Origin of the sequence: Cellulomonas uda (assembly GCF_006538705.1) — a bacterium.
Lineage (GTDB): Bacteria > Actinomycetota > Actinomycetes > Actinomycetales > Cellulomonadaceae > Cellulomonas > Cellulomonas uda.
Genome location: NZ_BJLP01000017.1, coordinates 1 through 55,787, shown reverse-complemented (window position 1 = coordinate 55,787; position 55,787 = coordinate 1). Strand labels below are relative to the sequence as shown.

The window sequence follows — 55,787 nt, the reverse complement described above, 5'->3', positions numbered from 1 at the left end:
GTCGCGCTCGCACGGCCCGGCTACCCCGCGTACACCAACATCCTCGCGGCGCTCGGGTGCGAGGTCGTCGAGCTCGCCGCCGGCCCGGCCACCCGGTTCCAGCCGACGGTCGCGATGCTCGAGGAGGCGCACGCGCAGCGTCCGCTCGACGGGCTCGTCGTCGCGTCACCCGCCAACCCGACGGGGACGATGATCGACGCCGCCGAGCTCGAGGCCCTGGCCGGATGGTGCGGCGCGCACGGCGTGCGGCTCGTGAGCGACGAGATCTACCACGGCATCACGTACACCGACGCGGAGGTCGCGACCGCCGCGCGCTACCTGGACGCGGGCGCGGTCGTCGTCAACTCGTTCTCCAAGTACTGGGCGATGACGGGCTGGCGGCTCGGCTGGCTCGTCCTGCCCGACGACCTGGTCTCGCCCGTGGACGCGCTCGCCGGGAACGTCGCGCTGTGCCCGCCCGCGCTCGCGCAGCACGCGGGCGTCGCCGCGTTCTCGCCCGAGGGCATGGCCGCCGCACGCGAGAACGTCGAGCGGTACGCGGGCTCGCGCGCGCTCCTGCTCGAGCGGCTGCCCGAGGTCGGCTGGACGCACGTGGCGCCCGCGGACGGCGCGTTCTATCTGTACGGCGACGTGTCCGCCGCGGGCCTCGACTCCGTGACGTGGTGCGCGCGGCTGCTCGACGAGGCCGGCGTCGCGCTCACGCCCGGCACGGACTTCGACCCCGTCGACGGGTCGCGGTACGTGCGGCTGTCGTTCGCGTCGTCGCCCGACGTGGTGCGCGAGGCGGTCGACCGCATCGTGGCCTGGCAGCGCACGCTCTGAGCCCGGCCGACGACGGGTCCGGACGATCCGGGCACCAGCGCGGCCGTCCGCTCGTTGGGGTGAGGTCAGGCCCCCGAACCCTCAGGAGCGCGCCATGAAGTGCCCCGTCGACCAAGCCGAGCTCGTGATGTCCGAGCGGCAGGGCGTCGAGATCGACTACTGCCCGACGTGCCGCGGGATCTGGCTGGACCGCGGTGAGCTCGACAAGATCCTCGACCGCGCCGCGGCGCTCCCCGCGCCGGGTGCGGCGGCACCGGCCACCCCGCCCGGCGCACCGGTGTACGGCACGCCGCCGCAGGACGCCCGCGCGCCCAGGTACGACCAGCCCAGGTACGACCAGCCCAGGTACGACGAGCCCAGGTACGACGAGTCCCGCGACGACCGGTCCCGCTACGGCTCGTCGTACGACCCGCGCTACGGCGACCCCCGCTACCGGCGCAAGAAGAAGCGCGACTCCTGGCTGGGTGACCTGCTCGACTTCGACTGACCGGGCCCGTCGGGTGCGGGACGTCGCGCCGCGCGCGATTTTCCCCACCCGATCGGCTGGGCGTCGGGCGGGTGCCGCGACGTAGGTTGGGCGCGTGCGCATTCCCGCGGTCGTGGAGCCTGTCGTCGAGCTCGACGACGAGCAGCGGGTGCGCAGCGCCCGGCACCTGCTGCTGCCGGGCATCGGCCTGACCGGCCAGCGCCGGCTGCGGTCCGCGCGCGTGTGCGTGCTGGGCGCGGGCGGGCTGGGCGCCCCCGTGCTGCAGTACCTCGCGGCCGCGGGCGTGGGCACGATCGGCGTCGTCGACGACGACGAGGTCGACCTCAGCAACCTGCAGCGGCAGGTGGTCCACGGCTCGTCGGACGTCGGGCGGCGCAAGGTCGACTCGGCGGCCGACGCGGTCGCGGCGATCGACCCGGGCGTCGTCGTCGTCCGGCACGACGTGCGGCTCACCCGCGAGAACGCCGCCGACGTGCTCGCGGGCTACGACGTGCTGGTCGACGGGACCGACAACTTCCCGACCCGCTACCTGGTGTCCGACACCGCCGCGGCCCTCGGCGTGCCCGTGGTGTGGGGCTCGGTGCTGCGGTTCGACGCCCAGGTGAGCGTGTTCTGGTCCGCGCCGCCGAGCGGTGCGGGCGTCACGCTGCGTGACCTGTTCCCGCGCGAGCCGCGGCCCGACGAGGTGCCCTCGTGCGCCGAGGCGGGCGTGCTCGGTGCGCTGTGCGGGCAGGTGGGGTCGCTCATGGCGACCGAGGTCGTCAAGCTCGTGTGCGGCGTGGGGGAGCCGCTGCTGGGGCGCGTGCTCGTGGTGGACGCGCTGCGCGCGCGGTGGTCGCAGGTCCCGGTGGTCCCGCGTGCCGACGTGCCGGCCGACGACGTGCCGGCCGACGACGTGCCGGCCGACGACGTGCCGCCCGACGACGTGCCGGCCGTCAGCGTCGACGCCCTGGCGGAGCGGCTCGACGACCCGGCCGACCCGGTCGTCGTCGTCGACGTGCGCGAGGCGTACGAGGTCGAGGCCACGCCGTTCCCGGGGGCGGTGCACGTGCCGCTCGCACGCGTGCTCGACGGGTCCGCGCTGCGCGCGTGGGAGCACGGCCGCGACGTGGTCGTCGTGTGCCACGCCGGCGCGCGCTCGCACGCCGCGGCGCAGGTGCTGCGCGCGGCGGGCGTGCAGGCCGCGAACCTCACCGGTGGCGTCGTCGCCTGGCGGGCACGCACACCGTCCTGACCTGCGCGGTGGCAGGATCGGGCGACGACGAGGGGAGGGGCAGCGTGCGAGGTCTCGACGAGCACCGGGCGGCCGCGCTCGCGCTCGCGGCACCGCTGCCGCCCGTGCTGGTCCCGCTGCTGGAGGCCGTGGGGCAGGTGCTCGCGCAGGACGTGACCACCGACGGCCCCCTGCCGCGCTGGGACAACTCCGCGATGGACGGGTACGCGGTGCGCGCGGCGGACGTCGCGGCGGCCACCCCCGACGGCCCGGTGGTGCTGCGGGTGGTGGGTGACGTCGCGGCCGGGTCCGACGACGCGCCCGTGGTCGCCCCGGGCACCGCGGTGCGGATCATGACGGGCGCTCCGGTCCCGCCGGGTGCGGACGCCGTCGTGCCCGTCGAGCTCACCTCTCCCCGCACCGGTGGCCAGGACGCCGGAGACCACGCGTGGGCGACGAGCGGCGCCGACGTCGAGGTGCGCGCGGCCGTGACCGCGGGGCAGCACGTGCGCGGCACCGGCGAGGACGCCGCCGCGGGAGAGGTCGTGCTGCGGGCGGGCGACCTCGTCGGCCCGGCGCACGTCGCGGCCGCGGCGTCGGTCGGCCGCGCGACCCTCGTCGTGCACCGCCGCCCCCGGATCGCGGTGGTGTCCACCGGCGACGAGCTCGTCGCGCCCGGGACGGCGCTGCGGCGCGGGCAGATCCCGGACTCGAACTCGTGGCTGCTCGCCGCCGCGGTGCAGGCCGCGGGCGCCGACGCGCTGCGCCTCGGCCCGGTGGGGGACGACCCGGCCGCGCTGCGCCGCCTGCTGCACGAGCTCGACGGGGGCGACCACGGCACGGTCGACGGCATCGTGACCTCGGGCGGGGTCAGCGCGGGCGCGTTCGACGTGGTCAAGGCCGCGCTGGCCGACGAGCCCGGGGTCGAGCTCGTGCCCGTGGCCGTGCAGCCGGGCAAGCCGCAGGGGCTCGGCCGGCTGCCGTCCGGGACGCCCGTGTGGACGTTGCCGGGCAACCCGGTGAGCGCGTTCGCGTCGTTCGAGATGTTCGTGCGGCCCGCGGTGCGCCGGATGCTCGGCGCGGACCCCGAGCGGCCGCGCGTCGCCGCCGTGGCCGACGAGGGCTGGCGCACCCCGCCGGGCCGCGCGCAGCTCATGCCCGTGCGCCGCGTGCCCGCTGCCGGTTCCGGCTCCGGCTCCGAGCCCGGCCCTGCTGTCCGCGTGCGGCGCGCCACCGCGCGCGGGTCCGGATCGCACCTCGTCGCGCGGCTCGCCGTCGCCGAGGGGCTCGCCGTCATCCCCGCCGACGTGGACGAGGTCCGCGCCGGCGACACCCTGGAGGTCTTCTGGACATGACCGGTCCCAGCCAGCATCCGGCCCAGCATCCCGGCCAGCCGCTCACGCACCTCGACGCGCGCGGGCAGGCCCGCATGGTCGACGTGACCGCGAAGCAGCCCACGGTCCGCTCCGCCACCGCGACGGGCCTGGTCGCGTGCCCGCCGGCCGTCGTCGCGGCGCTGCGGGACGACTCGGTGCCCAAGGGGGACGTGCTCGCGGTCGCGCGGATCGCCGGCATCGCCGCGGCCAAGCGCACACCCGAGCTGCTGCCGCTCGCGCACGTCATCGGGGTGCACGGGGCCGTGGTGGACCTCGTGGTCGACGACGACGGCGTGCGGATCACGGCGAGCGTGCGCACCGCGGACCGCACGGGTGTCGAGATGGAGGCGCTCACCGCCGTGTCCGTGGCGGCGCTCGCGGTGGTCGACATGGTCAAGGGGCTCGACAAGTCCGTGCACATCGAGCACGTGCGGCTCGAGGCGAAGACGGGCGGCAAGTCGGGCGACTGGCACCGCACGTGACCGACCCGCACGTGACCGACCCGCACGTGACCGACCCGCACGTGACCGACCCGCACGTGTCTGACGCCGCGGTCCCCGGCGCGCCCGAGGAGCGCGGGCTGCCGTTCGACGCCCTCGTGCTCGCGGGCGGTGCCGCGCGGCGGTTGGGCGGCCAGCAGCCCGGGGACGTGAAGCCGGGGCTCGTCGTCGGGGGGCTGGCCCTGGTGGACCACGCGCTCGCGGCGGTCGCGGACGCGCGGCGGCGGGTGCTCGTCGCGCCCGCGCAGCTCGCGCGCCCGGGTGTCCCGACGACCCTCGAGGACCCGCCGCTGGGTGGTCCCGTCGCGGGTCTGGCCGCGGGGCTGACGCTGCTCGCGACGCTGGGCGGGGAGCCGGCCGAGGTCGTCGTCGTGCTCGCGTGCGACGTCCCGCGCGCCGGCGAGGTGGTGGCCGCGCTCGTCGCGGCCGCCGCACGGGCCGGTGTCGACGGGGCCCGGCTGGTGGACGACGAGGGCGCCGCCCAGCACCTCGTGGCGGCGTACCGGCGGGCGGCGCTCGACGCAGCGGTCGGCGCGCTCGGGGCGGGGGCGCGCGGGGCGTCCGTGCGGCGGCTCGTCGGCGGTCTCACGCTCGTCGACGTGCCGGACCCCGGCGGTGTCGGGGCGGACGCGGACACGTGGCCGTCCGTCCGCGCCCTGTCCGCCGCGCTCACGCAGGCCCCGCGCACGCGAGCCCCGCGCACGCAGGCCCCGCGCACCGGGGACGCCCCCGCACGTCCCGGGGATGGGACGATCGGGGCGGAGCGCGTCGCCGACCACCCGGCCGACGACCCCAGCGACCATCCAGCCGACCAGGGACGGAGTCCGTCATGACCGATCCTCGCCGCGCCCCCGGTGCCGACCTGCCGCAGTGGGTCGAGCACCTCACGACCCGCCTGGGGGTGGATCCCGCGCTCGTCGACGTGGACCGTCTGCTCGAGCTGTCGAGCGGGGTCGCGCACTCGGTGGCGCGTCCGGCCGTCCCGGTGTCGATGTTCGTCGCGGGGCTCGCCGCCGCGGGCCGTTCGCCCGACGAGATCGCGGCCCTGCTCGCCGACGTCGACTCGGCCGCCGCGGCGTGGGGTGCGCCGTGATCACGGTCCGCTACTTCGCGGCCGCCGCCGAGGCCGCGGGTGTCGACTCGGAGCAGGTCCCGGCCGGCTCGGGCGCGGCGGTGCGCGCGGACCTGCTGACCCGCCACCCGGCGCTCGCGCCGGTCCTCGACCGGTGCGCGCTGCTCGCCGACGGTCGCCGCCTGGAGGCGTCCGACGAGGTGGCCGGGGGAGCCACGCTCGACGTCCTGCCCCCGTTCGCGGGCGGCTGACCCGCCGGCGCCGCGGCGCCCGGGGCGGTCAGCCGCCGATCGCGCTCATGGGCCGGCGCGGCTGCAGGAACGTCGGGTCGTCGATGTCGTGACCGGCCTTCTTGCCGGCCAGGCACGCGTGGAACGCGGCGGCGAGGCCCTCGTCGACCGCCTCCGCGGGCTCGTCGGACCGCAGGACCTCGCGCGTGTCGACCTCGGCCTGCGAGAACAGGCACGCGCGCAGCTGGCCGTCCGCGGTGAGACGCAGCCGGTCGCACGCGCCGCAGAACGGCGCGGTGACGGACGCGATGACGCCGACCGTGGCCGGCCCGCCGTCGACGGTCCACAGCTCGGCGGGTGCGGCCCCGCGGCCGGGCACCTCGTCGAGCCGGAACGCGCCGCGCAGCCGCTCGAGGATCTCGGCCTGCGTGACCATGACGTGCCGGTCCCACGTGTGCCCGCCGTCGAGCGGCATCTGCTCGATGAACCGCATCTGGTAGCCGCGCTCCACGGCGAACCGGGTGAGCGCGACCACCTCGTCGTCGTTGACGCCGCGCATCGCGACCGCGTTGATCTTGACGGGGTGCAGCCCGGCGGCGTCGGCCGCCGCGATGCCCGCGAGCGTCTCGACGAGCTTGTCGCGGCGGGTGAGCTCGAGGAACCGCGCGCGGTCGAGCGTGTCGAGGCTGACGTTGACGCGGCGCAGGCCCGCGTCGCGCAGGGGAGCGGCCAGCGCGGGCAGGCGCAGCGCGTTGGTGGTGAGCGAGACCTCGACGGGCGCGCCGTCGGGCGTGGTCATCGCGGCGAGCCGGCGCACGACGTCGACCACGTCGACCCGCAGCAGCGGCTCTCCGCCGGTCAGCCGGATCTCGCGGATCCCGAGCGCCACGCCCACGCGCGCGACGCGCACGATCTCGTCGGTCGACAGCATGGTCGAGCGCGCGAGCCACGGGACGCCCTCGGCGGGCATGCAGTACGTGCAGCGCAGCGAGCAGCGGTCGGTCAGCGAGATGCGCAGGTCGTGGTGCGCGCGGCCGAACCGGTCGACGAGCTGCCCGCGCGTCGTCGTCGCGCCGCTCTGGCCGGACCCGCCGGTCACAGCCCGACCCAGTGGTGCGTGCCGTTCGCGAGCAGCTCGCGCTTCCACACCGGCAGCTCGGCCTTGACGGTCTCGACGAGCCGGCGGCACGCGTCGAACGCCTCGGCCCGGTGCGCCGCGGCGACGGCGACGACGATCGCCGCCTCGCCCACGCGCAGGTGCCCGACCCGGTGGCTGACCGCGACGCCGAGCACGTCGTCGTCCGCCGCGACGTCGTCGGCGATCCGGCGCAGCACGGCCTCGGCGTCCGGGTGCGCGCTGTACTCGAGCCCGACGACGTCGCCGGTCACCGACGGGTCGTGGTCGCGGACCAGCCCGACGAACGTCGCGACCGCTCCCACGCGCGGGGTCTGCACATGTTCCACGTGAAACAGCAGGTCAAGAGGCTCGTCGCAGATCCGCGTGATCATGCGTGATCACCTCCGCCCACCTGGCTCAGCAGGTGCGGCAGGAGCGGTGCGAGCACCGCGAGCCCCTCGCGCACGCCACCCGGGGAGCCGGGCAGGTTGACCACGACGACGCCCGCGTCCGTCACGCCCGCGAGCCCCCGGCCGAGCACCGCGGTGGGGACGTCCGACGAGCGCCGCAGCAGCTCCGGGATGCCGGGCAGCTCCTTGGCGAGGAGCGGGCGCGTGCCCTCGGGCGTCTCGTCACGCGGCCCGACGCCCGTGCCGCCCGACGTCACGACGAGGCGTGCGCCGCGCGCCATCGCGTCCTCGACCGCGCCGCGCACCGACGCCGCACCGTCCGGCACGACGACCGCGTCCGGTACCGCGAACCCCGCGTCGCGCAGCGCGGCGACGGCCGCGGGGCCCGACCGGTCCTCGCGTGCGCCCGCCGCGCTCCGGTCCGAGACCACGACCACCGCGGCCCGCACGGGAGCCGTCGCAGCGGGGGCGGACGCATCGGCGCTCGTCGTGCTCGGCCCCTGCGGGTGCTGGCTCACCGCGCCAGGCTAACCACGACTCCTCCGCAATTGCCCACCGTCTCGCCGTGGAAACCCCCGCCTGTGATCCCGGTGCTGCCGACGGTGGGGGAGACGTTGGGGGAGACGGTGGGGGAGACGGTGGGGGAGCCGGTAGCCTGGGGCGGTAGGTCAACTGAACATGCTGCTCGAACCGAGGCGGGAGAGTCCCGCGCAGCGGGCGCCGAAGGAGCAACCCTCCCCGGGAATCTCTCAGGCCCCTGTACCGCCACGGCGAGGCAACTCTGGAAAGCGGCCGTCCCACCACGGGAGGGCCCACCGACGGTGCAAGCCGGCGCGCCCCGGGCTGGGACCAGCCATGGCGGACCGGCAAAACTCTCAGGTCGTCGTACGCGGCGGATGACAGAGCGGGGAGCCCACCGCCCGTCCCGGCCGACGCCGGGCGACCCCCGGAGCAGCCCGTGTCGAAGACCACGCCCCACTCGGCCCCCACCGGCCCGGCCCCCGCCGCGCTCGACTTCTCCGACCGTCACGTCGGTCCCCGCCGCGGCGCGGAGACGGACGCGATGCTCGCGGTCGTCGGCTACCAGCGGCTCGAGGACCTGATCGACGCGGCGGTGCCCGCGTCGATCCGCACGGGTCGTCCGCTCGCGCTGCCCGAGGCGCAGGGCGAGGCGGAGGTGCAGGCGGCACTGCGCGAGATCGCGGGCAGGAACCAGGTGCTGCGCCCGATGATCGGCCAGGGCTACTACGGCACGACGACGCCGCCGGTGATCCGCCGCAACGTGCTCGAGTCGCCGGGCTGGTACACCGCGTACACGCCGTACCAGCCCGAGATCAGCCAGGGCCGCCTGGAGGCGCTGCTGAACTTCCAGACGATGGTCGAGGACCTCACCGGGCTGCCCGTGGCGAACGCCAGCCTGCTCGACGAGGCCACCGCGGTCGCGGAGGCAGTCGCGCTGATGTGGCGCGCGCAGCGCGGCAAGGCGGGCACGGTCGTGCTCGACGACCAGCTGTTCGGGCAGTCGCTCGCGGTGACGGTCGGCCGCGCGGAGGCGATCGGCCTGCCCGTGGTGGTGGCCGACCTGTCGCAGGGGCTGCCGCAGGTCGAGGGTGACCTCATCGGGCTCGTCGTGCAGCAGGTCGCGGCGTCCGGCGAGGTCCGGGACCTGCGGGACGTGATCGCGGCGACGAAGGAGCGCGGCGGCCTGGTGACGGTCGCGGCGGACCTGCTCGCGCTCACGCTGCTCACCTCGCCGGGGACGCTCGGCGCGGACGTCGCGGTCGGCTCGGCGCAGCGGTTCGGCGTCCCGCTGTTCGGCGGCGGCCCGCACGCCGCGTTCATGGCGGTGCGCTCGGGCCTCGAGCGGATGCTGCCCGGCCGGCTCGTCGGGGTGTCGGTCGACGCGGACGGCGCGCCCGCGTACCGCCTCGCGCTGCAGACGCGTGAGCAGCACATCCGCCGTGAGAAGGCGACGAGCAACATCTGCACCGCGCAGGCGCTGCTCGCGATCGTCGCGTCGATGTACGCGGTCCACCACGGCCCCGACGGCCTGCGCACCATCGCGTCCCGCGCGCACGGCCACGCGGCGACGCTCGCCGCGCGCCTGCGCGACCTGGGCGTCGAGGTCGAGCACGAGGTCGTCTTCGACACGGTGCGCACGGTCGTCCCGGGCCGTGCGGCGGACGTCGTCGCCGCCGGCGTGCGCCAGGGCGTCAACCTGTGGGCGCCGGACGCGGACCACGTGCAGGCGAGCGTCGACGAGACCACCGGCGACGACGACGTGCTGGCCGTGGTCCTGGCGTTCGTCGCGGCCGGGGTGACGGACGCGCCGTCCGGCGGTCACGACGAGCAGTGGACGTCGCCCAGCGGGTCGTTCACGGTCCGCGGCGAGGCGTTCGCGTACGGCCCGATGGCCGCCCCGACGGCCCTCCCGGACTGGGCCGTGCGCACCGACGAGTACCTCACGCACCCGGTGTTCCACCTGTACCGCTCCGAGACGGCGATGCTGCGCTACCTGCGTCGCCTCTCGGACCAGGACCTCGCGCTGGACCGCACGATGATCCCGCTGGGCTCGTGCACCATGAAGCTCAACGCGACCGCCGAGATGGAGCCCATCTCCTGGCCGCAGTTCGCGGACGTGCACCCCTACGCGCCGGCGGACCAGACGCAGGGCTACGCCGAGCTCGTCACGCAGCTGCAGGACTGGCTCGCGGAGATCACCGGGTACGCGGCGGTGTCGGTGCAGCCGAACGGCGGGTCGCAGGGCGAGTTCGCCGGGCTGCTCGCGATCAAGGCGTACCACCGTGACCGCGGTGAGGCGCAGCGCGACGTCTGCCTCATCCCGGCGTCCGCGCACGGCACGAACGCGGCGTCGGCGGCGCTCGCGGGCCTGCGCGTGGTCGTCGTCGCGACGGCCGAGGACGGCGAGATCCTGCTCGACGACCTGCGCGCGAAGCTCGAGGAGCACGGCCCGCGGGTCGCCGCGATCATGATCACGTACCCGTCCACGCACGGCGTGTACGAGGAGCACGTGCGCCAGGTGTGCGACCTCGTGCACGACGCGGGCGGCCAGGTCTACATCGACGGCGCCAACCTCAACGCGCTCGTCGGCCTGGCCCGCCCGGGCGAGATGGGTGGCGACGTGAGCCACCTCAACCTGCACAAGACGTTCTGCATCCCGCACGGCGGCGGCGGCCCGGGCGTGGGTCCCGTCGCGGTCGCGGCGCACCTCGCGCCGTACCTGCCGGGCGACCCGACGACGAGCCCGCGCACGCCCGACGCGCCGGCGCACGCGTCGCACGTGCCGGCCGTCTCCGCGGCGCCGTGGGGCTCGGCGGGCATCCTGCCCATCTCGTGGGCGTACGTCGCGCTCATGGGTCCCGACGGGCTGCGCCGCGCGACCGAGGTCGCGGTGCTCGCCGCGAACTACCTCGCGACGCGCCTGCGTGAGCACTTCCCGGTGCTCTACACGGGCCCGAACGGGCTGGTCGCGCACGAGTGCATCCTCGACCTGCGCGAGATCACCAGGCGCACGGGCGTGACCGCGGAGGACGTCGCGAAGCGGCTCATGGACTACGGGTTCCACGCGCCGACGCTCGCGTTCCCCGTGCCGGGCACGCTCATGGTCGAGCCGACCGAGAGCGAGGACCTGGCCGAGCTCGACCGGTTCGTCGACGCGATGGTCGCGATCCGCGCCGAGATCGACGAGGTCGCCGCCGGCACGTGGCCGCTCGAGGACTCGCCGCTGCGGCACGCGCCGCACACCGCGCAGTCCGTGAGCGCCGACGAGTGGACGCACGCGTACTCCCGTGAGCGCGCCGCGTTCCCGCTGGCGAGCCTGCGCCGCGGCAAGTACTGGCCGCCCGTGCGCCGCATCGACGGCGCGCGCGGGGACCGCAACCTGGTCTGCTCGTGCCCGCCCGTCGAGGCGTTCGCCGAGTGAGCCACCCGACCACCTCACCCGCACGACGAGAGGACCGAGCATGAGCGACCAGGCGCGGCCGTCCCCGCTGCACGACGAGCACGTCGCGCTGGGCGCGGCGCTCACCGACTTCGCCGGGTGGCAGATGCCGCTGCGGTACGGCTCGGACGTCGCCGAGCACACCGCGGTGCGCACCGCCGCGGGCCTGTTCGACCTGTCGCACATGGGCGAGCTGGAGGTCGAGGGTCCGGGTGCGGGCGACGCGCTCGACCGCGCGCTCGTCGGCAACCTCACGGCGCTCGAGCCGGGCCGCGCGCGCTACACGATGATCTGCCAGGCCGACGGGGGCGTCCTCGACGACCTCGTCGTGTACCGGCACCCGGACGACGAGCGTGGCCGCCGCTACCTCGTCGTCGCGAACGCGTCGAACGTGGACGTCGTGCGCGACGCGCTCGCCGAGCGGTTCGCGGGGCGCGACGACGTGACGCTCACGGACCGGTCCGAGCAGACCGCGCTCGTCGCGGTGCAGGGGCCCCGGGCGCAGGAGATCGTCGTCGGCCTCGTCGCGGACCCCGCCGAGGCGGACGCGGTGGCCGCGCTGCGGTACTACGCGTCGGTGCCCGCGCGCGTCGCGGGGCTCGACGCGCTCGTCGCACGGACCGGGTACACGGGCGAGGACGGCTTCGAGCTGTTCGTCCCCGCCGGCGACGCGCCGACGCTGTGGCGCGCGCTGCTCGACGCGGGCTCGCCGCTGGGCCTGGTGCCCGCGGGCCTGTCCGCACGCGACTCGCTGCGCCTCGAGGCGGGCATGCCCCTGTACGGCAACGAGCTCGACACCACGACCACCCCGCACGACGCGGGCCTGGGCCGCGTGGTCAAGCTCGACAAGGTCGACGCCGCGGGCGAGCCGCTGCCCTTCGTCGGGCGCGAGGCGCTCGAGTCCCGCGCGCACGCCGTCCCGGCCCGCACGCTCGTCGGGCTGCAGGGACTGTCGCGCCGCGCGGCCCGGCACGGCTACCCGGTGGTCACGGCGACCGGCGCGGTCGTCGGGACCGTGACGTCGGGCGCCCCGTCGCCCACGCTCGGCCACCCCGTCGCGATGGCGTACGTGACGCCCGAGGTGTCCGCCGAGGGCACGGAGCTCGCGGTCGACGTCCGCGGCCGGCACGAGCCGGTGCGCGTCGTGCCTCTTCCCTTCTACCGTCGTCCCCGGTAGACCTCACCTAGCGACACCAGAGCGGAGCACCCTCATGACCGACCTGCCCGGCGACCTCAAGTACACCCTCGAGCACGAGTGGCTCACCGACGGCGCACCCGCGACCGTCGGCATCACGTCCGTGGCGGCCGAGGCGCTCGGCGACATCGTCTACCTCGAGCTCCCGGCTGTCGGCGAGTCGATCGCCGCCGGCACCGTGATCGGCGAGATCGAGTCGACGAAGTCCGTGTCCGAGCTGTTCTCGCCCGTGACCGGCACGGTCGTCGAGGTGAACACCGCCGCCGTCGACGACCCGTCCGTCGTCAACTCCGACCCGTTCGGCGCGGGCTGGCTGATCAAGGTCGACGTCGCCGAGGCCGGTCCGCTGCTCACCGCGGAGGAGTACGCCGCGCACGCGGCGGGTTGATCGGGCCGCCGGTCGGGAGGACCCTCCGGCGGGTGTTCACAGGTCGTCCGGGGCGCGCAGCCGTCGAAGCGGTTGCGCCCCGGCGGCGCGAGGGCCGAACGGGTGAAAGCCGAGCGGCCCACGGGGACCGGGTGTATCAGGCCCACGGTTCCGCGTTCATTGTGGGCACAGCAGGACGACCGTGGGGTGCGGAACACGGTGAGAAGAAGTCGGGCGAAACGGCGTCATAGTCGTGCGTCTGCACGCTCTCATCCTCCGAACGCCCCGCGGCACCCGGTCCAGGACCGGGGCCGTGCACCGATCGGAGGACAGAATGAGCATGCTCGAGACCACCGCCCCCCTCACGGGTGCGGAGACTCTCACCCGGCGTGAGCGCGTCGTGCTCGCGGAGCTCGCCGAGGACGTCACCCTCGAGGAGATCGCGACCCGCCTCTTCGTCACCCGCAACACCGTCAAGTCGCAGGTCCGCAGCGTCTACCGCAAGATCGGCGTCTCGACGCGGTCCGAGGCGGTCTCGTGGGCGGTGGCGCACGGCATCCGCTGAGACCCGCACCCGTGCCGCGCCGCTCGACGACGAACGGCAGTCCCCGCCGCTGAGCGGGCACCCGACCGGCTCGCCCTGACGAGGGCGGGCCGTCGTCGTCTGCGGGACCGCCCGGGGCGCTCCTGGCAGACTCGCCGCATGGCTCCCGTGCTCGTCGTCGCCGCCGCGATCGTCGACGACCTCGACAACCCGTACGCGCTGCTCGCGGCGCGCCGCGCGACCCCCGCGAGCCTCGCCGGCCGCTGGGAGTTCCCTGGCGGCAAGGTCGACGCGGGCGAGAGCCCGGTGCAGGCGCTGCACCGTGAGCTGCGGGAGGAGCTGGGCGTGCGCGTCACGCTCGGCGACGAGGTCGTCGGCCCCGACGAGGGTGCGTGGCGGCTGTCCGAGACGTACGCGATGCGCCTGTGGTTCGCGGAGGTGAGCGCCGGGACGCCCGAGCCGCTCGTCGAGCACGACGAGCTGCGGTGGCTGCCGCGTGCGCACTGGCTCGACGTGCCGTGGCTCGACGCCGACGTGCGGATCGTCGAGCACCTCGTCGGCGCGCGTCTGCCCTGAGCGAACCTCGCTTAGCACTCGGTCGGCGAGAGTGCTAGAACAGTGTCGTAGCCCACCGGGCCGCGCGCCCGGTACGTACCCGAGGCGCCGGGTGGTCCGGCACCTCGCTGCGAAGGAGGTGAGGGTATGGCTACTCGTACCGACCCGTTCCGGGAGATGGACCGACTCCTGACGTCCGTCCTGAACGCCGACCGGACCGCCGCGCTCTCGCAGGCGATGCCCGTCGACCTGTACCGCTCGGGCGACCACTACGTCCTGCACGTCGACCTGCCGGGCGCCGACCCGGGCACCATCGACGTCAACGTCGAGGACCGCACGCTGACCATCCGCGCGCAGCGCTCGCCGCGCACCGACGAGGACGTGCAGTGGCTCGCCAAGGAGCGCCCGTCCGGCACCTACGCGCGCCAGCTGACGCTCGGCCGCGGGCTCGCGCTCGACGCGATCAGCGCGACCTACACCGACGGCGTCCTCACGCTGACCATCCCGGTCGCCCAGGAGGCCAAGCCGCGGCGCATCGAGGTGCAGCACGGCACCACCGCCCCGACGCCGGAGATCACCTCCGCGTCGGCCTGACCGGCCACCCTCCACGACCGTCCTGTGACCGGCCCGCGCACGACCGCGCGGGCCGGTCGCGCGCGTGCGACCTCAGGCCGGCAGGCTGCGCGCCACGCGCTCGACCGCCTCGGTGAGGACCGCGCGGGACGTCGCGAAGTTGAGCCGCGCGAAGCCCGCGCCCGGGCGTCCGAACGTCGGGCCCGCGTTCAGCGCGACGCGCGCCTCCGCCAGCAGGCGTGCCGCCGGGTCCTCCTCGCCCGGGAGCTGCTCGCGCAGGTCCAACCACGCGAAGTACGTCGCCGCGCCCGGGGTCCACCGCGTGCGCGGCAGCCGCGAGTCGAGCAGTGCGCCCAGGTGCGCACGCGAGTCCCGCAGCGACTCCAGGAGCGCGTCCAGCCAGCCGTCGCCGTGCGTGAGCGCCGTGGTGTGCGCCAGGACCGGCACGTGCCCGATCTCGGACGAGACCAGCTCGGGCAGGCGGGCCAGGTCCGCCACGGCGTCCGGGCCCGGCACGGCCAGCGCCGCCTTCAGGCCCGCGAGGTGGAACGCCTTGGACGCCGAGTGCACCGCGACCGCGCCGGGGATCACCGTCGTCGCCGACACGAACCGCACGTCCGCGTCGAGCACCAGCGGGGCGTGCACCTCGTCGGACACCACCCGCACGCCGTGCCGCGCCGCGAGCTCGCCGACCGCGCGCAGCTCGTCGGGGGCGTGCACCGTGCCCGTCGGGTTCTGCGGGTGGCACAGCAGGTACGCCGCCGACCGGCCGCCCGCCCGCGCCCGGCCGAACGCCTCGTCGAGCGCCGCGAGGTCGAGGCGACCGTCCGCGCCCAGGTCCGCACGCTCCACCGCGCGGCCCGTGCGCCGCACGAACGCCCGGAACGGCGGGTACACCGGCGGGTTGATGACGACCACGCCGTCGTCGTCCGTGAGCAGCCGCACCAGCTCCGAGACGCCCTGCATGACGTCCGGCACCAGGGCCGTCGTCGCCGGGTCCGGCGCCCAGCCCCAGCGGCGCTCCGCGAAGCCCGCGAAGGCCTCCTGGTACGGCCTGCCGGCCGGGTAGCCCGTGTCGCCGCGGCGCAGCGCGTGCGTGACCGCCGCCACCACCGGCTCGCACACGCGCACGTCCATCTCCGCGACGAACAGCGGCAGCACGTCGGGCGGGTAGCGGCGCCACTTCTGGCTGGTGCGGGTCCGCAGCTCCTCGAGCGACACGTCGAACAGGCTCACCCCCCGGACGTTACCCACCGTCCGACGTGGTCGCGATCGCCCTGGTCGCGGCCCGCGTCCAGCACGCGCGGGCTCGGGTCGGGACGACGAACGGGTCGGCCCGGGGCTGGGCCGACCCGTTCGCGGGGTGTCTCAGAGCGTGGCTCGGACCGCCTGGGTCGCCACGAGCATGTGCTCCAGGCTCGGCGTGGTCTCCTCGTACCGGCGCGTCTTGAGCCCGCAGTCCGGGTTGACCCACAGCTGGTCGAGCGCGATGGCCTTGACCGCACCCGTCAGCAGCTCGGTGATCTCCTCGACCGACGGCACGCGCGGCGAGTGGATGTCGTACACGCCCGGGCCCACGGCGCGCGGGTAGCCCGCCGCCGCGATGTCCTCGACGATCTCCATCTTCGAACGCGCCGCCTCGATGGACGTGACGTCCGCGTCCAGGCCGTCGATCGCACCCATGATCTGGCCGAACTCCGAGTAGCACAGGTGCGTGTGGATCTGGGTGTCCGGACGCACGCCCGACGTCGCGAGCCGGAACGAGCGCACCGACCAGTCGAGGTAGTCCGCGTGGTCCGCCGCGCGCAGCGGCAGCAGCTCGCGCAGTGCCGGCTCGTCGACCTGGATCACCGCGATGCCCGCGGCCTCGAGGTCCGTGATCTCGTCGCGCAGCGCGAGGGCCACCTGGTTCGCGGTCTCGCGCAGCGGCTGGTCGTCGCGCACGAAGCTCCACGCGAGGATCGTCACCGGGCCCGTGAGCATGCCCTTGACCGGCTTGCTCGTGAGCGACTGCGTGTACGTCGTCCAGTCGACCGTGATCGGCTTCGGCCGCGACACGTCGCCCCACAGGATCGACGGGCGCGTGCAGCGCGAGCCGTACGACTGCACCCAGCCGTTCTCCGTGACCGCGAAGCCGTCGAGGTTCTCCGCGAAGTACTGCACCATGTCGTTGCGCTCCGGCTCGCCGTGCACCAGCACGTCCAGACCGATGCGCTCCTGGAGCTCCACGACGCGGCGGATCTCCGCCTTCATCTCCTCGACGTACTGCTCGTCGGTGAGCTCACCCTTGCCGTGCGCCGCGCGGGCCTTGCGGATCTCGGGCGTCTGCGGGAACGAGCCGATGGTGGTCGTCGGCAGCGGCGGGAGGTTCAGGCGCTGCGCCTGGGCCTCCTTGCGCTCGTCGAACGAGCCGCGCGCGAACGCGTCGTCGGACAGGCCGCCCGTGCGCTCGCGCACCTCGGGACGCACCACCCCCGGCGCGCTGCGGCGCGACGCGACCGCGTCGGACGCCTCGAGCAGCTGCTCGTGGATCGCCTCGCGGCCCTCGGACAGGCCCTCCGCGAGGGTCACGACCTCCGCGACCTTCTGGTCCGCGAACGCGAGCCACGAGCGCAGCGTCGGGTCCAGGTTCGGCTCGTCCGCCGTGTCGTGCGGCACGTGGAACAGCGACGTCGACGTGCCGACCGCGACCGCGCCCGCACCGATGACCTCGAGCTGCTCGAGCACCTGGAGCTTGGCGTCCAGGTCCGCGCGCCAGATGTTGTGGCCGTCGACGACGCCCGCGACGAGCGTCTTCGACTCCAGGCCCGGGACCGCCTCGGTGGGCGCCGCGCCCGTGACCAGGTCCAGCCCGATCGCCTCGACGTCGGTGCCGGCGAGCACCGGCAGCGCGGCGCCCAGGTCCCCGTACGGGGCGGCGACGAACAGCGCGGGACGCTGCGGGCGCGCGAGCTCGGTCGCGAGCACGCGGTACGCGTCCGCGGTCGCCGCGAGCAGACGCTCGACCGGCACGTCGATGCTCTCCGAGACGAGCGCGGGCTCGTCGAGCTGCACCCACGTGGCCCCCGCCGCCGCGAGGTCGCGCAGCAGGTCCGCGTACACGGGCAGCAGGTCGTGCAGCCGGTCGATCGGCGCGAAGTCCGCGGGCGCACCCTCGGTCGCCTTCGCGAGCGCCAGGTACGTCACCGGGCCGACGATCACCGGGCGGGTCAGGACGCCGTCGGCGAGCGCCTCGACGAACTCCGCGACCGGGCGCGTTCCGACGTACGAGAACGTCGTCTCCGGGCCGATCTCCGGGACGAGGTAGTGGTAGTTGGTGTCGAACCACTTGGTCATCTCGAGCGGAAGGTCGTCGCCACGGCCGCGCGCGACCGTCGAGTACGCCGCGAGGTCGAGCGTGCCGTCCGCGCCGACGAGGTCCGCGAAGCGCGCGGGGATCGCGCCGACGACCGCGGTCGCGTCGAGCACCTGGTCGTAGAAGGAGAACGCGCTCGGGATCGCGGCCGTGTCCTTCGGCAGGCCGAGCTCGACGAGGCGCTCGCGCGTCCGGCGGCGCAGCGCCGCGGCGGTCGCCTCGACCTCGTCGGCCGTGGACCTCCCGGCCCAGAAGGCCTCCACGGCCTTCTTGAGCTCGCGGCGCGGCCCGATGCGCGGGTAGCCGAGCACGGAGCCGGTCGGGAACTGCGGGGTCTCGCTCATGGGGTCCAGCCTTCGTGTCGTGGTGGTGCGGGGTTCGGGGGACGTGGGCGCCGACCTCAGCGGGTCGAGCCGTCCAGCTGCGCGCCCTCGAGCAGGTCGAGCGCGGCCTCGTGCTTGTTGTACGTGTAGAGGTGCACGCCGGGTGCGCCGCCGTCGAGGACGCCCTTGACGAGGTCGACACCCGCGCGGGTGCCGATGCGGTGCGCCGCCGACGCGTCGTCCGCGGAGCCGAGCGCGTCGAGCAGGTCGCGCGGCACCGGGACACCCGTGAGCTCCTGCGTGCGCAGCAGCCGGGCCGGGTCGGTCAACGGGATGATCCCGGGGATGATCGGGATGACCACGCCCGCCGCGCGCGCCTCGGCCACCAGGCCCAGGTACGACTCGGCGTCGTAGAACACCTGCGTGATCGCGAAGTCCGCACCCGCCTCCTGCTTGGCGAGCAGCGACGCGACGTCCTGCGCGCGCGTGCCGCCCGTCGCCGCGTTGCCACGCGGGAACGCGGCGACGGCGACCGACAGCGGCCGCACCCGCGCACGCACGGCCTGCGCCGGGCTCGCACCGCAGCGCCGGGACTCGATGTCCCGCAGCAGGCCGACGAGCGCGCTCGCGGTCTCCAGGCCGTCCGGGTGGGCCTGCCAGTCGGCCTGGCCCGCGGGCGGGTCGCCCCGCAGTGCCAGGAACGAGCGCACGCCCTCGTCGAGGAACTCCTCGACGATCGTCGTGATCTCGTCGCGGCTCGTGCCCACGCACGTGAGGTGCGCGATCGGGGACAGCGACGTCTCGCGCAGCAGCCGCGAGACGAACGCGCGCGACGTCTCGCGCGTCTTGCCCGAGGCGCCGTACGTGACCGAGACGAAGTCCGGGTGCACGGCCTCGAGCTGGCGCACGGTCTCCCACAGGCGCGGCGCGGCCTGCGGGTTGCGCGGCGGGAAGAACTCGAACGAGAGCGTCGGGCGGTCGAGCGTGCCGAGCGGCCGCGGGTCGGCGGCCACGTGCGCGCCGGTCGGGACGCCGGGGCGCGTCGCGCTGCTCGCTCCGTCGGCGCGCGCGTCGTCGAGCCGCGGCTGCGCCGCGGGCGGGTTCACGGTCGCCGCGCTCACGCCGGCGGGCCGTTCAGACACTGGGTCTGCGACATGTCCACTCCATCGGTCCTGGCGGAAGCACCCACACCCTCGTCGCGGAGGGGGGTTGCTGCGGCGTCGACGAGCCAGGTCTCTCGGCCGCTCTGGATGGTTGGCGTGATCGTAGGCCGGGAGCCCACATGCTGACCACGACTTCTCACGTTGCGAGACGGTCGGGCCGCCCAGCGGACGCGCCGTCGGAGAGTCGCAGATCAGGCGGAGGGACCCTCCGCGGGTCAGGCCAGCGGACGCGGGCGCTGGTGCGGGATCTCGCCCCACGGCTGGGTGCCCGTCACCGTCGACAGCAGACCGGCCTCGACCGCCTGCAGGACCTGCGCGTCCGGCGGGACCGACCCGCCCAGCGCCTCCCGCGCACCGCGGACGGCGTCCAGGCCGCCGTCGTGGTCGGGCATCTCGGTCATGCGCAGGACTGTAACCGCCGCGCACGATCAGGCGAAGTCCCCACAGCCGGATCACCCGAGGGGAGCACGTCCCGGGGTCATCCGAGCGGGCGGCACCCGGACGGCCGGACGCCGCGGGCAATCGCGTGACCCGTCCCGGCCGACGTGCGCTGACCTGCGGATCTGCTCTCGCGCCGGGTCACCCGAACGCCACGACCCGCCGCATCCGCCTCCGCAGCCGCCGGGGGACTTCACCCACGCACCGACGGGCAGGTCGCCAGGTGGTCGTCGACGAGCCCGCACGCCTGCATCGCCGCGTACGCCGTCGTCGGTCCGACGAACCGGAAGCCGAGCGACTTGAGCTCGCGCGCGAGCGCGCCGGACTCGGGCGTCACCGCCGGCACGTCCGCCCACGAGGCCGGGCGCACGTGCTGCGTGCGGTCCGGCGCGAACGACCAGAACAACGCGTCGAGCGTGCGGCCGGAGGCGTGCAGCGCGAGCAGGGCGCGCGCGTTGGCGACGGTCGCCTCGATCTTCTGGCGGTTGCGCACGATCCCCGTGTCCGCGAGGAGCCGCTCGACGTCGTGCTCGTCGTACTCCGCGACCACCCGCGGGTCGAACCCCGCGAACGCCGCGCGGAACGACTCGCGCTTGCGCAGCACGGTGATCCACGAGAGCCCCGACTGGAAGCCCTCGAGCGCGATCCGCTCGAACAGCGCCTCCTCGCCGTGCACGGGCACGCCCCACTCCTCGTCGTGGTAGCGCTCGTACAGCGGGTCGCCGTCGCCGAAGCACCGCCCCGTCACGGGCGCCGGAGCGGTCACGGGCGCCGGAGCGGTCACGGCCGCCAGCGGGGTGTCGGCCGTCACGGTGTCGTCCATGCGGTTGAGTCTGCCGTCTCCCGCCCACGCCGCGGCAGACCCCGCGCGCCCCCTGTGGACGACGAGTCGTCAGCCGAACCCCCCGTTCCCGCCGTCGGCCCGGCCCCGCTCCCAGACCCCGACGTCGTGGTTGCTACGGCTCAGACGCGCCGTTCCCGGAGCATCCGCGGGGGCGGCGACCGGCCACCTCGGCCTTTCACGGTGGAGGCTGACGTCAGAGTCTCGCAGGGAAAGGTGCCTTGACCTGAACATCAGAAGTACGTTTTGCCACGGCATGCGATGGAGCTCCGCTATGGTGCGATTCGAGTGCCTCGCCGGGGCGAGGCGCATAAGCAGGGGAAAGGGCAATGCATCGACAACTAGCCGTCCTAGGAGTCTGTCTGCTCACTGTGATAGTAGGGGGCTGTTCCGGCTCGAGTTCTGACGGCGATTGCGTGGCTCCGGTGCTCGCCGTGTCGCAGAGCACGGTCTCTCCGGGCGACGAGATCACGCTGACGGGGTCGTACTTCACCGTCGGCTGCAACGACGCCGGCGAGGACGCGCCCGAGCCCAGCCCGACGACCGCACCCGTGCTGTGGGTACAGGGAGCCACCCCGGGCGCGACCGTTGCCGAAGCGTCGATCGACGAGGACGGCGAGCTCACGTCGACGATCGTGGTGCCCGCCGACGCCGCTGCAGGCGACGCCACGGTCTCCGTGTCCCTCGACGGTGCCACGACGGCGGAAGTCTCCGTGAGCGTGGCGGAGTGAGCCGGGCGAAGACGCTTGCGGCACTCGGTCTCGTCACGGTTGTCGCCGTGGGGGCAACGGGCGCGCCAGCGATGTCTGCTGATTCGTCTGCTGCCGCCCCGTGCGCGGGCTTGTCCGGCCCCCTGCTACTTGCCTCGACCCAGGAGATCGCGATTGCCGACGTCGCGCGGTGCGGTCTTGTCGGAGCCGAGGTCCGTGCCGGGCTAACCGGTGCACAGACAACCGCAACGCGCTGTTCGGCCACAAGTGGTTCAAGGACTTCAACTACTGGGTCAACGACACCGAGAACCTCCCCAGCGACATCTCCGGTGGCACGTTCACCACCGTGGTCAAGGATGCGGCCAAGATGTGGCAGAACGGAACCAACGGGTGCGGCGTCTCGGTGGACGTCGATCGAACCAACGTCTGGCAAGGGATAACCACAAGGAACAGCAATGTCAATGGACCCGAGGGCAAGTGCGCAAAGTCAGGCGATGGAAAGAACGTCGTCGACTTCGGAGTGCTCCCGTCCGGACTGAATGGCATCTCATGCACCAGAGACAGTTGGCGGGTGGGGCTCGACATCGCTCAAGAGTCGGACGTCCGGATCAACAAGCAATCAGGACGCTGGACCACGACGAGCAGCGGGTGCAAGGGCAAGATCGACCTCCGCGGTGTGGTGAACCACGAGCTGGGGCACACCATGGGGCTGGCCCATGTCGGAAACGGCGACTCCGCACTCGTCATGAGCACCAAGCGCCCGGCCTGCACGTTCGACCGTCGAACTCTCGGTAAGGGCGACGTCACCGGCCTGAAGCGCTTGTACGGCTAGGCCCTGTCTCCGTTGTTACGTCACCATGTGATGCATGCGGCCGGGACGACGGCGGTGCGGTAGGGGATCGCGGGCTTGTCGTCACGGGTGACCAGCCGGCGCTGCTGCTTGGTCCGGGGCGAAGTGGCGTTCCAGGACTTCTAGGGGACGACGACCTTGATGCCCTGCGCGTGCATCGACCGGCGGTAGGCGCCGGCCGATGCACGCCCTGTCCGCGATCACCGCGTCCAGCTCCGATCGGCAGGCTCTCGTGATCCGCTGGGGTTAGGTCAGGGTGGTGAGCTGTTTGCGGACGCGCTGGGCCGAGATCGGGGTCGGGGTGCCGAGCTGCTGCGCGAACAGGCTCACGCGCAGCTCCTCGAGCTGCCAGCGGACCATCGCGACCTGCGCGCGGTCCGCCCCGGACGCAGCCGCGAGCGCGTTCTCCAGGTCGTGCACCTGCCACGCCAGGTCGGCGTCGCGCGCGGGGTTCTCGGCGGCCTTGCCCAGCCGGTACCGCGCAGCACGCAGGTAGCGCACCAGGTGCATCAGGCGGTCCGCGCCGGTCTCGACGACGAATCCCGCGTGGACCAGTCGCGCCGACTGCTCGCGCACGTCGGACGCGGTGGCCAGCAGCGCGAGGCTCGAGGTCCCCTTGAGCTCGACCTCGAGCTCGCGCCACGCGGTGAGCACCTGGACGAGCACGCCGACGAGCGCGTGCACCCGGTCCTCGAGCCGGTCGCGCAGGAACGCGCGCAGCGCGGCGTAGTCCTCGGGCGTCCGGATGTCCGCGGGGGTGCGGCCCGCCTCGGCGGGGCGTGTGCGCAGGTGCTCGTCGACGAGCGCGTCGACCGCGGCGAGCTGCACGTCCTCGACGAGCGCCTCGCGGCTCGGGTACGGGTTGGCGGCCAGCGCGAGCGCCTGGGCACCCGTCCAGCGGGACGTCACGCGGGCCGGGGCGAGCCCGACGTCGAGCAGCAGCAGCCGGCGCAGGCCTGCGCGCGCGGCGGCGGGGCGCGCGGACGCGTCGGCGAGCGTGCGCACCGAGACGCTCGTGCGCTCGTCGACCAGGGTCGGGTAGGCGCGCACGACGGTCGCGCCCGAGCGCACCTCGACGACCTCGGGGAGCGTGAGGTCGGCGGGCCACGTCGTCAGGCCCGCGCGCGACACGGACTCGGCGACCGGCCCCGACGAGCCGTCCCTCGCGTGCCGCGACTCGGAGGCACCCGCGTCCGACGAGCGGGCATCGCCGCGGTCCGGGCGCGCGCGCGGACCAGGCCGCGCGGGCTCGTCGGCCGCGAGCCCCGCCTCCCGCATGGCCTGCCGCAGCGCGGCCTTCACGGCGTTGTCGACCGCGTCCTGCGCGCGGTCCGCGAGCCGGTGCTGCAGCGCCGCGAGGTCCTTGCCCTCGTCGACCACTCCGCCACGGTCCCCGACCACGCGGAACGTCATCCGCAGGTGCGCGGGCAGGCGGTCGTCGTCGAACGCGTCGGCGGGGACGTCCACGTCGCGCACGGCCCGGACGGCGGAGCGGAACGCGTCGTGGAACGACGGCGCGGCGTCGCCCGCGCGCACGGTGTCGGCCCAGGTCGCGGTGTTCTCGCGCAGCCAGGCGGCCACCGCGCGGCCGACGTCGGGTGCGGGGACGAGCTGCACGCGCACTGGCTTGGGCAGCGCGCGGATCGTCGCGACGACGAGCTCGTCGAGCAGCCCCGGCACCATCCAGCCGAAGCCGTCGGGCGTCAGGCGCGGCAGCTGGGGGAGCGGGATGTGCACGGTGACGCCGTCGGCCTCGGTGCCGGGCTCGAACTGGTAGGTCAGCGGGAGCGACAGGTCGCCCTGCGGCCATCGCGACGGGAACGAGGACTCGTCGATCGCGTCCGCGTCGGACGAGACGAGCAGCTCGCGCGAGTACGTCAGCAGGTCGGGGTCGCGGCGCCGCGCGGTCTTCCACCACTGGTCGAAGTGCCGGGCGGAGACGACGTCCGCGGGCACCCGCTCGTCGTAGAAGTCGAACAGGGCGTCCTCGTCGGCCAGCAGGTCCGCGCGGCGGGCGCGCGCCGCGAGCTCGGAAGCCTCCGCGAGCAGACGGCGGTTCTCGTGGAAGAACTGGTGGTGCGTGGTCCACTCACCCTGCACGAGCGCGTGCCGGACGAACAGCTCGCGCGCGGCCTCGGGGTCGACCTTCGCGTACAGCACGCGCCGCCCCGCGACGACCGGCAGCCCGTACAGCAGGACGCGTTCGGTGCACATGGCCGCACCCTGCTTGGTGGACCACGCCGGGTCGGAGTAGGTGCGCTTGACCAGGTGCGCGCCGAGCTCCTCGGCCCACGCGGGGTCGATGCGGGCCGCGTCTCGCGCCCACAGCCGGGACGTCTCGACGAGCTCGGCGGCCATGACCCACGCGGGCGGCTTCCGGGCGAGCCCCGAGCCGGGGAAGATCGCGAACCGCGCGCCGCGCGCGCCGAGGTACTCGTTGCGCCCGCGCCGGTCGGGCCGGGCCGGGCGCTTGTCACCCCGACGAGCGGGTGCGGCGACCTCGGTGGCCTCCTGCATCCCCACGTGCGACAGCAGCCCGGACAGCACGGAGCGGTGGATCGCGTCGGCGTCCCAGTCGCGGCGCAGCTCGCCGCGCCGCGGGCCGCCGGCACCCGCACCCTCGTCGGGACCGTCCGCGAGCGCGGGCCACCCGCCCTCCCCACCGCCGCCGGACGCCTCGTCGGGACCGCGACGGCGCCCCGCGGGCAGACCCTTGGCGAGGTCCCGCAGCTGGGTGACGACGTCCTGCCACTCGCGGACCCGCAGGTAGTTCAGGTGCTCGGCGCGGCACGCGCGGCGGAACGCGTTGCCGGACAGCTCGCGCCGCTGCTCGCGCAGGTAGGCCCACAGGTTCAGGTAGGACAGCAGGTCGGAGGTGGGGTCGGCGAACCGCGCGTGCAGCGCGTCGGCCTTCTCGCGCTCCTCGGCGGGACGCTCGCGCGGGTCCTGGATGGACAGCGCGGCCGCGACGACGACGACCTCGCGCAGCACCCCGTGGCGCGAGGCCTCGACCACCATGCGGGCGAGCCGCGGGTCGACCGGGAGCTGCGCGAGCGCACGCCCCGTCTCGGTGAGCCGGGTCCCGTCCGGCCCGGTCTCGATCGCGCCGAGCTCGGTGAGCAGCTGCACGCCGTCGCGCACCGCGCGCACGTCGGGCGGGTCGACGAACGGGAAGTCGACCACGTCCTGCGGCGAGGCCGCGACGCCCACGGCGATCATCTGCAGGATCACCGACGCGAGCGACGTGCGCAGGATCTCCGGCTCGGTGAACCGCTCGCGTCGCTCGAAGTCGTCCTGCGAGTACAGGCGGATCGCGATGCCGTCGGCCACGCGGCCGCACCGCCCCGAGCGCTGGTTGGCGGACGCCTGGCTGATCGGCTCGATCGGCAGCCGCTGCACCTTCGTCGCCTTCGACCACCGGCTGATGCGCGCCGTACCCGGGTCGACGACGTACCGGATGCCCGGCACGGTCAGCGACGTCTCCGCGACGTTCGTCGCGAGCACGATGCGCCGCCCGGGGTGCGACGAGAACACGCGGTGCTGCTCGGCGGCCGACAGGCGCGAGTAGAGCGGCAGCAGCTCGACCGCCTGCGGGTGGCGCGGGTCGGTCACGCGCGTGCCGAACGACGCGCGCAGCGCGTCCGTCGCGTCGCGGATCTCACGCTCCCCGGACAGGAACACGAGCACGTCGCCGGGTCCCTCGGCGCACAGCTCGTCGACCGCATCCGTGATGCCGGTCATGAGGTCGCGCTCCCGCACGGGCTGGCGGGCCGGGGGCGGTGTGCGGCGCCGTGGGGCGTCGTCGTCGAGCTCGTCGTCCTGCACGCCCAGCGCGTCGGGCGACAACGGCCGGTACCGGATCTCGACGGGGTAGGTGCGGCCGGTGACCTCGACGACCGGCGCGGGGACACCGTCGGGGTGCTCGGGGGTGGGGGCGCTCGCGAAGTGCCGGGCGAAGCGGTGGGAGTCGATCGTCGCGGACGTGATGACGAGCTTGAGGTCCGGGCGGCGCGGCAGCAGGCGCGTGAGGTAGCCGAGCAGGAAGTCGATGTTGAGGGACCGCTCGTGCGCCTCGTCGATGATGAGGGTGTCGTACTGCCGCAGCAGCGGGTCGCGCTGGATCGCCGCGAGCAGGATCCCGTCCGTCATGACCTTCACGAGCGTGTGCTCGCTGGAGGTGTCCGTGAACCGCACCTGGTACCCGACGAGCTCGCCGAGCGGCGTGCCGATCTCCTGCGCGATGCGCTCCGCGACCGACCGTGCCGCGATGCGCCGAGGCTGCGTGTGGCCGATCTGTCCCGCCCGGCCCCGGCCGAGCTCGAGCGCGATCTTGGGCAGCTGCGTCGTCTTGCCCGACCCGGTCTCACCGGCGACGACGACGACCTGGTGGTCCCGGATGGCGGCCGCGATGTCCGCCCGCCGCGCGCTGACCGGCAGCTCCGGGGGGTAGGTGATCGGCGGCAGCACCGCCGCCTCGCGCGCCGCGGCCGCTCGAGCGCGCCGGGCCTCGCCGTTCGGCTCAGGGCGACGGCGGCGCTGGCGGCGCTCGTCGCGCTGGTCGGTGGTCACGGCTTCCCATCCTCCCAGGTCCGCCCGTGAGGTGGCGCGCTCATTCCGGACGCAGGTCGGGGCCTCAGCGTCCGGACGCGTCCTGCGTGACGTCCGCGACCGTCGCGTCGAGCGCGGTGACCAGGGCGTCGCCGTCGACGGTCGCGGCGACCCCGTGCGCGCCCGCCCCGATCGACACCCGCCGCCCGAGCACGCGCTCGTCGGCGACCACGGGCCACGCCGTGAGCGAGCCGAACGGCGTGATCGTCCCCCGCTCGTACCCGGTCACGTCCAACGCGGTGCCGGCGTCCGGCAGCGACAGCCGGGACACGCCGAGCAGGGCGCGCAGCTTCGGCCACGAGATCGCGCGGTCGCCCGTGACGAGCACGAACAGGTAGTCGTCGTCGCCGCGCCGCACGACGAGCGACTTCACGACGTCCGCCGGTGTGACGCCGCGCGCCGCGGCCGCCTCCTCGAGCGAGCCCACGCGGCCGTGCCGCGTCACGACGAAGTCGAGCCCCGACGCCTCGAGCGCGGCGGTCGCGCGCCGCTCACCGTCCACCGATCCCATGGCCCCACCTCACCACACGACGCCGGGACGCGGCGACGGGGGCCGCGACGCTCGGTCGCGACCCCCGTCGGGTCGTGCGGGCACCCGTGGGGTGCCGTGCGGTCAGGTCACAGCGTGGGGGCCGTGCCCGGGACCGGGATCGAGACGGGCGCGCGGCCCTTCTTCGGCGTCAGCGACAGCGACTCGTACGACTCGAGCTTCTGGGCGAAGGGCTGCGCCCCGACACAGCTGCGCGTCGCACCCTTGACGGCCTTGCCCGTCAGCAGGTAGTTCGTGATCGCGTTGTCGACGCACGTCGACGAGCCGAACGCGGTGTGACCCCAGCTGTTGCTCGAGATGAACGACGAGTTCGGCAGGAGCGCCGCCGCGGCCTTGGCACCGTTGTAGTTGGTCGCCGGGTCCCACCAGTTGCCGACGACGAGCACCGGCGCGGACGTCACGTGGTCGAACGTGCCGCGGTAGGCGTCCTCGTCCTTGGCGGTCCAGGTCCACGACGCGCACGGCGCCGAGGCCCAGGTCCACATCTGGCCGAACGCGTCACCGGTCTTGGCGGCCGTGGTGCCCGCCGCGACCCAGCTCGCCGCGTTGCCCGGGTTCAGGCTGTCGGTGCACATGACCGACTGGTACGCCTCCGGCCCGTTGTCGTACGGGAACGCGAAGCCGGGGACCTTGGCGGCCAGCTCCTGCTTCGCCGCGTCCTGCGCTGCGGAGAGCTGCTTGTACTCCTTCATGCGGGACGTGAGCTTCTTCGCCGCCGCGTTCCACTGCTTGCGCTCGGCGGCGCTCGTCGGCGTCTCCTGCAGCTCCATGAACATGTCGAGGTCCATGTCGACCCACGCGGCCGCCTCGAGCTGGTACAGGTCCGACATCAGGAACGACATCACGAGGCCGTAGTCCACCTCGAACGACTCGTCGATGACGATCGGCTGGGCCTTGATCGCCTTCGCGAACTTGTCGAACTTCTTCGCCGGGTTCGAGCTGCGCTTGGCGAGGTAGCAGTAGTCCGGGCCCTTCTGCCCGCACCGCGTGAGGATCGACCGCAGGGCCTTCCACGCACCGTCGCCCGACGCGATGCGCTGCGTCTGCGGGGTGCTCTGGTTCGCCGCGGTGCCGGCCCAGCCCTCGGGGTCGAGGACGCCGTCGATCACGATGGCGCGGACGCGGTCCGGGAAGATGTTCGCGTACACGTTGCCGAGGTAGCTGCCGTAGGAGAAGCCCAGGTAGGTGAGCTTCGAGTCGCCGAGGGTGCGGCGGATCACGTCCATGTCACGCGCGACGTTCGCGGTGGACATCGACGCCGACATCGGCTTGCCGAGCGTGGAGCAGGCCTGGCCGTACTTCTTCGCGGAGTTCACGAAGTCGGTGCGCTGCGCGGTCGTCCGCGGGTAGGCGGCCTCCCACGTGGGCAGCAGCGTGTCGGTCTGCTCGCCGATGTTGCGGAAGCAGGCGACGTTGTCCGAGAAGTTCGTGCCGCGGGGGTCGATGCCCACCAGGTCGAACCGCTGGACGATGTCCTTCGGCAGGAAGTACGGGGCGCTGATCGCGATGTTCACGCCCGAGCCGCCGGGGCCGCCCGGGTTGAGGAACAGCGTGCCGAGCTTGGCGGTCGGCTTCGTCGCGGGGACGCGGACGAGCGCGACGCTCGTCGTCGGCCCCTCGGGCTCGTCGTAGTCGAGCGGGAGGTCGACGGTGCCGCACTGCACACCCTTGTCGACGACGTTGGAACAGTCGAACCAGTCGATGTCCGCGACGACGGAGTCGACGCGGGCCGCCTCGGCCGGGTCGGTCTGGTCGGGGACGGTCACGGCGGCCGGTGTGGCGGCGGTGGGCTCGGCGGCCTGGGCCGCGGTCGTGGATCCTGCGAGGGCGACCGCGACGACGAGCGCCGCGAACGCGGACACACGAGGTCGAGTGTGCATACGAGAAAACCCCCTGTCTGGGTCGCGCGCCGCCCCTGGTCCGGTCGACCTGGATTCCCGCGGCACGCAGGGCATACCTTGCCGAAGCGCGGGTCGCCGTGAGGTCCCCCTGGGGGATGAACTTCTCGAGCGGTGCGACCCGACGAATCCTCCCAGAGGCCGACAACCTCCTGCGCGCGAGCGGATGTGCAGGTCGGACGCGCGCGCCGACCCCGCCCTGGGGTGGGGAGCGCGGTGGACCCGGCCGGGGGCGAAAACGTGCGGCCGCGGCCTGTCCCCGCGGGAGTGTCGGCGGCGGCGGATACGGTCCGGGACATGCGGATCCTGCACACCTCCGACTGGCACCTGGGCCGGTCGCTGCACGGGGTCGACCTGCTCGACCACCAGGCGGCGTACCTGGACCACCTGGTCGACGTGGTGCGCTCCGAGGCCGTCGACGCGGTCGTCGTCGCGGGGGACGTGTACGACCGTGCGATCCCGCCCGTGGAGGCCGTCACGCTGCTGTCCGAGACGCTCGCCCGGCTCGCCGGCTCCACGACCGTGGTCCTCACCTCCGGCAACCACGACTCCGCGACGCGCCTGGGGTTCGGGGCCGCGCTGATGCGCGAGCGCGTGCAGCTGCGCACCCGCGTCGCGTCGCTCGCCCGCCCCGTCGAGGTGGTCGACGACGAGGGGCGTGCGCTGCTCGTGTACGGCTTGCCGTACCTCGACCCGGACTCGGTCCGCACCGAGCTGGCCGAGCCGGGTGCGGCGCCCCTCGCGCGCTCGCACGAGGCCGTCACCGCCGCCGCGATGGCGCGCGTGCGCGCCGACCTGGCCGCGCGTCCGGCGGGATCCGTGCGGCCGCGCAGCGTGGTGGCCGCGCACGCGTTCGTCGTCGGCGGGGTCGCGAGCGAGTCCGAGCGGGACATCCGGGTGGGCGGGGTCGACCACGTCGCGTCGCACGTCCTGGGCGGTGTGGACTACGTCGCGCTCGGGCACCTGCACGGGCCGCAGGTGGTGACCGGGCCCGCGGGGACGACGATGCGCTACAGCGGCTCGCCGCTGGCGTACTCGTTCTCCGAGCAGCGGCACACCAAGTCGAGCGTGCTCGTCGACCTGTCGTCCGACGAGGTGCGTACCGAGCTGGTGCCCGCGCCCGTGCCGCGGCGGCTCGCGGACGTCACCGGCGAGCTCGCGGACCTGCTGGGCGCCGCGGGTGAGCCGCACGTGGGCGACTGGGTGCGGGTCGTCGTGACCGACGAGCGGCGGCCCGACGACCTGTACGCGCGGGTGCGCGCCCGGTTCCCGCACGCGCTCGTCGTGCAGCACCGGCCCCCGCAGACCTCGCAGGGCACCGTGCTGCGGGCGGTGACGGCCGCGGCCGACCCGGTCGAGGTCGCGTGCGACTTCGTGGCGCACGTGAGCGGCGCGCGCCCGGACGCCGACGAGCTCGCGGTGCTGCGCGCCGCGTACGAGCACGCGGCCGCCGCGGAGCGGAGCGCCTGATGCGTCTGCTGTCGTTGACCCTGCAGGCCGTCGGGCCGTTCGCGGACCGGCACACCGTGGACTTCGCGGCGCTCGGCTCGTCGGGGCTGTTCCTGCTCGAGGGCCCGACGGGTGCGGGCAAGTCGACCCTCATCGACGCGGTCGTGTTCGCGCTGTACGGCAAGGTCGCCTCCGCCGACGCGAGCGGTGACCGGGTGCGCTCGGCGTACGCGGACGACGACACCGAGACGTTCGTCGACCTCGTCTTCGAGGTCGCGGCCGGGCGGTACCGCGTGCGCCGGACGCCCGCGTTCGACCGCGCCAAGAGGCGCGGCACCGGCACCGTGCGGCAGCAGGCGTCGGTGCGGCTGTGGCGGCTGACGGGGGACAGCGGTGCGGCCGGAGTCGACGACGAGCCCGCGGGCGAGATGCTCTCGACCCGGCTCGACGAGGTGGGCGCCGAGATCCAGCGGCTCGTCGGGCTGGACCGGGCGCAGTTCGTCCAGACGATCGTGCTGCCGCAGGGCGAGTTCGCGCGTTTCCTGCGCGCGGACCCCGAGGACCGGCGCAGCCTGCTGCAGAAGATCTTCGGCACCGAGGTGTACGAGCGGATGCAGGCGCGGCTCGTCGAGATGCGCCGCGAGGCCGACCGTGCGACGGACGCGACGCGACGCACCGTGCAGGAGCGTGTCGCGCAGCTCGCGGGTGCCGCGGGGCTGGACGACGAGCTCACGCAGTCGCGCGACGCGGTCACGGGGGTCCTCGCCGGACGCGGGGCCGTGGACGACGCCGAGCGGGCGCTCGCCGTGCCGCTGGCCGCACTCGTGGCGCAGGCCGAGCGTGACCGGGCGGAGGCGGACCAGGCGACGGCCGCGCTCGAGGCCGCGCGCACCGCGGCCGAGGCCGGGCGGCGCACCGTGCGGCTCGCCGAGCAGCGCGACCGGCTGCGCGCCGAGCTCGCGGCGCTGGTCGCGGCGCAGGACGCGCAGCGGGAGGCGGCCCGCCGGCTGGCGTCGGCCCGGGCCGCGCGCGCCGTGCGGCCCCTGCTGCGGGCGGTCGGGCTCGCGTCGTCGGCGTGGGACGCCGCGGCCAAGGCGTTCGTCGCCGCGCGGGACGTCGCACCGACGGACCTCGCGGGGCTCGTCGACGGCGGCGACCCGGTGCCCGGGGCGGACGGCCCCGGGGTCGAGCGGCTCGTGGCCGCGCACGACGAGGCCGTGCGCACGGCAGCAGGGCTCGAGCGGGACGTGGCGACCGAGGCGTCGCTGCAGGCGCTGCGCGCGGCCGTGACGCAGGCACGCGGCGCAGTCGAGGACCGCGAGACGGAGATCGCCGCGCACGACGCGTGGCTCGCCCAGCGCCCCACCGAGGCGGCGGCCCTCGCCGAGGCGCTCGCCGCGGCGCGCGCGCAGGGCACGTCCGAGGCGGACGCGGCGGTCGCGGTCGAGGCCGCGCGGCTGCGCGCGCAGGCCCACGAGCAGCTCGCGGCGCTGCTGGTCCGCGAGGAGACGGCTCAGGCGCAGGTCGCGCACGCCGGGCGCGGCGCGCAGGCGGCCGTGCACGCGGCGGCGAGCGCGCGGCTGGCGCGCATCGCCGGGCTCGCGGGCGAGCTCGCGGACGCCCTGGTCCCGGGCGAGGACTGCCCGGTGTGTGGCAGCGCCGAGCACCCGCGGCCCGCCGCACTGGGCGCGGACCACGTGACGGCCGACGAGGTCGCCGCCGCGGAGGCCGACGCGCGGCAGGCCGAGGCGGCGCTCGTCGCCGCGCGCGAGGTGCTCGTGCGCGTCCAGGCGGAGGCAGCGGCCGCACGCGAGGCGACCGACGGCACCACACCGGACGAGGCGCGGGACGCGCTGGTGCGGGCCGGCCGCGCCCTCGACGAGGCGCGCGCGGCCGTCGTCGAGGCCGACCGGCTCGCCGCACGGCTCGCGGCCCACGACGAGGAGACCGAGGTCCGCCGCCGCGCACGGGCGCTCGCGGTCGCCGGGCGGGACAGCGCCGCGGTGCTGGTGGACGTGCGGACCGGCGAGCTCGCCGCGGCGGAGGCCGGGGTCGCGCTCGCGCGGGGCGAGCACCCGACCGTCGCCGCGCGGCACGCCGCGCTCGTCGAGCGGGCCGCCACGGCGGCGGACCTGCGCCGGGCGCTCGAGGCCGTCGCCGCCACCGGCGGGGACCTCGTGCGCCGCACGCGTGAGCTCGAGTCCGCGCTCGCCGAGCACGGTTTCGCGGATGCCGACGCGGCCCGCGCCGCCGACCTGGCGGACGACCAGGCCGACGCGCTGGACCGGCTGGTCCGGCAGCACGAGGCCGCACTCGCCCGCGTGCGGACGGGGCTCGCCGAGCTCGCCGACGAGCCGCTGCTCGCGGACGTGGCCGAGGGCACGGTGCCCGACGTCGAGCTGGTGCTGCAGGCCGAGCGGGCCGCCGCCGAGGTCGCCCAGGCGGCCACCGCGCGCGCCGGGGTCTCCGCCTCCCGCGCCGACGCCGCGCAGCGCGCCGCGCACGGCGTGCTCAGCGCGCTCGCCGAGCACGTGCGGTGCCTCGGCGACGCCGCGCCCGTGCTTCGGCTCGCGGGGCTCGCGTCGGGCACGGGATCGGACAACGACCACGCGCTGTCGCTCGCCACGTACGTGCTCGTCCGGCGGTTCGAGGACGTCGTCGCCGCGGCCAACGCGCGGCTCGGTGCGATGTCCGACGGCCGGTACGAGCTCGTGCGCAGCGACGCCAAGGAGGACGTGAGCTCGCGTCGCCGCGGCCTCGCGATGCGCGTGCTCGACCACCACACCGAGCAGCAGCGCGACCCGCGCACCCTGTCCGGCGGCGAGACGTTCTACGTGTCGCTGTGCCTCGCGCTCGGCATGGCCGACGTGGTCACGGCCGAGGCGGGCGGCATCGACCTGGGCACGCTGTTCGTCGACGAGGGGTTCGGCTCGCTCGACCCGCACACGCTCGACCAGGTGCTCGCCGAGCTCGACCGGCTGCGCGCGGGCGGGCGGGTCGTCGGCGTGGTGTCGCACGTCGACGCGCTCAAGCAGACCATCGCGGACCGCGTCGAGGTGCGGCGCACCGCCACCGGGCCCAGCACCCTCACCGTCCGGGCGGGCTGACCGGCCGCCCGGGGGCTCACCACGACCAGCCGCGCGACGTGAGCTCGACCTCCTCGCGGAAGCGTTCGGCCGGGTCGCCGAGCGGGCTCTCCTCGACCTGGACACCGGCGAGCGTGCACGCCTTCGCCAGCAGCTGGTCGTACGCGAGCTGCGAGGCGATGATCCGCTCCGCCCGCGCGTACCCCCGCGTGTCGAGCTCGAGCCGGCGCACGTGGTCCGCGACCTTCGTCAGGCGGTCCTGCACCCACAGCGCGTCGAACGGGTCGGCGGGCGGCTCGAGCGGCTCGGGCCGACGCAGCGCCTGAGCCCACCGCTCGAACACCCGGGCCAGGGCCGTGCGCCATCGCGGCGGCTCGTCCTCCCCGGGGAACAGCGACATCATCGTCCCGAAGAGGACCGCCGGGAGCAGAACGCTGATCAGCAGCAGAACCCACATCATCGGGCGTCCTTCGTCATGGTCCTTCGGCATCCAGGCTAGGTGCGGGACGTGACGTGCGCCACACAAATCACGCACCTGGCGGCGGGGGCCCACAGCGTGTGTCAGGGAGCTGCACGCCCGGCGCCCGGCGCGCGAAGACGCTGGTGACAGGCGCGGTGGGCGGTCCGAGCGAGATGCCCGACGTGCGCCCGGCCCCGCCGTGACCCGACTGGACGCGCTGCATCCGCGGACGAGCGCCGCCGGGCGGGTTGCCGGGGACTGCACCTAGCGTGGAGCGCATGCGTGCGAGACGGAGGGCCCGGTGGGCGGTCGCGGTGGTCGGCCTGCTCGTCGTGGTCCTCGCGCTCGTCGTGGTCGACCGCATCGCTGCCGCACGCGTGGAGCAGGCGGTCGCCGACGGGTTCACCGCGCGCGTCGAGGACCCCGTGGGGGAGCCCCGCGTCGAGGTCGGCGGGTTCCCCGTGCTCACCCAGCTCGCCGCGGGCCGGATCGACGACGTCGACATCCGGCTCGACGGTGCGACGCTCGGCGGCGTCGCGATGACGGACCTGGCCATCGCCGCGCGCGGGGTGTCCACCACCGGCCCGCAGCGGATGGACCACGTCGACGTGCACGCGATCGTCCCGGCCGCGTCCGTGCAGGACCTCGTCACGCAGCGCACCGAGCTCGACGTCGAGGTCGGTGTCCAGGGGGACGAGCTCGAGCTGCGTGGCACCGCGCTGGGGCTGCCGCTCGTCGCGACGCTCACGCCGCGCGTGGTCGACGGCAGGCTGCTCGTCGACCTCGGGAGCGTGTCGGTCGGCGGCGTCGAGCTCGACCCGACGCTGCTGCCGCAGGACGTGTCGGGCCGGCTCACCGGCCTCGAGGTCCCGATCGAGGGCCTCCCCGAGGGGCTCGTGCTCACCGACGCCGTCGTCGACCCCGCCGGCCTGCGCATCACCGCCTCCGGCACCGACGTCACGATCCCCCCACCCTCCTGACCCCTGACCCTCCATTCCTGACCCCCTGACTCCCTGTCCCCTGACCCCGCCCTTCCTCCGGCTCCGACGCCTGATACCGCGAGCGATGACGGTCTCGTCAAGGACATCCCGCGCGCCCCCGCGGTTACTCCGGGTCTCGGGCTGGATTACGCGAGCGATGGCGGTCTCGTCGGCGGCATCCCGCGCGACCCCGTGGTTGCTCCGGGTATGGGGATGGATTCCGCGAGCGATGGCGGTCTCGTCGATGGGATCCCGCGAGCCCGTGGTTGCTCCGGGTCTCGGGTCGGATTGCGCGAGCCATGGCGGTCTCGTCGCCGGGATCCCGCGCGACCCCGTGATTGCTCCGGTTATGGGGTCGGATCCCGCGAGCGATGGCGGTCTCGTCGACGGGATCCAGCGCGAGCCCGGGGTTGCTCCGGGTTTGCGGACGGATACCGCGAGCGATGGCGGTCTCGTCGGTGGGGTCCCGCGTGACCCCGTGATTGCTCCGGTTATGGGGTCGGATCCCGCGAGCGATGGCGGTCTCGTCGGCGGGGTTCGCGAGCCCGGGGTTGCTCCGGGTTTGCGGACGGATACCGCGAGTGATGGCGGTCTCGTCGCTGGGATCCCGCGTGACCCCGGGGTTGCTCCGGGTTTGGGGATGGATACCGCGAGCGATGACGGTCTCGGCGTGGCTGGCGTGGCCGGCCTGGGCGGCGGGCGGCGGCGGCGGGGGCCGGCGGGGGTGGGTCAGGGGGTGGTGTGGCAGGTGGTGAGGGCTTGGGACAGGGCGTCGCGCTCGGGTGGGGTGACGCGCAGGGCGTAGGCGGACTTCACGCGGATCTGACGCAGCGCGTAGACGCACGCGTAGCCGGGGTCGGGGGGCAGCCAGTCGGACGCGTCGGCGGCGCCCTTGTCCTGGTTGGCCCGACCGTCGACGGCGAGCAGGTTGGCGGGGTCGTTGGCGAACCGCTCGCGCGCGGGCGGGTCCCACGCGTCGGCACCGGCGGCCCACGCGTCGGCGAGCGCGACCACGTGGTCCACCTGCACGTCGGCGGAGCCCGGGCCGCGCCGGAACTCGACGACCCGCGCGGTGTACGGGTCGTCGAGCACACCGGCCAGGACGGTGCACCCGTCGGTGTCGAGCCGCACGGCGGTCAGGTCGCGGCGCAGCACGTCGTCGCGCGTGGAACACCCGTTGCGGTCGACGTCCGCCCACGCGGTGCCGAACCGCGCGCGGTCGTACGGGGGGACGTGCCGCGGGGTCCCGACGACGAGCGCGGCGAGCGCCGTGCGGCCGTCGACGAGGTCCGCGGCGGTGACGGGCCAGCGTGCGGCGGCGCGCTCGCGCAGCAGCACGGGCACACCGAGCCCGACGACGAGCGCGAGCACGAGGACCACCGTCCACCCGGTCCACCAGGGCCAGCCACCGCGCACGGGCAGCAGCCTCGCGGTGTGCGGGTGGGCGCGGCCGGCGGGCGCGGCGACCGGTGGAGGACCACGACGACCCGGGCGGCTGGGGTCGGGTCGCGGCGGGACACGCACGTCGTGCCTCGTCGCGGCACGGCGCTCGGCCTGCCACGCTGGGCACGTGGACCCCTCTTACGACCTCATGACGCGCGTGGCCTGCGAGTTCATCGGCACCGCGATCCTCATCATCCTCGGCAACGGGACGGTCGCGAACGTCCACCTCAAGGGCTCGAAGGGGTACCGCGGCGGCTGGTCGCTGATCGCGATGGGCTACGGGTTCGGCGTGATGATCCCGGCGCTCATGTTCGGCGGGGTCAGCGGCAACCACATCAACCCGGCGTTCACGGTCGGCCTCGCGGCGTGGGGCCTGTTCCCGTGGGCGCAGGTCGCACCGTACGTGATCGCGCAGCTGCTGGGCGCGATGGCGGGGCAGCTCGCGATCGTCGCGACCCACAAGCCGTACTACGACCTGACCGACGACCCGGACGACATCCTCGCGACGTTCTCCACGGTCAACGCGGCGCGCTCGCGGCTCAACGGCTTCGCGAACGAGCTGCTCGGCTCGGTGGTGCTGTTCTCGTGCGCGCTCGCGATCGTGCACTCGCCGCTCACGAGGGACGAGCCGGGGCTCGCGCACCTGGCGCTGGGCTTCCTGGTCTGGGGTCTCGTCGCGGGGCTGGGCGGCCCGACGGGTCCGGCGCTCAACCCGGCGCGTGACCTGGGCCCGCGCATCGTGCACGCGCTGCTCCCGCTGAAGCACAAGGGCAGCTCGGACTGGCGCTACGGCTGGGTGCCGGTCGCGGCGCCGATGCTCGCGGGTCTCGTCGGCGTGGGCGGCTGGAAGCTGCTGCTCGGCTGACCGTCAGTCGACGGGCTCGAGCACGAGCAGGGGGATGGTGCGCGAGGTCCGCGTGACGTACGCGTCGTAGTCGGGCCACACCTCGACGGCGCGCGCCCACCACGCGTCGCGCTCCTCGCCGGTCGCCTCGTGCGCGACGTAGTCCTTGCGGACGGGCCCGTCCTGCAGTTCGACCAGCGGGTTCGCGACGACGTTGTGGTACCAGGCGGGGTGCTGCGGTGCGCCGCCCATCGATGCGACGACGGCGTAGCGCCCGTCGTGCTCGACGCGCATGAGGGCGTTCTTGCGCAGCTTGCCCGACGAGGCGCCCACGGTCGTGAGGACGACGACGGGCTTGCCGTTCAGCGTGGTGCCCTGCGTCCCCCCGCTCGTCTCGTACAGCTCGACCTGCTCGCGCGTGCGCTGCGACGTGCTGGGCTCGTACTCTCCGGTCAGCGGCATGCCAGCGGCAACGACCGCGCGCGCCGCGGGTATTCCTGGTGGGTCCGCCGGCGCCGGGGTGCACAATGGCGACGGCCGGCAGGGACGGCTACGGGCGCGCCCGGACGAGCACGCACGAGCAGGGACGAGAGGGACGCGGATGCACGGCATCGCAGGCTGCGAGGTGGCCGCTGCGGCCTGCTCGGGCCACGGCGCCCCGCGCGTCGCCCCCGCCTGACCCGTCGCACGTGCCGGCCGGTCGGGACCAGGGCGGCGCACCGTCGTCGTGCCCACCACCGCCGCACACCCGCGCCGTCGCGCGCCCGGCGGGACCCTGACCGGAGATCCCATGGAACCCCTGACCGACAAGCAGATCCGCGCGTCCTTCGTGAACGCCTCGCGCCGGGAGGCGGCCCAGGCCGTGCTGCCCGTGCTCGACGAGCTCGACTGGGACCGCCTCGACTACCTGGGCTGGCGTGACCGCAAGGCGCCGCTCGTCGCGTACGCGGTGGTGCCGGTGGACGGCACACCCGTCGGGGTGCTGCTGCGCTCGACCGACGCCAAGGAGCGCATCCGCCGCCGCGCGGTGTGCGCGTGGTGCGAGGACGTCGTCGTGACCGACGACGTGAGCCTGTACGTGGCCCGACGAGCGGGTGCGGCGGGCCGGCGCGGCAACACGATCGGCACGCTCATCTGCACGCACTTCGCGTGCTCGCGCAACGTGCGGCGTCCGCCGACGCGCACGGAGGCGGGCGACGACGCGCAGGAGCGCCGCGAGCTGATCGTCGCTGCTCGGGTCGCGGGGCTGCGTGAGCGTTCGGCGCGGTTCGTGGCCGAGGTGCTGCGCGACGCGTGACCCGCGCGGCGCCCGGACCGTCCGTCAGCCGGCCCGCTGGTCAGCTGGTCCGCCGGCTCAGGTGGCTGCGAGGTCGCGCGCGCGCAGCAGCACGGCGTCGAGCATGGGCGGGGTGAGCCGGCCGGTGAACGTGTTCTGCTGGCTCACGTGGAAGCACCCGAGCAGCGTGAGCGCCTGCTCGCCACGGGTCACGACGACCTCGCCGCCGTGCGCGAACCGCGGCGCGGGCCGGGGGACGGCCCAGCCGAGGTCGCGCAACGTGTCGAGCAGGGCCGCCCAGCCGAACGCGCCGAGCACCACGACGACGCGCGGGTCGACGGCCGACAGCTCGCGTGCGAGGAACGGTGCGCACGCGCGGCGCTCGTCGGACGTGGGCGCGTTGGCGGGCGGTGCGCAGCGCACGGGTGCGGTGGTCCGCACGCCGGTGAGCCGCAGGCCGTCGTCGGCGCTCACGGACGTCGGCTGGTTCGCCATGCCGACCCGGTGCATGGCGGCGAACAGGAAGTCGCCCGAGCGGTCGCCGGTGAACATGCGGCCGGTGCGGTTGGCGCCGTGCGCGGCGGGTGCGAGGCCGACGACGAGGATGCGGGCGTGCGCGTCGCCGAACCCGGGGACGGGCCGGGCCCAGTACTCCTGGTCGCGGAACGCGGCGCGGCGCTCGCGGCCGACCTGCTCCCGCCACGCCACGAGCCGGGGGCAGCGCCGGCAGACGACCACGTCGGCGTCGAGCTCGGCCAGCGCGGGGGAGCGGGCCGCGTCCGGGTCGCCCGGCGGGACGGGTGGCGCGGTCACCGGAACCGGTCGGGGTCCCCGGCACCCTCGCGGACGACCTCGGGGGAGTCGGAGGTCCAGTCGACGACGGTGGTGGGCGTGGTGCCGCAGTCGCCCGCGTCGACGACGGCGTCGAGCTCGTGGTCGAGCTCCTCCTTGATCTGCCACCCCTCGGTCATGGGCCAGTCGTGGCCGGGCATGAGCAGGGACGACGACAGGATCGGCTCGCCGAGCGCGCGGACGATGGCCTGCGCGACGGCGTGCTCGGGGATGCGCACCCCCACCGACCGCTTCTTGGCGTGCGCGAGGCGGCGGGGGACCTCGGGCGTGGCCTGCAGGATGAACGTGTACGGGCCGGGGGTGGCGGCCTTGATCGCGCGGAACGCGCTGTTGGGCAGGTGCACGAGCTGGCCGAGCTGCGCGAAGTCGGCGCACACGAGCGTGAAGTGGTGCTTGTCGTCGAGGTGCCGCAGCCGGCGGATGCGTTCGGCGCCCTGCGCCGAGCCCATCGTCGTGCCGAGCGCGTAGCAGGAGTCCGTGGGGTAGGCGATCACGCCCCCGCCGCGCAGGACGTCGGCCGCCTGCGCGACGAGGCGCGGCTGCGGGTCGTCGGGGTGCACGTCGAGGTACCGGGCCATGGCGCCCACCGTAGTCCCGGGCGGGATGGCACGCCGGTCGAGCCGGACGGCCGTCGAGGCCCTGACCAGGACCTTCGTCGGACCGGGGGAACCCTGAGGGGCCCGTGGGGTAACTCAGGGGTGCATCCGGGGGAAAACCCCATCGACCCGGGGGCACCCGGGGACGAGGATCGTCGTCGTGACCACTGACATGCTTCCCCCTGACCCCGCCACGGTGATCGCGTCCGCGCGCGGCCTGGTCAAGACGTACGGCCGCGGCGACACCGCGGTGCACGCCCTCGCCGGGATCGACGTCGACTTCGAGCGCGGTCGGCTGACCGCGACGATGGGCCCGTCGGGCTCCGGCAAGTCGACGCTCATGCACTGCATGGCCGGCCTCGACAAGCCCACCGACGGGACCGTGACGGTCGACGGCGAGGCGGTGTCCTCGATGTCGGAGCGGCGCCTGACCAGGCTGCGTCGCGACCGCCTCGGCTTCGTCTTCCAGGCGTTCAACCTGGTCCCGACGCTGACCGCGCTCGAGAACATCGTGCTGCCCCTCGACATCGCCCGCCGCCCGGTGGACCCGGACCACCTCGACGCGGTGGTGCGCGCGGTGGGTCTGCAGGACCGCCTCGGCCACAAGCCCGCCGAGCTGTCGGGCGGTCAGCAGCAGCGGGTGGCGTGCGCGCGTGCGCTCGTGACGCGTCCGGCGGTCGTGTTCGCCGACGAGCCCACGGGCAACCTCGACTCGACGTCCGCGCGTGACGTGCTGGGCTTCCTGCGCCGCAGCGTGGACGACCTGGGCCAGTCGGTCGTCATGGTGACGCACGACCCGGTCGCCGCGTCGTACGCGGACCGTGTGCTGTTCCTCGCCGACGGCCGGATCGTCGACGAGCTGCTGGCGCCCACGCCGGACTCGGTGCTGGAGCGCCTGGGCCGGCTCACGCGTCAGTCCGCGCCCGCCGAGGTGGTGTGATGCTGCGCGTCACGCTGCGCGGGGTCCGGGCGCACGCCGTCCGGTTCCTGCTCTCGGTGCTGGCCGTGGCCCTCGGGGTCGCGTTCGTCGCGGGCACGTTCAGCCTGCGCACGATGATGTCGAGCACCTTCGACGGGATCGTCGAGGCGTCCGCCCCCGCGGACGCGTACGTGCAGGGCGCGACGCAGGTCGCGGGTGGTGAGGCGGGGTTCAGCGTCGGGGAGACGCGCACGCCCGTGCCGCTCGCTCTCGCCGACGAGCTCGCCCAGGTCGACGGGGTGCGCTACGCGCTGCCGGACGTCGCGGGCTCGATCGTGCTGGTCGGTGCGGACGGCACGGCCGTGCAGTCCACGCAGGCGCCGTCGTTCGGCGTCGCGTTCGACGACCGCGACCCGTACCTCGACCTGGTCGCGGGTGCGGTGCCGCAGGGGGCCGACGAGGTCGCGCTCGAGTCGGCGACGCTCGAGTCGTCGGGCCTGGCGATCGGTGACACGACGCGCGTCGTGATCGACGGCGGGGTCCGCGAGGTGACGGTCGTCGGCCAGGTGGACCTGGGCGGTCCCATGGCGGGCGCGACGATCGTGCTGCTCGACCCGGCGACCGCGGAGGCCGCGTACGCGCCGGACGGCACGGTCGCACAGATCGCGCTGCACGCCGAGCCCGGGTACGACGAGGCGGCGCTCACCGCCGCCGTCGCGGACGCGCTGCCCACGCTCGCTGGCGGCGACGACGCGCGGGTCGTGACGGGCACCGAGCTGCGCGACGCGCTGCAGTCGGACATCGACGAGATGCTCGGCTTCGTCACCACGTTCCTGCTGATCTTCGCGGTGATCGCGCTGTTCGTCGGCGCGTTCATCATCGCCAACACGTTCGCGATGTCGGTGCGCCAGCGAGTGCGCGAGTTCGCGCTGCTGCGTGCCGTGGGTGCGTCGCCCGGTCAGGTGTTCACGGTGGTCGTCGGGCAGGCCGCGATCGTCGGCCTCGTCGGGGCGGCGCTCGGTGTGCTCGGCGGGCTGGGCCTGGTCTCGGCGCTGCGCGCGGTGTTCGCGCAGATGGGCATGGACCTCACGGCGGACATCCCGCTGTCCACGTCGAACGTGGTGGGCTGCCTGGTGCTCGGCACCGTGGTGTCCGCGGTCGCGTCGGCGTTCCCGGCCCGCACGGCCGCGCTCGTCGCGCCCGTCGAGGCGATGCGTGGTGACATCACGGTGCACGAGCGCTCGCTGCGCCTGCGCGCCGTGCTCGGTGCGGCGGTCGTCGCCGCGGGTGCCGCGGCGGTCGTCGCGGCGGTGCTGCGGCCCGCGTCGGAGGCGGCCGACGCGCTGCTCGGCACGGGTGCGGCGCTCGTCCTCGTCGGCGTGCTGGTGGCGTCCCCGACGCTCGCCCGCGCGTCGATGCGGGTCCTCGCCGCGCCGTTCGTCGCGCTGCTGCGGCCCGTGGGGCGGCTCGCCCGCGGCAACGTGGTGCGCAACCCGCGCCGCACCGCGAACACGGCCGGTGCGCTGACGATCGGCATGGCGCTCGTGGGTGCCGTGTCGGTGATCGCCGCCTCCGCGCAGGCGTCGCTCGCGAGCGTCGTCGAGAGCTCCACGGACGCGGACCTCGTGCTGCGCTCGGCGACGTACGTGATCCCCGAGGGCGCCGCCGACGACGTCGCGGACCTGCCCGAGGTGGGGCGCACGGCCGTCGTCGCGTTCACCCTCGCCGGTGTCTCGCCCAGCCCGGGTGTCACGCCGACGCCGCAGGACGCGGGCGGCGTGGTCGCACTCGGGGAGGGCGTGCTCGGCTCGACGCTCAAGGTCGACGTGGCCGCGGGTGACACCGCGGCGCTCGCGGACGACACCGCGCTGCTGAACACGGACTTCGCGGGCGACGACTGGTCGGTGGGCGACACCGTCACGGTGAGCACGGCCGCCGGGTCGCGTGACCTGCGGGTCGGTGCGCTGTTCTCCAGCCAGGTCGTCGGCTCGTCGGTGGTCGTCACGCCGGCCGTGCTCGACGAGCTCGCGCCCGGCGAGGCGCAGCAGATCGACACGGTGTTCGTGGACGCGGCGGCCGGCGTCTCGCCGGACGCGCTGCGTGCCGCGGTGACCGACGCGGTCGCGCCGTACGTCGTGGTGTCCGTGCAGGACCGCGACGAGTTCGTGGACCAGATGGCCGCGCAGGTCGACCAGCTGCTGGTGATCCTGTACGCGCTGCTGGGCCTGTCGCTCGTCATCGCGGTGCTGGGCATCGTGAACACGCTCGCGCTGTCGGTCATCGAGCGGACCCGGGAGATCGGGCTGCTGCGGGCCGTGGGGCTCGGGCGGCTGCAGCTCGCGGGGACGGTGACCGTGGAGTCGGTGCTCACCGCGGTGTTCGGGACGGTCGTCGGCCTCGTCGTCGGCGTCGGGCTCGCGGCCGCGCTGCCCACGGTCTACGCGGAGGACGGGCTCGACCAGCTCGTCGTCCCGTGGGGCGGGCTCGTGACGATGGTCGTGCTGGCCGTGGTCGTGGGGGTCGTCGCGGCGCTGTGGCCCGCGACGCGCGCGGCCCGCATGCGGGCGCTCGAGGCGATCGCCTCCGAGTGACGCACACCGAGCCGGGTCGTGGCGTGCGCAGCGGGCGCCGCGACCCGGCTCGCACCCGTGTGACGGGTGCGGGCTACTCCTCGGACGAGGCCTGCGTGGGTGGTTCGCGGAGCGCCAGCACCTCGGCCTCGCGGTAGCGCCGGTGCCCGCCGAGCGTGCGCACCGCGGAGAGCTTTCCGGCGCGCGCCCACCGCGTCACCGTCTTCGGGTCCACCCGGAAGTAGGACGCCACCTCGGCGGGGGTGAGGAGCGTCTCGGTGCGATCGTCCTGGTCGTGCTGCTGCTGCGGCATGGGTGCCTCCTTGCAACCGTTTCGCGTGGCAACTGGTGCACCACGCTGCCCCGATCGCACGGTTCGTGCACTTCGTGCCCGCGAGGATCGCCCGAACGTACCAGCGGCCGCCTGCACCCCGAGGCGGCCGGCACCCCGCCGGCGTCAGGCCGTGACCAGGTGGTCGGGGCAGACCTCGTACGTCCCGGGCGCGACGGTGAGCTCGGCACGGCCGCCGGTCAGCGACCGCAGGTCGAGCACGTACCGCGTGAGCTCGGACTGCGGCACGTCCGCCTCGATCACCACGCGCCCGTCGTCGAGCGTCGTCGTGGTCGTGATGCGGCCGCGCCGGCCCGACAGGTCGCCCATGACGTCGCCCTGCACCGACGGCGGGACGGTCACGCTGACGTGGTCGATCGGCTCGAGGACGACCGTGCCCGCGGCGGCGAGCGCGTCGCGCAGGCCGTTCGCGGCGGCCGTGCGGAACGCCATGTCGGACGAGTCCACCGAGTGCGCCTTGCCGTCGTACACCTCGACGCGCAGGTCCACCACGGGGTAGCCGTGCGGACCGCCGTGCGCCATCGCCTCGACCACACCGCGCTCCACCGCCGGGAGGTAGTTGCGCGGGATCGCCCCGCCGACCACCGAGTCGACGAACTCGAGGCCGGCACCGTGCGGCGCGGGGGAGACCCGCAGGTGCGCGACGGCGAACTGCCCGTGCCCGCCGGACTGCTTCTTGATCTTGCCCTCGGCCTCGACCGGGCGGCGGATCGTCTCCCGGTACGCCACGGGCACGGGCGACGTCGACACGTGCACGCCGAACACGCGCGCCAGACGCTCGAGCGCGACGGCGAGGTGCGTGTCGCCGAGCCCGCGCAGCACCGTGCGGTCCGACGAGCGGTCGACGAGGAGCGTCGGGTCCTCCGCCACGAGGCGGGTCAGCGCGGCGGACAGGCGGTCGTCGTCGGACTGGGTCACGGGCTCGAGCACGAGCCCGTACACCCCCTGCCGCGGACGCACCGCGGGCGCCGACATCGCGGCGCCCGGTCCGTTGCGGTCGGCCAGCAGCGAGCCGCTGGGCGTCCCGGTGAGCTTCGCGACCGCGACCACGTGGCCCGCCTGCGCCTCCTCGACGGGCAGGTGCTCCTTGCCGCGCAGGCGGAACACCCCGGGGACGCGCTCCTCGGTGCGGGTCGTGGTGTTGACGAGCCTGTCGCCCGCGCGCAGCGTGCCGGACAGCACGCGCAGCAGCGTGACCTGCCCGACGAAGGGGTCGGCGACCGTGCGGAACGCGTGCACGAGCACCGGGCCGACCGGGTCGACCTGCACCTCGACGGGCGTGTCACCCGCGAGCACGTGCGCGGGCCGGTCGCTGGGTGCGGGTCCGAGCTCGCACAGCAGGTCCGCGAGCCGGTCGACGCCCACCTGCGTGACGCCCGAGACGACGAGCACGGGGAACGCCTCGCCGTCGCGCACCTCGTGCGCGAGCGTGCGCTCGAGCTCGTCGGCCGACGGCTCCTCGCCGCTGAGGTACCGCTCGAGCGCGTCGTCGTCGTGCGACACGATCTCCTCGGTGACCTCGTCGTGCAGGCGGTGCTCCTCGTCGGCCACGTCGTCCGGGACGGGACCCGTCGAGTGCCGGCCGTCGGGCGTGTACTCGAGCCCCTCCTGCGCGAGCACGTCCGCGACGCCGTGGAACGCCTGCTCCTCGCCGAGCGGCAGCTCGACGGGCACGAAGCCGTCACCGAACGCCGTGCGCAGGTCCTCCAGCACGTGGTGGAAGTCCGCGCGCGCCTTGTCCTCCTTGGTCACGACGACCATGCGCGGCACGCCCGCTGCCTCGGCGAGCCGCCAGGCGACGTGCGTCCCCGGCTGCACGCCGTCGACCGCGGAGACGACGACGAGCGCGAGGTCCGCGACCGCGAGCGCTGCGTCCACCGCGCCCACGAAGTCCGCCGATCCGGGGGTGTCGAGCAGCGTCACGTCGTACAGCGCGCCGTCCGGCGTGGTCCACGTGAACGGCAGCGAGGACAGCGTCAGGGAGATGCCGCGCGCGATCTCCTCGGGCTCGTGGTCGCTGACCGTCGAGCCGTCCTCGACCTTCCCGGGCCTCGGGATCACGCCGGCGCGGTGCAGGAGCGCCTCGGTGAGGGTCGTCTTGCCCGCGCCCGAGGCTCCCACCAGGGCCACGGTGCGGATCCTGGGCGTCGTTGCCTGGTCCATGCTCGTCTCCCCGGCCGCCAGGCGGGTGCGAGGGCGGTTCCCACGGTGATCGTCGGCGACCTGGGCCCACGATAACGACGCACCCCCGGTGCCGTCAGGACGTCGGTCCCTGGGCGCCGGGGGTGCGTGCGTACGGTGTGCGGCGGTCGGTCAGGAGGCCCAGAGGACGTCGACGACGAACACCAGCGTCGAGTTCGCGGGGATCTTGCCGTTCTCCTTGTCCCCGTAGCCGAGGTCCGGCGGGACGACGAGCAGCACCTGGTCGCCGACGTGCGTGCCGACGAGGCCCTGGTTCCAGCCGTCGATGACCTGCGCGTTGCCGATCGAGGAGACGGGGAACGGCTGGCCGTTGGCCCAGCTGGAATCGAAGACCGTGCCGTCCCAGAGCGCGCCGTGGTACTGGACGAGGATGTTGTCGCCCTCCTCGACCTCCTTGCCGGTGCCCTTGATGAGGGGCTGCACGACGAGCTCGGTCGGGGCGTCGGCGGTTGCGGCGGTGAGCGTCGGGGCGCCGTCCTCCGCGAGCGTCACGGTCGGCAGGCCCTCGACGGGTGCGACGGCCTCGCCCTGCGCGCGCGAGCCGATCTTCTGCACCGGCTCGAGCACGTACACCTGCGTCACGTCGCCCGAGACGAGCGCGAACACGACCTGCGCGCCGAGCTTCTCGCCGACCAGCACCTCGTCGAGCGCGGGGATGCCGCTGCCGTCCTCGGCGACGCTCCACGTGCCCGTGGCCTTGTCCTGGTAGGTGCTGCCGAGCTTCTCGCCGTCCTCGCCGTTCACGGCGGTCAGCTGGATCTCGAGCGTGTCGCCCGCCGCGATCGCCTCGCCGTCGCCGGGTGTCGCGACGCGTGCGACGGCCGCCGAGACGGAGAACGGCGTGCTGGGCAGCGTGATGGTGGGCTCGCTGCCGGGCTTGCCCTCGACCTCGACCTTCTCGAGCGCGGCGACGTCCTCGGCGGAGGCGGTCGCGGGGGCGGTCGGCGCGGCGGTCGCGTCGGTGTCCGCGGTGGTCGTCGCGGTGGGCGTGGCGTCCGGTCCGTTGTCGTCGTCGCTGCACGCGGCGAGCGTGAGGGCGAGCAACGCCGCGATCGCGGCGGCGGCCAGGCGGCGGTGGGGCGTGCGGCGCACGGTGAGCTCCGGGGGTCGGGGAGCCGCCGCAACGGCGACGACCCACGAACGGTACGCGACTCGGCTGGGAGGTGTCTGGGCGTCCCGCCCCGCAAACGGTTCGTACCGGTCCGCGTGGGGTCAGGTGCGTGTCGTGACCGGGGAGCCGACGAGCGCGCGCTTCGGCAGGCGGCGGTCGAGCAGGATGATGACGAGCCCCAGCGCCGCGAAGCCCACGCCGTACACGAGCACGTTGAGCAGCAGGCCGCCCCACCCGAGCTCGCCGAGGTCGATGAAGCCGTACGGGTAGCCGAGGTCCCACACGGTGCCGCGCACGGTCGTGACCACGACGTACGCCACCAGGTACGTCAGCCACCACCACGCGTACCGCCAGCGCATGCGCCGGTGCGGGTCGAGCAGCAGGAAGTCGAGCACCGCGAGCACGGGGTTGAGCTGGTGCTCGACCTGGCCCGCGGTGAGTCCGAGCGTGAGGGTCGGGGCGTCCGCGGCCTCGGGCTCGAGCACGAACGCCGCGACGAGTCCCGTGATCGCCAGGAAGAGCGTCACGCCGCCCTTGAGCCACCCCGGCGGCTGCGGCGTGCGGCGCAGCGACGAGATCCCCGCCCACGTCATCACGACGGCGAGCAGGAAGCCGGACTGGTTGGTGAAGTACAGCAGGCCGTCGAGCTCGCCGTGCAGCCAGATGTCGCGCGTCCCCATGAGCGCGAGGTACACGACGAAGAACCGGAACAGCGCGACGACGACGTCCACGTGACCTCCTGGGCGGCGCGGTCGGCACCGGCGCCGACGCGGACGTCAGCGTGCCACCGCACGCCGGGCGCGCGCACCGCGCCGCGCCGCTCGTCGTGCCCCTGTCGGTGGGGGTTCGTAGGGTTCGGGGCGTTCGTACCGGTGGGCCACGACCTTCAGGAGGACGCATGGCGGCGCTGCGGTTCGGGATCGTCGGGAGCGGCTGGCGTGCCCAGTTCTTCGCGCGGGCGGCGCGCGCGCTGCCGGAGCGGTTCGCCGTCACGGGGGTGGTGACGCGGTCGGCGGAGCGTGGTGCGCAGGTCGAGCGGGAGTGGGGCGTGCCGACGGTGCGCACGGCGGCGGACCTGCTCGCGGCGCCCGACCGGCCCGAGCTCGTCGTCGTGTCCGTGCCCTGGCCCGTGACGCCCGAGGTGACCCGCGAGCTCGTCGCCGCCGGCGTCCCGGTGCTGGCCGAGACGCCGCCCGCACCCGATGTGGCCGGGCTCGAGAGCCTGTGGGCGGACGTCGGGGCGTCGGGGCTGGTGCAGGTCGCCGAGCACAGCCCGTTCATGCCCGCGCACCAGGCTAGGCGCGCGGTCGTCGAGGCCGGGCTGATCGGCGAGCCGACGAGCGTGCAGGTCTCGTCCACGCACCTGTACCACGCGGTCGGCCTGATCCGGTTCCTGCTGGGCGTGGGCCGCGGACCCGCGACGGTGCGGGCGCAGCGCTTCACCGCGCCCCTGCTGGACCCGGTCGCCCGCGACGGCTGGACCGACGCCACGCAGCCGGCGCCCGCGGGCACCGTGCTCGCGACGCTCGACCTGGGCGGTGGGCGCAGCGGCCTGTACGACTTCACCGACAACCAGTGGCACAACCCGCTGCGCACCAACCGGGTGGTCGTGCGCGGCTCGCACGGGGAGGTCGTCGACGACGCCGTCACGTGGTGGGGCGGCGACCGGACCGTCCTGACCAGCCGCGTCGACCGGCGCACGAGCGGCGTCGAGCAGGACCTCGACGGCTTCGACCTCACGCACCTGAGCCTGGGGGAGCGCGTGCTGTACCGGAACCCGTTCGTCGGGACGAGGTTCGCCGACGACGAGCTCGCGGTCGCCCACCTGCTCGCGGCGTGCGCGTCGTGGCTGCACGACGGCGGTCCGCAGCCCTACCCGCTCGCGGACGGCATCCACGACCACCGGCTCGGCCTGGCGATCGGCGAGGCCGCCGAGACCGGCGAGGCGGTCACGCTCCCTGTGCCGCCCTGGGCCTGAACGTCCGGATGCGCGATCCGCGAGCCGGTGCGAGCGTCGAGGGAGGGCCGGCCGTCGGGCGACGACCGCGACCTGCCGGGAGGTGCGATGGCTGTCACCGCGTTCGGGGATCTTCCCCTGGCCGACCGCGACCGTGAGTGGGACGGCGCGGCCGCCGAGAAGCGGGTGCGTGAGTGGGCGAAGGCGCAGGACGGGCCGAACGAGCGGTACCGCGACGCGCACGTCTGGTACGACGCGGACTCGAAGGAGAACTTCACCGCCTACAAGCTGCTCATCGCGGACGTCGTGGACGGACGGCTCAGGGCGGTGCCGCGCGGCGTGTTCGCGGCGGCGGCCGTGATGCAGGGCTCACGCGGCGGCGTGGACGTCCCCGCCAAGGACGTCGACCGCATCAAGAGCCACCTGGCCAAGTACTACGCGAAGCTCGACGAGACCCCGCCCTGGGAGTCCTGACCGGCGCAGGCGTCGGGGCGGCTGCCCGGACCTGCGGATTCGGCTCGGCGAACTCGACCCCGAGTCCGTGATGTCCGTATCCCGCCTGCCACCATGGAGGCCGTGACCTCCCCGACCGCTCCCACGCGTGCCCAGGTCCGCAGGTGGCGCCAGTACCTCGCGGACGAGCGCGCCGAGGCCGCGGCGTACCGCGACCTGGCGTCCCGTCGCACCGGCGAGGAGCGCGAGATCCTGCTCGCGCTCGCCGAGGCCGAGCGCCGCCACGAGCAGCACTGGCTCGACCTGCTGGGTGACGAGGTCGGCAAGCCGCTGCGCGGCGACTGGCGCACGCGCGTGCTCGGTTGGCTGGCGCGCCGGTTCGGGTCGGTGTTCGTCCTGGCGCTCGCGCAGCGGGCGGAGGCACGCTCGTCGTACGACGACGACGCGGACGCGACCGCGCAGATGGCCGCCGACGAGCGCATCCACGAGGAGGTCGTGCGCGGGCTCGCGATGCGGGGGCGCAACCGCATGTCCGGCACGTTCCGAGCCGCGGTGTTCGGCGCGAACGACGGGCTGGTGTCGAACCTCGCGCTCGTCATGGGCATCGGCGCGTCGGGTGTCTCGCAGCAGACCGTGCTGCTGTCCGGCCTCGCCGGGCTGCTGTCCGGTGCGCTGTCGATGGGGGCGGGCGAGTACGTCTCGGTGCGCTCGCAGCGCGAGCTGCTGGAGGCGTCGCGTCCCGGCCCGCACGCACGTGCGGCGCTGCCGCACCTCGACGTCGACGCCAACGAGCTCGCGCTCGTCTACCGCGCCCGCGGCATGGCCCCGCAGGACGCCGACGCCCACGCACGGCAGGTGCTCGGCTCGCTCGAGGCGTCGGGCGCCGCGCTCGTCGTGCCGGTCGACCCGGATGGTCCCGAGGGTGCCGCCAGGCCCGAGGACGCGACGGCGGGTGCGCCCGAGGTCGACGAGCACGAGACCGTCGGCACCGCGGTCGGTGCCGCGCTCGCGAGCTTCTGCTTCTTCGCGTCGGGCGCCGCGGTGCCCGTGGTGCCGTACCTGCTGGGTGCCGAGGGGTGGCACGCGGTCGCGTGGTCCGCGGGGCTCGTCGGGATCGCGCTGCTGGTCACGGGCGCGGTCGTCGGGCTGCTGTCCGGCACGTCGCCCGCGCGGCGTGCGTTGCGCCAGCTCGCGATCGGGTGGGGTGCCGCGGCCGTGACGTACCTGCTCGGACTCGCGTTCGGCACGACCGTCGGGTGACCTGCGGCGGACGTGTGACGGACATCGTCTTGTTTGGTAAGGCTTGCCTGCCTACAGTGGCCCCGTGACCGCGACCCAGACCGTGACCCAGACCGAGGCGCCCGCCCCGTTCCGCACGTTCCACGTCCAGGTCCGGGCGCTGGAGCGCGTCTGCCCCAGCCTCCTGCGCGTGACGTTCACCGGCGAGGACCTCGACAGGTTCGCCGACAACGGCTTCGACCAGCGCATCAAGTTCTTCCTGCCGCTCGACTGCGGCTACGAGGGCCTGCTCGACCTCACGCAGAGCGGCGACTGGTACGGCCGCTGGCGCGCGCTGCCCGACGACCGGCGTCACCCCATCCGCACCTACACCGCGCGCGGCGTGCGCCACGACGTGCGCGAGCTCGACGTCGACATCGTCCTGCACGGCGACGCCGGCCCCGCGTCCCGCTGGGCCACCAGCGCACAGGTCGGCGACGAGCTCGTCGTGCTCGGTCCCAACGCGGACGCGACCGGCCCCCACGGCGGCGTCGACTTCGTCCCGCCCCTGCACACCGAGGCGTTCCTCATCGCGGGCGACGAGACCGCGCTGCCCGCCATCGCGAACATCCTCGAGCGCCTGCCCCGCGACGCCCGCGGCGAGGCCCTGATCGAGATGCCGCTGTCCGCCGACCGCATGTCGATCAACGCCCCCGCCGGCGTCACGATCCACTGGCTCGGCCGTGACGGCGCCCCGCACGGTGCGCTGCTCGACCCCGCCGTCCGGGAGGCCGCCGCGCGCGTCCTTCCCCGTGGCTCGTCGGCCGACCTCGACGACGTGCCGTGGGCGTACGACACCGACGACATGCTGTGGGAGGTGCCCGTCGACCCCGCGACCGGCGCGCCCATGCGCGAGGAGTCGCAGGTGTACGCGTGGCTCGCCGGCGAGTCCGCCGTCATCCGTGGCCTGCGCCGCCACCTCGTCGCCGAGCGCGGCATCGACCGCAAGGCCGTCGCGTTCATGGGCTACTGGCGCCACGGCAGGTCCGAGGCCAGCTGACCCGCTACGGCGCCGGAGACGGCACCGGGTCGTGCAGCACGGTCTCGGTGTGGCTGCCGCGAGCGAACACGAACCAGTACACCGACGCTGCCACCGCCAACGCGGCGACGACGGTCGCGACGCCCAGCCACGGGTCGCCTCGCAGTGCCGGGTTCCTGACGAGCAGCCCGACGCAGTAGCCGAGGGCGACCAGGGAGATCAGCGCCCCGGCCGGCGGTAGCAGCACGAGCAGCGCCGCGCCGGTCACGGCCGTGACCACGGCACCTCGAACCGCGCGCCGTTCCTGAGCGCCGGGCCTGCCGGTCGCTCGACGCCGTCCTCGCTGCTCCGCCGGTCCACGTCGGCTCGTCCTGCTCGGTTCACGTGCGTCGTCCCCCTCGACCGCCGGCGTCGTCACCACACCGCCCACCCGAACGGTGGCGACTCGAGCGCCCGCCCCGCGACGCCCGCGGCGATGCCCTGATCGAGATGCCGCTGTCCACCGACCGGATGTCGATCGACGCCCCCGCCGGTGTCACCATCCACCGGCTCGGACGTGGCGGCGCTCCGCACGGCGCGCTGCTCGACCCCGCGGCGTCCGGGCCACGGCAGGTCCGAGGCGAGCCGACCTCGGACCTCCCGCACCCGCGGCTCGCGGCCCGGTCGTGACTGCGCGACACACTCGCGGACGGCCGGACGAATCGCCCACGCCGGCGGCCCGGCCCCGCTAGGGTCTCGCCACGCCCGTCGACGACCGCGGGTGCGGGCGCAAGGAGGCGTGTGATGGCAGGGACCCCTCTGGTCGGCGGGTGGTACGACATCGCCTGGACGTGCGCGGTGCTCGCGAACCTCGCGCTCGTCGCGGTCGCGCTGCAGCGGCTGGCGGCCGCGCACCACGTCGGGCGGCTCGTGCGGACGGTGCTCGCGCTCGCGGCGGTCGTCGTCCCCTTCCTGGGCCCGGGCCTGGTCATGCTGCTGGTCCCCGCGCCCGAGCGCGCCGCGGACCGCTGACGGAGGTGGCGCACGCGCTGGACCCAGCAGCGGCGTGTCGTTCGTGTGAAACCGCGCGATGTTCTTGTGAACGGCGCGGGCCACGACGGTCACGGCACTAGCGTCGTCAACGGGTACAGGGGGGCATGGGTTGAGGAAGATGCGCATCCGGCGTGGGCTGCCGTTGGTCGTGGCCGTGGCCGTGGCCGTGGTCGTGGTCGTGGTCGTGGTCGGAGGGTGCGGCCTGGACTCGGCCCCGTCGGAGGTGGTGCCGACGCAGGTACGGGGCATCAGCCTGGGGGCGGAGCTCAACGAGGAGACCGGCGCCGTGGTGCTGCCGGCGGATCGGTTCACCGAGACGTTCCTCGAGATGGACCTGCTCGCGACGGCATCGTCCGTCGCGGTCGGCCAGTGTGCTGCGGAGCGGGGCGTGACGCTCACCCCGCCGAAGCCGCTCACCGACCCGGTGTACGTCGCGGAGCAGTACTACGGCCCGTGGACCCGCGATCAGGCCGAGCGGTTCGGCTTCGTCAAGCCCATGACCCAGGCGGACCTGGCCGCGAACGGGATCGTCGCCGGCACGCCGGACGCCGACGGCCCGCCGCCGAACGGTGACCTCACGGACGAGGACTGGAAGGTCGTCGACGCGTGCGCCGCGGCGCCGCAGTCCACGCGGTTCGACGACGCCCTGCGTCACGTGGGCCCGTGGTACGCCGAGCTCGAGGCGGTGCGGGACCAGGTCTTCGACGACGCCGAGGCGAAGGACGCGCTCGCCGATCTCGAGGCGTGCTACGACCAGGCGGGGATCGGGGTGTCCCGCGACGACAGCCCGGGGTGGCCGCGCGGTGCGAACGGGTCGGTGATCGACCAGCAGCAGATCCAGCTCGCGCTCGCGTCGGTCGAGTGCAAGCAGAAGACGGACTTCACCGCGAGGGTCGCCGCCGTGGAGGCACGGCTGCAGGCCCCGATCATCGTGAAGTACGCCGACGAGCTCGTGCAGAAGCGAGCCGAGATCGACCAGGCTCTCACGGCAGCCCGCGCCCTCCTGGCTGACGCGTGAACGATCGCCACTCACGGTCCCGGTGGCTGTGGCTGTGGGCGGCCGCAGCGGTCGCGGCCGTGGTCGTCGCGTTCGTCCTCGGGGCGCAGGTGCGTTCGCCGTGGGAGGTCGCTGTCGCGAACTCCCACGCGAACCCGCTGGTGACGGCGACGGTCGAGGAGCGCACGCTCGTCGTGGAGGGGCAGGACGTCACCGGGACCGTGACGCTCGGGCGGACCCAGGACGTCCCAGCGCCCGGGGGGGAGGGCGTGCGAGCGGTCGTCACCGCGACGCCCGTTGCCGCGGGGGACGGGGTCGCTCCCGGGGTGGTGCTCGTCGAGGTGTCGGGTCGGCCCGTGATCGGGTGGGAGCTGCCGTTCCCGATGTACCGGGACCTGCGGGGCGGGGCGAGGGGGCCGGACGTCCGAGCCGTGCAGCAGGCGCTGCTCGCCGCGGGCCACTACTCAGGCGCGGTGGACGGCGTGTACGGGCCGGCGACCGCGCTCGCGGTCGTGGCGCTGTACCGGGCGGCGGGCGCCGAGCCGCCGGAGGTGCCGGCAGACGCCGTCGCGGCAGCACGTGCGGCGGATCAGGCGGTCGCGGACGCGCGCGCTGCGCTGCCCACGGGCGACGAGGGCGACGGCCGCGACGAGGGCGCCGACGACGGGCGCAGCGCGCAGCAGGCGTTGGCCGAGGCCCGCCGGGCCGCCGCGGAGGCCCACACGGCAGCGCTCGCCCCGCTGCCGGCTGCTGAGACGTTCGACCTCGACGGCGCGGAGGTCACCCTGGTGCGCGTGTCGCGGGTCGGCACGGTCGTCGAGCCCGGTGGTCCGGTCGCGCAGGTGCGGTCCGGCACCGCGACCGTCACGGCACGGGTCGGGCTGGGCGCGTCCGACGCGTACACCGTCGGGGCATCGGTCACGGTGTCGGCCCAGGTCGGCGGCGCGACGACCGCGGCGACGGTCACGTCGGTCGGAGAGTTCGTCGCCGAGGCGACGCAGGAGGGCGCGCCGCCCGGGTACGACGTCACGATCGAGCTGCCCGAGGACGCGGGGCTCGAGGACGGCACGGGGGTCGTCGTCCAGGCCGCGGAAGGTGACGAGGCCGAAGGGCTCGCGGTCCCGCTCGTCGCGGTGCGCGAGGACTCGTCGGGCACGTTCGTCCTGCGTCTGCCCCCCGGGCTGGAGGACCCGCGCGAGCAGGACGCCGAGCGGGTTGCGGTCACCGTGACGACGACCGGGGACGGGTACGCGCTCGTGGCGGACACGGACCTGGCGACCGGCGACGTGGTCGTCGTCGCGACGAGACCGTGACGCTGGTCCTGCGTGCGCGGGACGTGCACAAGACGTACCGGACCGACCCGCCCGTGCCCGTGCTGACGGGCGTGGACCTCGAGCTGCGGGCGGGGGAGCGGGTCGCGGTGGTCGGGCGCTCCGGGTCCGGCAAGTCGACGTTCCTCAACATCGTGGGGCTCCTCGACACCCCGACGAGCGGGCAGGTCGAGCTGCTCGGGCAGGACACCGGCGCGCTGTCCGCGCACGCGCGCGACCGGCTGCGTGCGGGGACGCTCGGGTTCGTGTTCCAGGAGCACCACGTCCTCGGCCACCGGACCGTCGCGGAGAACCTGGAGATCGCAGCGTCGATCTCGGGGACGCCCCGCGCGCGGCGACCGGCGCTCGTCAGCGCGGCCCTCGCGCGCGTCGGGCTCACCGGGCGGCAGCAGGCGCTCGGCCGTTTGCTCTCCGGCGGCGAGAAGCAGCGGCTCGTCCTCGCCGACGAGCCGACGGGCAGCC

At 74.7% G+C, this 55,787-nt stretch carries 53 protein-coding genes and 2 riboswitches (1 of these 55 running past the window's edge); of the genes, 32 read left to right on the top strand and 21 right to left on the bottom strand.

The features are described from left to right. From CUD01_RS06695 to CUD01_RS06660, 8 genes are all read left to right on the top strand, one after another. Positions 1 to 822, top strand: the 3' portion of a protein-coding gene (locus CUD01_RS06695) for a pyridoxal phosphate-dependent aminotransferase (protein ID WP_141319713.1). 345 nt of this gene lie to the left of the window's left edge; the window shows 822 of its 1,167 coding nt (coding positions 346–1,167); the start codon falls outside the window, past its left edge; it ends in the stop codon at positions 820 to 822. 94 nt (positions 823 to 916) lie between these two features. Next, positions 917 to 1,309, top strand: coding sequence for a TFIIB-type zinc ribbon-containing protein (locus CUD01_RS06690; protein WP_141319711.1), 393 nt, complete (start codon positions 917 to 919; stop codon positions 1,307 to 1,309). A gap of 94 nt (positions 1,310 to 1,403) precedes the next feature. After that, a complete protein-coding gene (locus CUD01_RS06685) occupies positions 1,404 to 2,543 on the top strand; it encodes a ThiF family adenylyltransferase (RefSeq protein WP_141319709.1) in 1,140 nt (379 codons plus the stop codon). Between the two features lie 44 nt (positions 2,544 to 2,587). Next, positions 2,588 to 3,877, top strand: coding sequence for a molybdopterin molybdotransferase MoeA (locus CUD01_RS06680; RefSeq protein WP_141319707.1), 1,290 nt, complete (start codon positions 2,588 to 2,590; stop codon positions 3,875 to 3,877). Next, positions 3,874 to 4,380, top strand: a complete 507-nt coding sequence (gene moaC, locus CUD01_RS06675) for a cyclic pyranopterin monophosphate synthase MoaC (RefSeq protein WP_141319705.1) — start codon at positions 3,874 to 3,876, stop codon at positions 4,378 to 4,380. Before CUD01_RS06680 ends, moaC begins: the two co-directional genes overlap by 4 nt. Beyond that, on the top strand, positions 4,377 to 5,231 hold the full coding sequence (gene mobA / locus CUD01_RS06670) for a molybdenum cofactor guanylyltransferase (RefSeq protein ID WP_244937695.1): 855 nt from the start codon (positions 4,377 to 4,379) through the stop codon (positions 5,229 to 5,231). Before moaC ends, mobA begins: the two co-directional genes overlap by 4 nt. Continuing rightward, positions 5,228 to 5,491 carry a DUF6457 domain-containing protein gene (locus tag CUD01_RS06665; RefSeq protein WP_141319703.1) on the top strand — a complete coding sequence of 88 codons (264 nt, stop codon included), beginning with the start codon at positions 5,228 to 5,230 and terminating at the stop codon, positions 5,489 to 5,491. The genes mobA and CUD01_RS06665 overlap by 4 nt, the downstream gene beginning before the upstream one ends. After that, complete coding sequence (locus CUD01_RS06660; RefSeq protein ID WP_094182417.1) at positions 5,488 to 5,721, top strand: MoaD/ThiS family protein; 234 nt, start codon at positions 5,488 to 5,490, stop codon at positions 5,719 to 5,721. The genes CUD01_RS06665 and CUD01_RS06660 overlap by 4 nt, the downstream gene beginning before the upstream one ends. A gap of 28 nt (positions 5,722 to 5,749) precedes the next feature. Here CUD01_RS06660 and moaA read toward each other — a convergent pair whose 3' ends face one another. Genes moaA through CUD01_RS06645 form a run of 3 tightly spaced genes read right to left on the bottom strand, consistent with a single transcriptional unit; the run spans position 5,750 to position 7,676 of the window. Continuing rightward, positions 5,750 to 6,799 carry a GTP 3',8-cyclase MoaA gene (gene moaA / locus CUD01_RS06655; protein ID WP_141319701.1) on the bottom strand — a complete coding sequence of 350 codons (1,050 nt, stop codon included), beginning with the start codon at positions 6,797 to 6,799 and terminating at the stop codon, positions 5,750 to 5,752. Continuing rightward, positions 6,796 to 7,209 (bottom strand): molybdenum cofactor biosynthesis protein MoaE, encoded by a 414-nt coding sequence (locus CUD01_RS06650; RefSeq protein WP_141319699.1) that lies wholly within the window; start codon positions 7,207 to 7,209, stop codon positions 6,796 to 6,798. Before CUD01_RS06650 ends, moaA begins: the two co-directional genes overlap by 4 nt. Next, the gene (locus tag CUD01_RS06645; RefSeq protein ID WP_094181574.1) at positions 7,206 to 7,676 is read right to left on the bottom strand and encodes a MogA/MoaB family molybdenum cofactor biosynthesis protein; all 471 of its coding nucleotides are present in this window, start codon (positions 7,674 to 7,676) and stop codon (positions 7,206 to 7,208) included. Before CUD01_RS06645 ends, CUD01_RS06650 begins: the two co-directional genes overlap by 4 nt. A gap of 237 nt (positions 7,677 to 7,913) precedes the next feature. Beyond that, positions 7,914 to 8,002: riboswitch (glycine riboswitch) on the top strand. Positions 8,003 to 8,185: 183 nt separating this feature from the next. Here CUD01_RS06645 and gcvP point away from each other — a divergent pair. From gcvP to CUD01_RS06615, 6 genes are all read left to right on the top strand, one after another. After that, positions 8,186 to 11,170 (top strand): aminomethyl-transferring glycine dehydrogenase, encoded by a 2,985-nt coding sequence (gene gcvP / locus CUD01_RS06640; protein ID WP_141319697.1) that lies wholly within the window; start codon positions 8,186 to 8,188, stop codon positions 11,168 to 11,170. Between the two features lie 40 nt (positions 11,171 to 11,210). Next, positions 11,211 to 12,365 (top strand): glycine cleavage system aminomethyltransferase GcvT, encoded by a 1,155-nt coding sequence (gene gcvT / locus CUD01_RS06635; protein WP_141319694.1) that lies wholly within the window; start codon positions 11,211 to 11,213, stop codon positions 12,363 to 12,365. Between the two features lie 34 nt (positions 12,366 to 12,399). After that, a complete protein-coding gene (gene gcvH / locus CUD01_RS06630; RefSeq protein ID WP_094181577.1) occupies positions 12,400 to 12,771 on the top strand; it encodes a glycine cleavage system protein GcvH in 372 nt (123 codons plus the stop codon). 313 nt (positions 12,772 to 13,084) lie between these two features. Further along, positions 13,085 to 13,315 carry a helix-turn-helix domain-containing protein gene (locus CUD01_RS06625; protein WP_094181578.1) on the top strand — a complete coding sequence of 77 codons (231 nt, stop codon included), beginning with the start codon at positions 13,085 to 13,087 and terminating at the stop codon, positions 13,313 to 13,315. A gap of 138 nt (positions 13,316 to 13,453) precedes the next feature. Continuing rightward, positions 13,454 to 13,870: a (deoxy)nucleoside triphosphate pyrophosphohydrolase gene (locus tag CUD01_RS06620; RefSeq protein ID WP_141319692.1), complete on the top strand. Its 417-nt coding sequence runs from the start codon at positions 13,454 to 13,456 to the stop codon at positions 13,868 to 13,870. Between the two features lie 126 nt (positions 13,871 to 13,996). Further along, positions 13,997 to 14,443, top strand: a complete 447-nt coding sequence (locus CUD01_RS06615) for an Hsp20/alpha crystallin family protein (RefSeq protein ID WP_094181580.1) — start codon at positions 13,997 to 13,999, stop codon at positions 14,441 to 14,443. A 72-nt stretch (positions 14,444 to 14,515) separates the two neighbouring features. Here the strand turns inward: CUD01_RS06615 and CUD01_RS06610 are convergent, their stop codons facing one another. From CUD01_RS06610 to CUD01_RS06590, 5 genes are all read right to left on the bottom strand, one after another. Next, on the bottom strand, positions 14,516 to 15,658 hold the full coding sequence (locus CUD01_RS06610; protein ID WP_244937694.1) for a MalY/PatB family protein: 1,143 nt from the start codon (positions 15,656 to 15,658) through the stop codon (positions 14,516 to 14,518). 132 nt (positions 15,659 to 15,790) lie between these two features. Next, positions 15,791 to 18,121, bottom strand: a complete 2,331-nt coding sequence (gene metE, locus CUD01_RS06605) for a 5-methyltetrahydropteroyltriglutamate--homocysteine S-methyltransferase (protein WP_141319690.1) — start codon at positions 18,119 to 18,121, stop codon at positions 15,791 to 15,793. Between the two features lie 56 nt (positions 18,122 to 18,177). Continuing rightward, on the bottom strand, positions 18,178 to 19,221 hold the full coding sequence (locus tag CUD01_RS06600) for a methylenetetrahydrofolate reductase (protein WP_371860763.1): 1,044 nt from the start codon (positions 19,219 to 19,221) through the stop codon (positions 18,178 to 18,180). Between the two features lie 39 nt (positions 19,222 to 19,260). After that, a riboswitch (SAM riboswitch) is annotated at positions 19,261 to 19,357 on the bottom strand. A 121-nt stretch (positions 19,358 to 19,478) separates the two neighbouring features. Beyond that, positions 19,479 to 19,664 carry a hypothetical protein gene (locus tag CUD01_RS06595; RefSeq protein ID WP_141319688.1) on the bottom strand — a complete coding sequence of 62 codons (186 nt, stop codon included), beginning with the start codon at positions 19,662 to 19,664 and terminating at the stop codon, positions 19,479 to 19,481. Positions 19,665 to 19,894: 230 nt separating this feature from the next. Further along, positions 19,895 to 20,524 (bottom strand): DNA-3-methyladenine glycosylase I, encoded by a 630-nt coding sequence (locus CUD01_RS06590; RefSeq protein ID WP_243861003.1) that lies wholly within the window; start codon positions 20,522 to 20,524, stop codon positions 19,895 to 19,897. 452 nt (positions 20,525 to 20,976) lie between these two features. Between CUD01_RS06590 and CUD01_RS06585 the strand changes: the two genes are divergently transcribed. Beyond that, positions 20,977 to 21,273 carry a hypothetical protein gene (locus tag CUD01_RS06585; protein ID WP_141319686.1) on the top strand — a complete coding sequence of 99 codons (297 nt, stop codon included), beginning with the start codon at positions 20,977 to 20,979 and terminating at the stop codon, positions 21,271 to 21,273. Positions 21,274 to 21,598: 325 nt separating this feature from the next. Then, positions 21,599 to 22,084, top strand: coding sequence for a matrixin family metalloprotease (locus CUD01_RS06580; RefSeq protein ID WP_141319684.1), 486 nt, complete (start codon positions 21,599 to 21,601; stop codon positions 22,082 to 22,084). A 264-nt stretch (positions 22,085 to 22,348) separates the two neighbouring features. Here CUD01_RS06580 and hrpA read toward each other — a convergent pair whose 3' ends face one another. The 3 genes from hrpA to CUD01_RS06565 form a co-directional block, all read right to left on the bottom strand. Then, entirely contained in the window at positions 22,349 to 26,671 is a 4,323-nt protein-coding gene (gene hrpA / locus CUD01_RS06575; protein WP_218023843.1) for an ATP-dependent RNA helicase HrpA, read from the bottom strand. Between the two features lie 64 nt (positions 26,672 to 26,735). Then, positions 26,736 to 27,221, bottom strand: a complete 486-nt coding sequence (locus CUD01_RS06570) for an aminoacyl-tRNA deacylase (protein ID WP_094181587.1) — start codon at positions 27,219 to 27,221, stop codon at positions 26,736 to 26,738. Between the two features lie 107 nt (positions 27,222 to 27,328). Beyond that, positions 27,329 to 29,122: an alpha/beta hydrolase gene (locus CUD01_RS06565; RefSeq protein WP_244937693.1), complete on the bottom strand. Its 1,794-nt coding sequence runs from the start codon at positions 29,120 to 29,122 to the stop codon at positions 27,329 to 27,331. A gap of 333 nt (positions 29,123 to 29,455) precedes the next feature. Between CUD01_RS06565 and CUD01_RS06560 the strand changes: the two genes are divergently transcribed. Both CUD01_RS06560 and CUD01_RS06555 read left to right on the top strand, forming a co-directional pair. Further along, complete coding sequence (locus CUD01_RS06560) at positions 29,456 to 30,628, top strand: exonuclease SbcCD subunit D (protein ID WP_141319678.1); 1,173 nt, start codon at positions 29,456 to 29,458, stop codon at positions 30,626 to 30,628. Next, a complete protein-coding gene (locus CUD01_RS06555; protein WP_141319676.1) occupies positions 30,628 to 33,714 on the top strand; it encodes an AAA family ATPase in 3,087 nt (1,028 codons plus the stop codon). Before CUD01_RS06560 ends, CUD01_RS06555 begins: the two co-directional genes overlap by 1 nt. A gap of 16 nt (positions 33,715 to 33,730) precedes the next feature. Here CUD01_RS06555 and CUD01_RS06550 read toward each other — a convergent pair whose 3' ends face one another. Further along, on the bottom strand, positions 33,731 to 34,153 hold the full coding sequence (locus CUD01_RS06550; protein WP_141319674.1) for a hypothetical protein: 423 nt from the start codon (positions 34,151 to 34,153) through the stop codon (positions 33,731 to 33,733). A 278-nt stretch (positions 34,154 to 34,431) separates the two neighbouring features. Between CUD01_RS06550 and CUD01_RS06545 the strand changes: the two genes are divergently transcribed. Next, on the top strand, positions 34,432 to 35,133 hold the full coding sequence (locus tag CUD01_RS06545; protein WP_141319672.1) for an LmeA family phospholipid-binding protein: 702 nt from the start codon (positions 34,432 to 34,434) through the stop codon (positions 35,131 to 35,133). Positions 35,134 to 35,862: 729 nt separating this feature from the next. Here the strand turns inward: CUD01_RS06545 and CUD01_RS06540 are convergent. Further along, positions 35,863 to 36,549, bottom strand: coding sequence for an HNH endonuclease family protein (locus tag CUD01_RS06540; RefSeq protein ID WP_244937692.1), 687 nt, complete (start codon positions 36,547 to 36,549; stop codon positions 35,863 to 35,865). 154 nt (positions 36,550 to 36,703) lie between these two features. On the opposite strand from CUD01_RS06540, the gene CUD01_RS06535 reads away from it, so the two are divergent. Next, positions 36,704 to 37,441 carry an MIP/aquaporin family protein gene (locus CUD01_RS06535; protein ID WP_232514518.1) on the top strand — a complete coding sequence of 246 codons (738 nt, stop codon included), beginning with the start codon at positions 36,704 to 36,706 and terminating at the stop codon, positions 37,439 to 37,441. A gap of 3 nt (positions 37,442 to 37,444) precedes the next feature. Here the strand turns inward: CUD01_RS06535 and CUD01_RS06530 are convergent, their stop codons facing one another. After that, positions 37,445 to 37,882, bottom strand: coding sequence for a nitroreductase family deazaflavin-dependent oxidoreductase (locus CUD01_RS06530; RefSeq protein ID WP_094181594.1), 438 nt, complete (start codon positions 37,880 to 37,882; stop codon positions 37,445 to 37,447). Between the two features lie 328 nt (positions 37,883 to 38,210). Between CUD01_RS06530 and CUD01_RS06525 the strand changes: the two genes are divergently transcribed. Beyond that, a complete protein-coding gene (locus CUD01_RS06525) occupies positions 38,211 to 38,717 on the top strand; it encodes an FBP domain-containing protein (RefSeq protein ID WP_141319670.1) in 507 nt (168 codons plus the stop codon). Positions 38,718 to 38,774: 57 nt separating this feature from the next. Here CUD01_RS06525 and CUD01_RS06520 read toward each other — a convergent pair whose 3' ends face one another. Then, positions 38,775 to 39,509 carry a uracil-DNA glycosylase gene (locus tag CUD01_RS06520; protein WP_141319668.1) on the bottom strand — a complete coding sequence of 245 codons (735 nt, stop codon included), beginning with the start codon at positions 39,507 to 39,509 and terminating at the stop codon, positions 38,775 to 38,777. Further along, a complete protein-coding gene (locus tag CUD01_RS06515; RefSeq protein ID WP_141319666.1) occupies positions 39,506 to 40,126 on the bottom strand; it encodes an L-threonylcarbamoyladenylate synthase in 621 nt (206 codons plus the stop codon). Before CUD01_RS06515 ends, CUD01_RS06520 begins: the two co-directional genes overlap by 4 nt. A 190-nt stretch (positions 40,127 to 40,316) precedes the next feature. On the opposite strand from CUD01_RS06515, the gene CUD01_RS06510 reads away from it, so the two are divergent. Further along, positions 40,317 to 41,084 (top strand): ABC transporter ATP-binding protein, encoded by a 768-nt coding sequence (locus CUD01_RS06510; RefSeq protein ID WP_094181597.1) that lies wholly within the window; start codon positions 40,317 to 40,319, stop codon positions 41,082 to 41,084. Continuing rightward, entirely contained in the window at positions 41,084 to 43,654 is a 2,571-nt protein-coding gene (locus CUD01_RS06505) for an ABC transporter permease (RefSeq protein WP_141319664.1), read from the top strand. Before CUD01_RS06510 ends, CUD01_RS06505 begins: the two co-directional genes overlap by 1 nt. A gap of 73 nt (positions 43,655 to 43,727) precedes the next feature. On the opposite strand, the gene CUD01_RS06500 is transcribed toward CUD01_RS06505, so the two are convergent. The 4 genes from CUD01_RS06500 to CUD01_RS06485 form a co-directional block, all read right to left on the bottom strand. Further along, a complete protein-coding gene (locus tag CUD01_RS06500) occupies positions 43,728 to 43,946 on the bottom strand; it encodes a BldC family transcriptional regulator (RefSeq protein WP_141319662.1) in 219 nt (72 codons plus the stop codon). A gap of 144 nt (positions 43,947 to 44,090) precedes the next feature. Further along, on the bottom strand, positions 44,091 to 46,148 hold the full coding sequence (locus tag CUD01_RS06495; RefSeq protein WP_141319660.1) for an elongation factor G: 2,058 nt from the start codon (positions 46,146 to 46,148) through the stop codon (positions 44,091 to 44,093). A 150-nt stretch (positions 46,149 to 46,298) separates the two neighbouring features. Continuing rightward, entirely contained in the window at positions 46,299 to 47,279 is a 981-nt protein-coding gene (locus CUD01_RS06490; protein WP_141319658.1) for an FKBP-type peptidyl-prolyl cis-trans isomerase, read from the bottom strand. A gap of 120 nt (positions 47,280 to 47,399) precedes the next feature. Continuing rightward, on the bottom strand, positions 47,400 to 48,029 hold the full coding sequence (locus CUD01_RS06485; RefSeq protein ID WP_141319656.1) for a Pr6Pr family membrane protein: 630 nt from the start codon (positions 48,027 to 48,029) through the stop codon (positions 47,400 to 47,402). Between the two features lie 167 nt (positions 48,030 to 48,196). On the opposite strand from CUD01_RS06485, the gene CUD01_RS06480 reads away from it, so the two are divergent. The 4 genes from CUD01_RS06480 (at position 48,197) to CUD01_RS06465 (ending at position 51,986) form a co-directional block, all read left to right on the top strand. Beyond that, positions 48,197 to 49,276, top strand: a complete 1,080-nt coding sequence (locus CUD01_RS06480; RefSeq protein ID WP_141319654.1) for a Gfo/Idh/MocA family protein — start codon at positions 48,197 to 48,199, stop codon at positions 49,274 to 49,276. Between the two features lie 87 nt (positions 49,277 to 49,363). Continuing rightward, positions 49,364 to 49,729 carry a hypothetical protein gene (locus CUD01_RS06475; RefSeq protein ID WP_141319652.1) on the top strand — a complete coding sequence of 122 codons (366 nt, stop codon included), beginning with the start codon at positions 49,364 to 49,366 and terminating at the stop codon, positions 49,727 to 49,729. Positions 49,730 to 49,822: 93 nt separating this feature from the next. Next, positions 49,823 to 50,968: a VIT1/CCC1 transporter family protein gene (locus tag CUD01_RS06470; protein WP_141319650.1), complete on the top strand. Its 1,146-nt coding sequence runs from the start codon at positions 49,823 to 49,825 to the stop codon at positions 50,966 to 50,968. A 64-nt stretch (positions 50,969 to 51,032) separates the two neighbouring features. After that, positions 51,033 to 51,986, top strand: a complete 954-nt coding sequence (locus tag CUD01_RS06465) for a siderophore-interacting protein (protein ID WP_244937691.1) — start codon at positions 51,033 to 51,035, stop codon at positions 51,984 to 51,986. A 4-nt stretch (positions 51,987 to 51,990) separates the two neighbouring features. Here CUD01_RS06465 and CUD01_RS06460 read toward each other — a convergent pair whose 3' ends face one another. Next, positions 51,991 to 52,245 carry a hypothetical protein gene (locus CUD01_RS06460; RefSeq protein WP_141319648.1) on the bottom strand — a complete coding sequence of 85 codons (255 nt, stop codon included), beginning with the start codon at positions 52,243 to 52,245 and terminating at the stop codon, positions 51,991 to 51,993. A gap of 209 nt (positions 52,246 to 52,454) precedes the next feature. On the opposite strand from CUD01_RS06460, the gene CUD01_RS17010 reads away from it, so the two are divergent. The 5 genes from CUD01_RS17010 to CUD01_RS06435 form a co-directional block, all read left to right on the top strand. Next, positions 52,455 to 52,634 carry a hypothetical protein gene (locus CUD01_RS17010; protein WP_243861002.1) on the top strand — a complete coding sequence of 60 codons (180 nt, stop codon included), beginning with the start codon at positions 52,455 to 52,457 and terminating at the stop codon, positions 52,632 to 52,634. A gap of 114 nt (positions 52,635 to 52,748) precedes the next feature. After that, positions 52,749 to 52,976, top strand: a complete 228-nt coding sequence (locus CUD01_RS16460) for a hypothetical protein (RefSeq protein ID WP_166772041.1) — start codon at positions 52,749 to 52,751, stop codon at positions 52,974 to 52,976. A 139-nt stretch (positions 52,977 to 53,115) separates the two neighbouring features. Next, positions 53,116 to 54,015, top strand: a complete 900-nt coding sequence (locus CUD01_RS06445) for a hypothetical protein (RefSeq protein WP_141319642.1) — start codon at positions 53,116 to 53,118, stop codon at positions 54,013 to 54,015. Further along, entirely contained in the window at positions 54,012 to 55,307 is a 1,296-nt protein-coding gene (locus CUD01_RS06440; RefSeq protein WP_141319640.1) for a peptidoglycan-binding protein, read from the top strand. Before CUD01_RS06445 ends, CUD01_RS06440 begins: the two co-directional genes overlap by 4 nt. Next, the coding region (locus CUD01_RS06435; RefSeq protein ID WP_218023842.1) for an ABC transporter ATP-binding protein at positions 55,304 to 55,787 on the top strand (484 nt) is incomplete at its 3' end. The genes CUD01_RS06440 and CUD01_RS06435, both read left to right, overlap by 4 nt.

Coding starts and splice junctions, on each gene's coding strand:
- CUD01_RS06470 (WP_141319650.1), top strand. CDS start 49,823: ATGGAGGCCGTGACCTCCCCGACCGCTCCCACGCGTGCCCAGGTCCGC.
- CUD01_RS06500 (WP_141319662.1), bottom strand. CDS start 43,946: ATGCCGCAGCAGCAGCACGACCAGGACGATCGCACCGAGACGCTCCTC.
- CUD01_RS06510 (WP_094181597.1), top strand. CDS start 40,317: ATGCTTCCCCCTGACCCCGCCACGGTGATCGCGTCCGCGCGCGGCCTG.
- gcvH (WP_094181577.1), top strand. CDS start 12,400: ATGACCGACCTGCCCGGCGACCTCAAGTACACCCTCGAGCACGAGTGG.
- CUD01_RS06530 (WP_094181594.1), bottom strand. CDS start 37,882: ATGCCGCTGACCGGAGAGTACGAGCCCAGCACGTCGCAGCGCACGCGC.
- CUD01_RS16460 (WP_166772041.1), top strand. CDS start 52,749: ATGGCAGGGACCCCTCTGGTCGGCGGGTGGTACGACATCGCCTGGACG.
- CUD01_RS06590 (WP_243861003.1), bottom strand. CDS start 20,524: ATGGACGACACCGTGACGGCCGACACCCCGCTGGCGGCCGTGACCGCT.
- CUD01_RS06570 (WP_094181587.1), bottom strand. CDS start 27,221: ATGGGATCGGTGGACGGTGAGCGGCGCGCGACCGCCGCGCTCGAGGCG.
- CUD01_RS06665 (WP_141319703.1), top strand. CDS start 5,228: ATGACCGATCCTCGCCGCGCCCCCGGTGCCGACCTGCCGCAGTGGGTC.
- CUD01_RS06615 (WP_094181580.1), top strand. CDS start 13,997: ATGGCTACTCGTACCGACCCGTTCCGGGAGATGGACCGACTCCTGACG.
- CUD01_RS06550 (WP_141319674.1), bottom strand. CDS start 34,153: ATGATGTGGGTTCTGCTGCTGATCAGCGTTCTGCTCCCGGCGGTCCTC.
- CUD01_RS06495 (WP_141319660.1), bottom strand. CDS start 46,148: ATGGACCAGGCAACGACGCCCAGGATCCGCACCGTGGCCCTGGTGGGA.
- CUD01_RS06555 (WP_141319676.1), top strand. CDS start 30,628: ATGCGTCTGCTGTCGTTGACCCTGCAGGCCGTCGGGCCGTTCGCGGAC.
- CUD01_RS06650 (WP_141319699.1), bottom strand. CDS start 7,209: ATGATCACGCGGATCTGCGACGAGCCTCTTGACCTGCTGTTTCACGTG.
- CUD01_RS06515 (WP_141319666.1), bottom strand. CDS start 40,126: ATGGCCCGGTACCTCGACGTGCACCCCGACGACCCGCAGCCGCGCCTC.
- CUD01_RS06445 (WP_141319642.1), top strand. CDS start 53,116: ATGCGCATCCGGCGTGGGCTGCCGTTGGTCGTGGCCGTGGCCGTGGCC.
- CUD01_RS06525 (WP_141319670.1), top strand. CDS start 38,211: ATGGAACCCCTGACCGACAAGCAGATCCGCGCGTCCTTCGTGAACGCC.
- CUD01_RS06625 (WP_094181578.1), top strand. CDS start 13,085: ATGAGCATGCTCGAGACCACCGCCCCCCTCACGGGTGCGGAGACTCTC.
- CUD01_RS06620 (WP_141319692.1), top strand. CDS start 13,454: ATGGCTCCCGTGCTCGTCGTCGCCGCCGCGATCGTCGACGACCTCGAC.
- metE (WP_141319690.1), bottom strand. CDS start 18,121: ATGAGCGAGACCCCGCAGTTCCCGACCGGCTCCGTGCTCGGCTACCCG.
- CUD01_RS06690 (WP_141319711.1), top strand. CDS start 917: ATGAAGTGCCCCGTCGACCAAGCCGAGCTCGTGATGTCCGAGCGGCAG.
- moaC (WP_141319705.1), top strand. CDS start 3,874: ATGACCGGTCCCAGCCAGCATCCGGCCCAGCATCCCGGCCAGCCGCTC.
- CUD01_RS17010 (WP_243861002.1), top strand. CDS start 52,455: ATGCCGCTGTCCACCGACCGGATGTCGATCGACGCCCCCGCCGGTGTC.
- CUD01_RS06545 (WP_141319672.1), top strand. CDS start 34,432: ATGCGTGCGAGACGGAGGGCCCGGTGGGCGGTCGCGGTGGTCGGCCTG.
- CUD01_RS06595 (WP_141319688.1), bottom strand. CDS start 19,664: ATGACCGAGATGCCCGACCACGACGGCGGCCTGGACGCCGTCCGCGGT.
- gcvT (WP_141319694.1), top strand. CDS start 11,211: ATGAGCGACCAGGCGCGGCCGTCCCCGCTGCACGACGAGCACGTCGCG.
- CUD01_RS06560 (WP_141319678.1), top strand. CDS start 29,456: ATGCGGATCCTGCACACCTCCGACTGGCACCTGGGCCGGTCGCTGCAC.
- CUD01_RS06505 (WP_141319664.1), top strand. CDS start 41,084: ATGCTGCGCGTCACGCTGCGCGGGGTCCGGGCGCACGCCGTCCGGTTC.
- CUD01_RS06480 (WP_141319654.1), top strand. CDS start 48,197: ATGGCGGCGCTGCGGTTCGGGATCGTCGGGAGCGGCTGGCGTGCCCAG.
- CUD01_RS06475 (WP_141319652.1), top strand. CDS start 49,364: ATGGCTGTCACCGCGTTCGGGGATCTTCCCCTGGCCGACCGCGACCGT.